This is a genomic window from Candidatus Omnitrophota bacterium (genome assembly GCA_013791745.1).
Lineage (GTDB): Bacteria > CG03 > CG03 > CG03 > CG03 > CG03.
Map to the genome: position 1 here is coordinate 1 of VMTH01000153.1, position 46468 is coordinate 46468.

Sequence of the window (46468 nt, forward strand, 5' to 3'; positions counted from 1 at the left end):
GAGTAAAGGAAAAAGGAATATTGATATTCTGGGCCAGATAAAAAATACAGGTTCCGAAACATGGCGATCGGTGAAAGTGGAAGCCGAATATTTTGATAAACAGAATACATTCGTAGATACAAAATCAGACTACATCAGCGGCGCGGTTCCGGCGGGTGAGGAAAGGAATTTTAAAATCAGTTTCTATGGCGCCAGTGAAGACCCGCGCTATGACCATTACACTGTAAAAATAGTCAGCGCCCGAGCCGACCGGTAAAAATAAGCCTCTACGGCAGAGGGAAGTAAGCGGTTTCTGTTCCCGGAACCGGCGTTACTCTGTTGTAAAAGAAGATCTATTTTTTCCTGAAGCTGAGCCCCGTCGCGCCGGATCCTTCAGCGGTTCCGCGCTCGCTCGCCCGCTTATTTTTGCAGCGCGTTTTTGTTCAGTCGGAATATGACCGGCACTTCGTCGCAGTCCGGGAACAGCGGGCAGTTTATGCAGTCCTTCCACACTTTCTGAGGCAGTTTGTTTTTCGCCACCCGTTTAAAGCCGAGGCGTTTAAAAAAGGCCGCCTCTCTGGTAAGAGCGAAAACATTGGGTATGTTGAGGTTGCCGGCATCTTCAAGGGTTTTCTGAACCAGTTTCCGGCCTATGCCTTTTTTTCTGTGGCGGGCGTCAACAACAAGGGAGCGGACCTCGGCCATATCCTCCCAGACGATGTGCAGCGCGACAATGCCGACTATTTTGCCCTTTACGCGGTAAACGAAAAATTCCCTGATGCGCTCATAGATGTCAACGAGCGACCTCGGCAGCACAACGCTTTTTGCTGCGTTTTTTCTGATTATCTCATAAACCTGCTTTGCATCCTGGACATTGGCCCTTGTTATCATCTTTTGCCTCCTGTTTTTGCTGTTTCGGGAAATATTATTCGGCACATGGCTGTTTTGCGGCTTATTTTTGTCAGCGGTAAAGCGGGTTTGATCAGACAGCCGTCGGCTATTTCCCACACATCTCCCTGTTTGTTCAGTATCTCCACGGTTATGGTATGGTTTTGTCCGATAATGATTCCTTTTCCATCGCCGCGAAAGGGCAAAAGGGGTGTTATGGCCGTTTTTTTTGATTCCAGGGCGAGCGCCTTTCCTCCGGCTGCCTTGTTGTAGGCAGTTGAACCTATTGGCGTGGCTACAATGACCCCGTCACCCTCGGAGCTTATGCTTTTTTTACCGGCAGTTACCCTATATTTCATGGTGCGGGCCACTTTGCCCGTTTTAATAACGATGTCGTTGAAAGCTATCATTGAGCTTTGAAGATAAGGAGGACGGTATTTTAGTGTTTTCAGCGTGTTTGTTATTATTCCGGGCGTGTCGCCGATCCTGAACCCGCCCGTGTGAGTGTTTTCTCCCATGGGGAAAAAATAGACAGACACTCTTTTTGAGCGGACTTCGCGAAGAGTTTTTAAAAGCCAGCCGTCGCCGCCGAGCACAAAAGCTGTGTCAAATTCCGAGCGTGATACGCTTATCCCCGACTTTTTCAGAATTTTCCTCAGATCGATGAGATTTTTTCTGACTTTTTCTCTGCCCGTGTTGGCAAAAATCGCTATTTTCATTTCACGCGTTCGTCAACAAGGGTATTTTTAACAGAAGACATGCTGTTGGACTGTAAAACCGCGCTGCTGCGGTTCATAAGTTTAATGGCGGTATCGCAAGCGCTGAAGCTGTTGGATGTTATGCGGCCGCGGGAAAGCTCTGAAAGGCGTATTCCCTCTTTACCGCTTATTGTGTTGTTGCTGATGGTGCCGGAGGCGCTGTCACGCAGGATGACCGCAGTATCGTTGCCTGTAAAGACATTATCGTGTATGACGCTCCGCGAGGAGCCGGCGGCCGAAACGGCGGCCCCGTTGGATCTCAGCGCGCTGTTTTTTATCGTGCCCGCACCCTCATCCTGAAAAAAAACGCCGCTGACATTTTTCATGATCCTGCTGCCGTCGATTACAATAGAGGCTTTTGACCAGGCGGATATTCCGGCGCCGTTGCCGAGAATGGAACATGACAGTATCTTCGCTCTGGAAATGCCGCCCGCGGCTATGCCGGCGTTGTTGCCCTCAATTCTGCAGCCCGTGATAACAGGCGCGGAATTCCCCTCGCAGAATATGCCCGCCATTTTGGAGAAAAGCACCGATGAGCTGGATATTTCAGGCGCGGCGAAATCCGCCACGCCTATGGCGTGCCGGCAGTTCTCAAAAACGCAGTCTGTTATTTTCCCGCCCGCGAGATCCCAGTATCCTATGGCGGCGAGTTCCGCGTCGCGGAAGGAGCTGCCGGTTATGGCGGGCTTGTTTTCTCCGTAAACCCGCACAGGCACATCTCCGCCTGTGAATTCCGCGTGAGAGATCTCCGAGGGGTTATTTCCGAGGAGCACGATGCCGCCGAAGGAGGGCGAGCCTATGAACCTCACCGGTTTTGCGGCCGTGCCGCGGATATTGAGTTTGCCCTCTACAAGTATCTCTATTTTGTCGTTCTGGAGAATGTTGAAGGGGCCCGCTGCCTCTTCGCGTATATAACGCACCTGCTTATCGGCTTTGCCGGCGTAATAAATAATGGTTCCCGCCTCCACTGTCAGCGCTGCTCTTCTCTCCACAACAACATCCCCGGTGAGTTTCACCCTGCCTTTCCAGACGGTGTCAGAGGCGATCGATCCCGACTGCCGGCGGCGGCATGATCCGAAGGCGGCGCTTACGGCGATTCCCGCGGCGGCAAGGATCAAAAACACGTAAATTGTTTTTTTCATAGCTTTGATTTTAATACTTTTTGAACCTATTGTAAACGATTAGGGGCTGGCAAAATCTGGCACGCGTTTATGTGTTCTGGCTGAAAATTCGCAGTTACTCTATAGGTTCATACGTAACTACAAATTTTTTTGCCGCCCCGTCTTTGCTATATTCGAGAGTTACCACGGTGCGCCTTTTTTTCTGTATATCAAAATACAGATAATCCGGCTGGCGCAGCGCTTCGTCCATACTCCATGTTTTCAAAGATTCATGATAAATATATCTTTCCACCCTTAACAAATGCCGGTCCTCTATCAGCTTGGCCTCAAATTTTTTTTTCTGAGAACGTAATGCCACATTAGTGGAGCCGCTGTATTTTTTATCTATAAATATTTTGTAATAATTCTGAGTATCGGTCTCCGCCGATACGATCTCGTTGTCATAACTTACAAACTTGAAATTACTGCTGTCTGTATTTTTTTTCTCCTCAAAATCCTTTTGCGGCGGCACGCTCGCGCAGGCGAACAAAAACACTGACATCGAAAGTAAAGTTAATTTTTTTAGCATAATAGCGCCTCCTATTTCAATTCTGTGAAACCGTTAATACATACTCATCTCTCACATTGCTCTCTCGTGAATCCGCTCCCCTGAGTTTTAGAATGCAGTCTTCCCCTGCAGGAAGTTTAAATACTCCCTCAAGCATCTTGCCCGGATTTTCCGAAGTCAAAATTTTGGATTGGCCATCGGGATAAAGCATTTCCATTACAATTCTGATTCCGGGAACGCCTGTTACCGAGCATTTAAGTGAAACCTCTGAATAAACATTCAGCTTGAAGCAGTCGACGTCCTCTCTTGGGGCAAGATAACCCGCGATTTTACTGCCCACCTCCAATAATTCGGCGTCTGCTTCCTTATTATTGGGTTCAAATTCCTTTCCCTTGTCATACGGATTGAACGTGATAGTGGTTTTATAGGGATCTCTTGCATTTGAATTCTTGCCGGAATCATCTGCGATCACCAGATAATAAGTTTTATCCGGGATAATACCCATATTGCTAATCGTTTCAGTTGCTTCCTTACCCATATTGTTTATGGTTTTCAGGACATCTCCCATCTCGTCACATATTTTCATTACAATATCTAAATTTTCCGCGCTTTCGGTTTTAACATGCATGATATGCTTACGACCCGTTAGCCGTATCTTATACCAATCCTGATCCCCCGCCGGATTTATATATCCCGAAATCAGATTGCCCGGATCGCCGATGACTTTTGTCGAGATTTCAGACGCTATACTTCTGTTGTCATTAGGCTCCCTTTCGCTATTACCGGCATAGGACCTGAAATTAGTCCGCAATGTATATGGCACGGTGAAACTGCCTGAATTATTTTTAGCTTTTATCAGCAGGGTATAGTAAGCGGGGCCTTTCACGCCGAGATAATGATAACTTTCGCCCTGCCCATCGCCGTAATTGTCTATTTCAACCAGCTTATAATCATTTTCGTCATATACGCTCATCGCACTGTCTACAAACGGTACGCCCGAAATATCAAAATCCAATATAGAATCGCCTTTCGCGACCTCAATGCGATACCAGTCTTCTTCATCACTGTAGTTGCCGCCAATATTCCATATTTTTTGAGGATTAAAAAATCCGGTTATTTCCATATTTAACTTCAGACTCGCGGCTTTTACCTTTTTATCGTTCGGTTCCCGTTCGATATTCGCTTTGTCTTGGATTTCCAATATCACCGTATAGCCACTCGTTGATTTGATGACGGCGCTGGCGCTGAAAAGACCCTGGAACCGCAAAAAATAAATATCGCCTTCTTTTACCCCCAGATTCATTAGATTTTCTTTTTCTCCCGCCGGCGAATCGTTAATCCCTTTTATAAAATCATATTTTGCGTTAAACACCATGAATCCCATATCTATGCCCGTAGCGGGAGCCAGAGTGATTGACAAATTCTTTTCAGTATTTTCTTCGTCCTTGGAAGTTTTGGGAATCGTGACTTTATAAATATCCACATCATTTTTGTCTTTCAGGAATCCGATGATTTCGGTTTTTTGCTTCGCTTTAATTTCGGTGGCATGGTTAAAATCGTCATTGGGTTCCGTTTCTGCTATTCTGGCCACTGAACATGAACACAATACCAGTAAACAGGCTAATAAAATTTTTTTCATCTCGGATCCTCCTAAATGTTATCTAAACTTCAGCGGATATTCACCAAATATTAAAGGATATTTATCATCAAACGGGCACTCTTTCGACGGTTTTACCAGTAAATAATCTTTAGCATAGGCCAGCCTGTTTTTGTTTTTCACAAAATAATCCCGCTCTCCCTGCAGATTAAAAACGCCTGTTCCATAAAGAACATACAAACTTTCCGCGCAAGCATCGGAAGCCGGAGCGATGAACACATTCTTCAGCTCATTTGCGCCGCCTAAAGCGTAAACATATTCCTCAAAACTATTGGGCTTTTGCCGGTTTAATTTCAAGATATACAGCGCTCCTCTTTTTACGCACCCTATGTTATCAATTTTTTCACCCGAAATAAATAGGGCTATCTCATCAATTCGATCGCCGTCTAAGTCCAGCGCCGTTATCCTTTCTATTTTGACCGCTCTGCGTATGCTGTCTGATTTAATTTTTTTGCCGTTTATATATAAAGCTTCGCCCGCCTTTACGCTCACATAATCGCTTTGCACGGTGCCATCCAAATCGGCCAAACAGCCCAGTTCGTCTTCTGTTTTAAATTTCAGGTTTACGGAAGACTGATTTAAAATATCACCGGCTGAAGGTATAGCGCCGCCGTAATAAACACACAGCCCTCCGCCAGTAACGGCAATATCATCTATCCCGTCGCCGTTAAAATCACCGCTCTGCAGTTTACTGCCCGACAAGCCTGTTTTCTCCGAGCTTGTGAGGTAGACATCGGGATAGGTGGCGTTGAAAGACCAGTCTCCCGTTATCCTGGTACCGCCGTATATGCCGCACAATTTGTCCGCCTGAGCTTTATCATCGTAAACAATTGTGAAAAATATATCTTCAATGCCGTCGCCGTTGAAATCTCCCGCGCACAAAGCGCCTATTTTCGCCGTATCATTTTGTTCGGGGACGATTTTTACGCTGTTGGCGTCATCAAAATGGAAGTCCCCGCGGTTGTGTAGGGTACGGCCGTATATGATTTTCAATCCGTCTTCGGCCGCATAAACGAGATCGTTTTTGTTATCGTTATCCGCGTCCACAAAAGCAAAACCCGCATCTGAGATATTTATCCCCTTTAATCTGTTGATATTATTGCCCTCTGATCGGTGCAGGGAATACATGGCTGTCGAAGAGTTCTCAGGTGTATATGTCACGCGGCTGCTCTTTCTATCCACAAAAAGATTTTTTGCGAGGGTAAGAATGAGTTTGGCGGCTAAATCGCTCCGGCTAACGGCCAAATCGTTCCCGCTCAAACTTTGAAACCAGTTACGCATTTCCTTCATATCGCCAGCCCGCATCGTTCCCGGGTGGGTCATGGCAGGCAATGCCTCTTCATAGGAACGCTCAAGCTCACCCATCTTAAAATAAAGGTATGCTCTATTCAGAGAGATGTGCACGGAAGTATAAGAGTCTTGTTGCAGTTCTTTTAAGTATTGTTCCGCGGTCGCGTATTTGCCGAGCTTGATATACGCCGCCGCTATATTATTTTTTATAATCGTTTTCTTGTTATCCGGTGCTTTATCGAGCATTTTTTTGAAACCCCGCAGAGCGCTTTTGTATTTACCTTTTTCGTATTTGCTAAGAGCTGTTATAAATTCGTTGCTAAGAGCGATCTCCTGATTTTGCTCTTTGCTTCTTGTGGTATCAGTCTTGTGTTTAACGGAAAGTTCCTGATGTGCCGCGGGCGTTCGCAGGTAGTATCGCTCCAATAAGCGTAAGCTGCGATTAAAATAACCATGATGGGGGAAATACAGTAATCCTATAATCGTAAAAATCGCTATTCCCGCGGCATTTTTCATCCAATAGCGTTTTGCCGCTTTTCTCGAGGTTCTTATCAGCCATAGGGCATTCAGTAATATCCCGCCTATGATAACGAAAGGCATTAGCAGCACTATACCTCTCGCAATAAAATAACTTATGCTGTTTGATAAACTTCCCTGTGAGGTGTGAATAACTATAATGTGCCGGAACAGCGGGAACAGCCTTAAAAGCGGGTTATGTGTTATCAATTCTATTATGGGAAACCGACCGCCATAAAAAATAAAGCGGAAGCTCGCCATTATCCATACAAATATCAGGCCTGCGCCGAACCAGCCCAACAGGGCGGAGCTAAGTTTTTTCTTGTCTGCCGGAACGGCACTTTTTTTGATTTTCATCCATTTGTATGCTGCAGACATCGCAAAAATCAATAAAGGCAAACTCACCCACAAAAAAGGAAGCCTTTTGCCGTCGGGGTTAGTTCTTTTGACCGTTTTGGTTGGGCGTTGTTTTACCGGAGCGGCAGGTTTTACTTCACTCTTGGTCATGGCGGAGTTTGCTGTGCTGGTGTAGAGCTGCCGTATTTCAGTGGCTGTTAATGCCCTATTGTAGATTACTGTTTCGTCGATGAGACCTTTCCAATTAGATACTGTTCCTGTGGTGGTTCCTGCAATACGTATCTTTGTACTCCCAATAATAGTGCCTGGCGCAGAAAGCCCACTGCCATACTCAATTCCATTAACGTACAACCTTATAGTTGAACCATCATAAGTAGCAACAAGATAAGTCCATTGTCCTACGTTTACAGGCGGTCCACCGTAAAGTTTTAAAACACCATTGATATTAGCATAGATTCTATATGTGTGAGTGTTCCAGATGGTGAACAAATTAAAACCACCATTATATTTTGTATCTGAAACAACAATTCCTCTATTAACATCCATTACCGCCGGATTAACCCACAAAGAATAGGTTACACTATTTGTCGGCAATAAATCCGGCTCACTTCCACAATCAACATAATCATTACTACCATCAAAATTCAGCGCTTGACCGTATTTGCCTTCATCCCAACTCGCTCCGTATATCGTTCCGTCATTTCCTTTCCCGCTTTTATCGTTCAATATATTCCCCGAACCCTCGTCGAAATTCCAGCGCGCGACAAGACCTTCCGGTTTGGCATCTTGCGGCTGGTTATATTTTGATTCACTTTTGGCTAATTTGTCTCCTCCACAAAAAGAAGTGTAATATACTGTGTCAAGATGACCGCCACCGCTATTTCCCCCTGTGATATAGAGATAACCATTATTAACCACACTGGAATGACCAAGCAAAGAAACGAGAATTTTGTTGGGTGAAGTTGTAAAATTTCCAATGCTTCCGTCTGAGTTTATTTTTGCGTAATATACTGTGTTCAAAGTACCGGTAGCTACGCTCCCTCCGGTGATATAAAGATAACCATTATAAACCACGCTGACATGACCATACAAAGAAGCGGGAATTTTGTTGGTTGAAGTGGTAAAACTTTCTATAGAGCCGTCAGAATTTATTTTCGCGTAATATAACGTGTTCTGATTACTGCTACCGGTATTTCCCCCTGTAATGTAGAGATAGCCATTATTAACCACACTGGAATGAAGAGTCAAATTAGTGGGAATATTATTGGTTGAAGTTGTAAAACTTCCGATGCTTCCGTCTGAATTTATTTTCGCATAATATACTGTGTTCTGCTGACCGCGGCGGCTGGATCCCCCTGTGATGTACAAATAACCATTATTAACCACACTGGAATGAGCATACAAAGAAGCGGGAATTTTGTTAGGAGAAGTTGTAAAACTTCCAATGCTTCCGTCTGAATTTATTTTCGCATAATATACTGTGTTCTGCTGAGCACTGCTGACATTCCATCCCCCCGTGATGTAGAGATAGCCATTACAAACTACGCTGGAATGAGCATACAAAGAAACAGGAATTTTGTTGGGAGAAGTTGCAAAACTCCCTAAGCTGCCGTCGGGGTTTATCTTTGCATAATACACGGTGTCACTGCTATTGCTTCCTCCAGTGATATAAAGATAGCCATTATTAACCACACTGGAATGACTACTCACAGGAGCGGGAATTTTGCTGGATGATTTGATAAATGAATTGATTTCTCCGTTCCCATTATTATCAGCAATTTTTACCTGCGCGGTATTACCTTTTGATTCTGCATCCGGCGCTTTTTTATTCTTTGATTTTTCTTTGAATAAATTATAACTTTCCCTAATTTCATTCGCCGTCAACGCGCGTTTGTGTATCGTGACCTCGTCAAGGAGGCCTTTCCAATAATAGGGATAATTTCTATACGCAGGTTCAATTCCTATTGTAAGAGGAGATGGGCTATTTACAGTACTTCCACCGCTCACATCAACAGAAATATCCAGGAGAGAGTTTATATAAATTCTGGAACTTGTCCCGTCATGCACCGCCACGATATGCTGCCATTTATCAGGCTCTAAAATCGCATTACTCTCTATAATATGCGGGTCAAAGCCCTCAACAATAAAACGCACTCGTCCATTATACAAGTCCAATCTATAATTGCGGAAAGCCTTATCTCCCTTTGAAACTATCATACGGCACTCCGATGCTGTATCATACGGAAAAACCCAGGCTTCTATACTAAGCGGCGGATGCATATTCACACTCGCACTGTTGCCGCAATTAACATAATCATTCACCCCGTCAAAACTCAGCGCTTGCCCGTATTTGCCTTCCGTCCAGCTTGCGCCGTATATCGTCCCGTCGTTGCCGTTGCCGCTGATGTCGTGTAATAAACTGCCTTGTCCCTCGTCGAAATTCCAGTGCGCAATAATATCTTTGTCAACAGCAGATAGAAGGTTAGCGGAAAATAAAATAGTAAAACAGCATAAATGGACAAATTTATTGTTTAATTGCATATGCATTGCAGATGATGTTAACATTTACCGGCTCAAATAACAATAATAATATAGCACCGCATACTGCATGAAACATTGATGCTCGATAACATGGTTGATCTGAAACGAGGGCCGGCCGTTTTCAGGAGTTGTTCTCTTGGACAGAATTCAAGTGTTTTGGGGCTTCCGCTCAAAAAAACGCTGAAGATAGGCCAGCGCCAGGCCCCGCCATTTTCCCCAGAGTTTTTTTGAGGCTTTATCAAGATCCGAGTTTATGCGGTAGTTTTCTCTCATTATTTTTTCGGTTAGGCAGTCTATGTAAAAAGCGCCGTAATTTCTTTTCTGGAATATTTCAAAAAGATTCAGGGAATACGGCCCTATCCCTTTTATTTTGCCGAGAGGAGTTTTCCCATACCCGGCAGCGAGGTTTTTAAGATACGCGCTTTTGTAGCCCAGCCGGAATCCGTCCAGGTTCCCGAGATAGCTCTCCTGTTTGAAATTCAGTTTTTCATAGAGCCTGAGCATTTGATCGCGGTAATGCGTATAGGAATTATTCTGCGAGACAACGGCCCCGACCAGGGCCTCGAAATCGGAATAAGCCGAAATTATCCTTGTGCCTTTTATGCGCGGCAGAAAATTTTTCAAAACCCTGTCGCGTGAGCAGAGAGTCTTGAATTCAGTCAAGTCCTCATCCGCGCCGAAGCAATAGCGCAGGCGCTTTTTTATTATTTTTTTCTCTTTGTCGCCCAAAGAACAGTCAGCGCTCACGGATAAGATGCTGTTTTTCTGCGCAAAGCCCAGGGTGAGGATTTTTCCCCCCGCGAGGATCCTGCGTTCCGGCTTGCGTCCGTAAAAGAAATAAAAAAGGCCAGATTTAAAAGTCTTATCAAAGTCGATATCTTTTAATTTTATTGAGAACATGAAACAATGATAACATAAAAATGAGCGAAAATTAACATCCCTTCCGGGCAGCGGTTTTGTATGGCGCCGCTGTCCCTCCCTGGAGCCGGCCCTTCTGCGGTTGACTAAAAATCTTATTTTGGTAAAATAGAAAAAGCTGGCGGCTGCTTTGTTTGCCGCAAAAGGCGGGTTAACCCATTAATGAATAAAAAAATACAGATATTGCAGAAGATCGAGGCGTTCAGGGGCATTGCGCCGTCAGATTTGGAAAGCATTCTTGACTTCGGAAAATTCGTACAATTCAAGAACAGGGCTGTCGTAATTAAGGAAGATGAGCCCGGCCATCATATCTATTTTGTGGTGAAAGGCCGCGCGATGGTGTACAAAACATCCGACGACGGGAAAATAAAATCGCTGTCTATCGTCAACGAAGGCGAGCTCTTCGGGGAAATGGCGATCATAACCAATTTGCCGCGATCCGCTTCCGTAAAAGCTATTGGACCGCTGACGCTTTTAAAACTTGACGCCGTTAATTTTAAGAAGCTGCTGAAAGATAATTCCTCCATTGCCATGTCGGTGCTGGCGAGTCTCTGCCAGCGGCTGCAGGACACCAACAAGCACATAGAGGTGCTCTTTTATCAGAGCGTTCCCGAGCGCACGGTCAAAGCTCTTGTGATGCTGGCCTCTTCCAAAGGCTCTGTGAAGACCCGCCGCCGGCGGCTTGTGCTGACCCAGCAGGAGCTCGCCGAGCTTGTGGGCTCCGCCAGAGAAGTGGTGAACCGGACGCTGCAGATCTTAAAGAGGGACGGTATGCTCGTGCTCAAAAAAGGGGCGATAGAGATTCCCGACCTGAACAAACTGAAAGAGTATAAAATAAACTGACCTATGACTAAAAAAAATTTCGCGGGACGGACGCTTGCGGCGATTTTATTTTTGGGCTCTTTCGCGGCGGCGGAGAAACTGCCCGATTTGTTCCCCTATAACGCTTATGACGGATACAATCCCGGTGTGAGGAGCGCCGCCATGGGCGGTGCCGGGCTTTGTTCGGTGCTCGACGCCTCGGCCGTGTATTTTAATCCGGCCGGACTTTACGGCGGGACCAACATGAGCCTTATTTCTTTCAATGTGCGGCAATCGCCAAAGGAATTGGCCGATCAATATGATATCCTCGGCGGCCGCGCGCTCACCTTCCTGGGCTTCAGGGGCGGCGGCATGGCTGTGGCGTGGCAGCCGCTTTCCAACATGATCTCAACCGGCACAGCGTCCTCAGCCCTCGAGGTCAAGGTCAACAAGTTCACCATGTCTTTTTCCAACAATGTCGGCGGCGGCATGAATTTCGGAATGAACATAAATTATTTTTCCGGATACATGGGCTTTACCTCTTCCTCGTCGGCAAAAATTTCAGACGCCAACGGTTACGGTATTGACTGGGGCATCACTTACAGGGCTCATCCGAACATCACTTTCGCGGCGTCGCTGTTCAATTCCCCCTCATCCATCTCCTGGAGCGGCTATGATGCCCACGACCTGCCCGTGATCAGGCGCACGGGGGCGATGGTTCAGTTGAGCCGCCTCCTGACAGTGTCATCCGAAATGGAGCTCCGCAAATACGGCAAAGCCCGCGGCGACGGCAAAAAAAATATAAAAATATACCACGCCGGCCTGGAACAGAGCATAGGGGATATTATTTTTCTCAGAGGCGGGATCTTCGGTGAGGATCTCAATGATAATAATAAGACAGGGTATTCTGCCGGCATAGGCTGGTATCAGGACAGAGTGAATGTGGATATATCCTGGCAGAAAGAGTACCCGCCGATGTCTTCCCATGACGAATATCTGGAAACATTTTCCTTTTCGGTCAATTCGCCGTTCTAAATTTACAAACCCGTTCCAGCGCATAAAATGCTGACAAAAAAAATAGAGCTTGAAAAACTGCTCGCCGCCGCGCAGGATAAAGATTTCGTTCATCTCGCTTTTGACTGGGCCGAAAAACATCACCTCCCACAGCAGAGGCTCGATGGGTCACCGTACATATTGCATCCCTACCGCGTGGCGCTGGAATTGGGAAAGTGGAGGATGGACGACACGGCACTGATAGCGGGGCTTCTGCACGATCTTGTGGAGGACACGGATGTCAGCGTGGAAGAGATCGAATCCGAGTTCGGCGCTGAGATATCTTCAATTGTGGCGGCCCTCACGAAAATTAAAGAGCTGCCCTCTTTTTCCAAGGACACGGAAAATCTCAGACAGCTCATACTCGCCATGGGTAAAGACGTGAGGGTCATAATCATAAGGCTTGCGGATAAACTTGACAATATGCGTACGGCGGAATTTCTTGAGGCCTCCCGCAGAGAGGGTTTCGCCAAAGGGGTTCTTGAGATATACGCGCCTCTGGCGCACCGCCTGGGAATGAATATCGTCAAGGCCGAGCTCGAGGACAGGGCTTTCGCCGTGCTGCATGAGGGCGAATACAAAAAAATACAGGAAAGGCTCCGCCTTCTTCATCCGCGGGCCAGCCAGACGATAAAAAAGGTGGAGCATGAGTTATCGCATAAATTTCACGCCAGCGGCCTCACGGATGTTATTATCCAGGCGAGAGTGAAAAGCCCTCTGAGCATTTACCGAAAAATGCGGAAACAGAGCAAGGGCATAGACGAACTCGAGGATATTGTCGCCGTGCGCGTTATCAACGAGAATAAAGCGGACTGCTACAAAACGCTCGCCCTGCTGCATGAAATATATGTTCCGGTGGAAGGATCTTTTACGGATTACATATCTTACCCCAAATTAAATATGTATCAGTCAATACACACGACCTGCGATGTCGGCGGGGAAATCATTGAGTTTCAGATCAGGACAGGCGATATGCACAGGACCAGCGAATACGGCATCGCTGCGCACTGGAGGTACAAAGACATGTCCGCTCTCGCCGCTAAGGGGCTGAAAAACTGGCTGGATTCATTCTACGAATGGCAGATGGACAAGCTTTCAAGGGATGAATTCATACACAACCTCAAAACAGAGCTGAGCTATGACGAGATCTTCGTTCTCACGCCCAAAGGCGATGTGAAAAGGCTCCTCAACGGTTCCTCGGCGATAGATTTCGCGTATGCCGTGCACAGCGACATAGGAGATCATTTCAGGGGCTGTCTGGTTAACGGTGTTATGCAGCCGATGGGTTATATTCTCAAAAGCGGCGACCGCGTTGAGATCCTGACAGCCAAACGCGCGCACCCGTCAAGCGACTGGCTGAAAATAGCGAGAAAGCCTTCGGCAAGATACAAGATCCGCCGGCGGTTAAGAAGCGGGGATTGAAGTATTAGACCTTGCGCACGTTTTTGAAACAGGAAACGCACACGTAGCCCGACTGTGTTTTGTTGTTATATTCAAAGCGGATTTTCTGGAGATTCACGCCCCATGTCCGCCTTGTCGCGCGATTGGACTTACTGCGGTTGTTGCCCGCCATGGCTTTTTTTCCGCACACGCTGCATATTTTTGACATAATTTTTATTCCTCCACTTTGGAGAATGCTATAAAATTTTCTAAAATTACGCAAGCATTCAACCGAAATTAAAAATAAGTTGGAGAAGGATTCTTTATGGACAAAACCGATGTGAGATATATAAAAGGCGTGGGCCCGGGAAACGCTTTGCTGCTGGAAAAAATAGGCATACGCTCGGTAGAAGATATGTTCGCTTATCTGCCTTTCAGGATGGAAGACAGAAGGAATTATATTTCTGCGCGCGAATTAACGGCTGTCCTGCCCTCGGATGAGAGTTTTTTTGTCGCCGGAACGGTCAAAAAAATAACCGGCGGAAAATCTCCGCGCCGGCGCGCGCGTATTGTTGAGATCACGCTGGAAGACAAAGCCGGCACCGGTAATATACGTCTTCTCGCTTTTCAGAACAGGGTCAAATATATACTGGCTGTTATTGAGATCGGCCAGGAGATAGCCGTTTACGGGAAAGTGGAGCTTCTCGCGGAAGGTTTGACGATGAGCAATTTTGATTTCGAGGTGCTCAAAGCCGGAGAGAAGAGCCTCTCGTTTTTCCGCAGGGTGCCGGTTTACCGGCTGACAAAGGGCATAAGCATCAAGCGCTTCAGGCGCTGGATGTGGAACGCTCTGGAAAAATATTCTCAATCCGTAGAGGAATTCATTCCAGCTGATACAAGAAAACGCCTCACTCTTCCGTCTCGCCCGTCCGCTTTCAGGAACTCGCATTTTCCGGACACGCCCCGGGCGCTCTCGGAGGCATACAGAAGGATCAAGTTTGAGGAATTTTTTATTTTTGAGTGCGCCGTGGCCTATAACCGCGCTCAAATAAAAAAAACCAGAAAAGATCTAACATACAAATTGAAAAAAAACTTATTGACGCCGTGGAAGGAATCCCTTCCTTTTGATTTCACGTCCGGCCAGAAGACAGCCATAAACGATATTTTCAGGGACATGCTCTCCCCTTTCCCGATGAACAGGCTGATCCAGGGCGATGTCGGCAGCGGCAAAACCGTGGTGGCCGCTGCCTCGGCTGTGCTCGCAAAGGAGAACGGGTATCAGACGGCTATACTCGCTCCCACGCTGCCTTTGGCCGAACAGCATTTCAAAACTCTTTCTTCCCTGTTTAGAGCCGGCGTGGTAAAAACGCTTCTTCTGACGGGCGGGATGAAAAAAGAAGACCGTCGCCTCGCTCTGGAGGAAATAAGCTCGGGAAAAGCTGATGTCGTTATCGGCACGCACGCGCTTTTCCAGGAGCATGTTAAATTCAAGAAACTGTCGCTGGTTATAATAGATGAGCAGCAGCGCTTCGGCGTGCATCAGAAAGCCGCGCTTTCCGCCAAGGGAAGCTCGCCGGATATTCTTGTTCTCACGGCGACCCCCATACCGAGGGCTTTGTCGCTGGCTTTGTTCGGAGATCTGGACAGGAGCGAGATACGCGTGTTACCGCCGGGAAGAAAAAAAGTGGAGACCATTCAGGGAAGTTCGCAGGAGGCCTACGGCCTGATAAGGAAACAGATAGATAAGGGTTTTCAGGCTTTTGTGGTTTATCCCTGTATAGAGGAAAATGAAACGCAGGAAGATTATTCCGCGAAAGCCGCGTATAAATATCTTTCGGATGAGGTTTTCCCGGATTACAGGGTGACACTCCTTCACGGCCGCATGATGCCCGCGGCCAAGAGCGCGGCAATGGAAAAGTTTGCCGCCGGGAAAGCGGACATTCTCGTCTCCACAACGGTCATTGAGGTGGGTGTGGATATCCCGCGCGCGACATTTATGCTCATTGAAAATGCCCAGATGTACGGCCTGAGCACCCTGCATCAGCTCCGCGGCAGAATAGGGCGCGGCGGAGAAAAATCCTGCTGCTTTGTGACGGTTGCGGGCGCGGACTCTCTGGCTCTTGAGCGTATATCCTGCTTCCTGAAAAGCTCCGACGGTTTTGAGCTGGCGGAAAAAGATCTTGAGCTGCGCGGGGCCGGACAGTACTTCGGCTCGGCGCAGCACGGGATGATGGATATCAGCTTTAATTACAATAAAGCGCTGGAAGAAAAATTTCCGGATTTGTCGGACATCGCTGTCCTGAACGCCGCGCGGGAGGAGGCTTTTCCACTTCTGGAAAAAGACCCTGCGCTGCGGAATAACCGGGCGCTGAAAACAAGGTTAATGGCGCGTTTTTCGGAGGGCTTTAATCTTGCAAAGGTCTCTTAAAAATAATATCATAAAGATTATGATGAAAATTGACAGAATTCTGATTTTATCTGCGGTATGTATTGCAGGAACATTGTACGCGTCTCTCGCGAATGATCTGCAAAAAGACATTGTTTCCGACACGCCCCTTGTCCGTCGCCGCGCGGTGTATTCCATTATTCACTCCACTCTTCCCCCCGTTACGGCCATGAATCTTCTGGGCGTGGCGGCCTCGGATGATGATCTGCTCGTGAGGAGGCTCGCCGTATCCGGGATCACCCAGTTCAGCCGCTTTTTCGCCGAGGCCCGTATTGATCCCGTTATGGAGGTGGATGTCTCTACCTCCGTGGTTACGGATGAGCTCACGGAAGATACCACCTCACAGCAGGAAATAACCTTGACGAGCATAGCGCTGGATATATTGAGAACCGCTTTGAGTGACAGCGCCGCGGTCATAAGGGCCGACGCCGTCCGCGTGCTGAGCGCCTTTCCCGCCTCTATCGCGGGAGGGGATGTTCTTTCTATGCTGGACGATTCCAGTTTTATAGTCGTAAAAGAGGCTCTCCGCGCGGCCGCGAATCTGCGAATGGCCGGGGCCGCCGAGAAAGTGGATGACTTGCTGAAACACAAGGGCGAGATCGTCAGAGTCGCCGCCGCGGAGTTTGCCGGAAATATGCGGCTGGAAGAATACTTTAAACAATTGCAGAAGATGGCCTCCAAAGATAAGTCGGCGGAAGCGCGGAAAACAGCGCTTCAGGCGATGATTAAAATACGCCCTGAGGAAAGCGGCGCGATCTTAAAAGATTATCTGGAAGAGAAAGATATGAACATAGCGCTCGAGGCTGCTCTTCTGCTGGCAAGAGATTCTGATTATTCCGGCAAAAAAACCGTATTTTCGGCGCTGGAAAGCAAGGATCCGGGAATTCGCCTGGCAGCGGCGAAAGTGCTGCTATATTATGATGACGAAGAGAGCCGCGGACTTTTCAGGAGTCTTCTGAATGACAGTGACTCCGAAGTGAGAAGTTTCGCCGAGAAGAATAACAGGAGGGAACAATGAGGATAATTATCGCGCTTGTTTTATGCACCGGACTGGCCCTTGCCCAGCAGGGAGGAGCTGAAAATCAGTTTAAGCTCATGAAAAGCACATCGCCCGCCGTGCGCCGTGAAGCCGTCAGGGACATAGGCAGAATGAGACAGCCTTCTTCCGTGAATATTCTCTGCGAAGCGCTTGAAAACGACGCTGATTTCGGCGTGCGCGCCATGGCGGCGGAAGCTCTCGGCAATATGCGCAGTAAGGAGGCCGTTCCATCTCTGGTGAAGGCACTCAATGACAAAAACAGAAATGTCCGGTCGTCGGCCATCGTGGCCTTTGGTTATATAAGGGATAAAAATTCCGTTCAGCCGCTCGTGGAATATTTAAAGAAGGAAACTGACCTCGGTTTGCGCCTGTCGGCTGTCAATGTCCTGGGGGTTATAGGCTCCGATGAAGCAGGCCCGGCCCTGATAGAGATGCTTGAAGGCCAAAATCCCCGCCTGAGTTCCGTTGCCGCGCAGTCTCTCGGCAGGATGCGCTATTCACAAGCGGCCAAGCCACTGATGAAAGTTGCCGCTAAAAGCAAGGAAGAGTCTTCGCGTATCGCGGCCATAAAAGCCCTGGGCGAGGTAAGGAACCCCGAAGCCGTTAAAACCCTTGAGGAGCTGCTGGAAAAGGAAAAATCTCAGGATGTTCAGTATGCCCTTGTGTATTCTCTCGCTCAGCTGGGCAGTGACAAAGGTTTCGCCTTAGCCCTTGACGCCGCCAAATCGGAAAACATAGAAACAAAAAGAAACGGCATCCGCGCGCTCGGACTGATGAAGCAGAAAACAAAAGAAATTGAAAATATAGTTATTGAGGCATCAAAAAGCGAGAATACCGGGCTGAAAAGAGACGCCGAGGCAACGGCTTCTTATCTGGATATAAAGCTGCCGCCGCCCGAAAAAACGCCGTCAAAAAAATAGTTTAAACCTTTGCCTTCTTTGTCTCGGCGAGGAGGTATGCTAATTTTATTTTTGGAATATTGTTCAGGAGGATAGTGATGAAACAGACAATGACTGAGATGCAGTTCAAAGCGGAATTGGCCAAATGCGAATATTGCGAGGAAAGGCCCTGCGAATCCGCTTGCCCGGCGAATTGTTCGCCTTTTGAATTTATAATGGCCTCGAAAGAGGGCGAAGCTCAGGATTATCTGCGAGCCGCATCCGCGATAATGAAGAGCAATCCGCTCGGCGGCGTCTGCGGCACGGTTTGTCCCGACAGGCACTGCATGGCGAAATGTTCGCACAAGGATTTTGACGGTTCCGTCAAAATACCCGAGGTGCAGGCCTACATAATACAGAAGGCCGGGGAGTTGGGCGGTATCCCGTGTTTTAATAAAGCGAAACCAAAAGGGGAAAAAATAGCTGTCATCGGCGCCGGGCCCGCCGGACTTGCCGCGGCGGCGGTGCTCTCGCAGAAGGGCTATCAGGTCGCTGTCTTTGAGAAAAACCGCCTTCCCGGCGGAGCCTGTAATCTCATACCCGCTTTCAGGCTGGACAGGAAGATCATCAAGACGGATATAGATTTCATAAAAGCGCTCGGAAGCATAGAGATACGCACAGGTCAGGCGGTGAAAGAAGCGACGGACCTGCTCAAAAAAGGTTATAAGGCCGTTATTTCGGCCACGGGTCTCTGGGCGCCGATTCTTCCCGGAATTGAAAATCAGGGCAAGGCTGTCAATGTCATAGACTATTTGATCAATCCGAAAAAATACAAATTCGCGGGCAAAGTCGCTGTCATAGGCGGTGGGGCATCCGCGGTTGACTGCGCGGTGACGGCGAAAAAAAACGGCGCCTCAAAGGTGGAGATGTTTATCCTTGAAACAGTTTCCGAGATGCCGCTGAGCGCCAAGGAAAGAGTAGAGCTCCTTGAAAACGGCATTGAACTGACCAACAGAACATCGGTGACGGCGATAAAGACAAAGAGCGGAAAAATTTCAGGGCTCACAACGGTAAAGGTCGATCTTGCCGCCGGCAAAAAATTCGCGCTCAAAGATCTGAAGACGATCCCCGGCACGGAGCAGTCAAGAAACGACATCAAAAATGTGATCATCGCCATAGGCACCCGCGCCGAAAAACGTTTTGCCACGGCGAAAGGAGTTTTCTCTGCGGGAGATTATGCCAACGGCCCCACGACGGTTGTCGAGGCTGTCGCTTCCGGAAAAAACGCCGCGGAAGATGCCGCGGCTTATCTTGCCGGCAAAAAAGCATCGAAGGTGAAAAAGGATGTTAAGAGCACCGTGGAGATCAGCGGCTATGAGCCGCTCCCCGTTTCTCTTGAGACGGATTTCTTCGGCAGAAAAATAAATTCACCGTTTCTGCTTTCTGCGGCCCCCCCGTCGGACGGTTATGACCAGATGAAGAAAGCTTATGAAGCCGGCTGGGCGGGCGGAATTATGAAGACCGCTTTTGACGGTGGCGGTATACACATCCCCGGCGAATATATGCATACTTTCAACGACACAACTTACGGCAATTGTGATAATGTGTCAGGGCACACCCTGACAAGAGTCTGTGGAGAGGTAAAAAAACTGGTAAAAGAATTTCCGGATAGGCTGACAATGGCTTCAACTGGAGGCCCTGTCACAGGAAACGATAAGGAAGACAAAAAAGGCTGGCAGGCCAACACGAAGAAACTTGAAAACGCCGGAGTTATGGGTATAGAGTATTCTCTTTCCTGTCCTCAGGGCGGCGACGGCACCGAGGGAGATATCGTTTCGCAGAACGCCGCGCTCACGGCCAGGATAATAGACTGGGTGATGGAAGTGTCAGACCCGAAAATACCGAAACTCTTCAAGCTCACCGGCGCGGTCACCTCTATTGTTCCGATAGCCAGGGCCATCAAGGAAGTGTTTGACAAATATCCCGGTAAGAAAGCCGGCATCACACTCGCCAACACTTTCCCCGTCGTGGATTTCAGGCCCGGCAAAAAAGGCAAATGGGATGAAGCCATTGTTTTCGGTATGAGCGGCGAGGCGGTGGCCCCGATAAGCTATAACAACCTGGTATGCGCGATGCCTGTGGGGCTTTCAATATCCGGCAACGGCGGGCCTATGAATTACAAACAGGCGTCTCATTTTCTCGCCATCGGCGTGAAGACCGTGCAGTTCTGCACGATGCCGACAAAATACGGCTACGGTATATACGATGAACTTTGCAGCGGCGTGAGTTATCTTATGAAGCAGAGAGGGATCAAATCCATGAAAGATCTCATAGGAATAGCCCAGCCCAATCCCATAACAGGTTTTATGGATATTTCACCGACGAAAAAAATATCGTCGCTTATAGATAAGGAAATTTGTCTCAGCTGCGGCAACTGCGCGCGCTGTCCCTACCAGGCGATCTCGCTCGACAAAGACGGCTTCCCGGAGATCGACCCCGCGAAATGCATCGGCTGTTCCATCTGTACGAAGAAATGCTTTACCGGCGCTCTTGAGATGAGAAAGAGAACTCCGAAAGAAATGAAACAGCTCAAAGAAGATTAAAATAACTGCAAATTTGGCGAATGGAGAAATTAGAACGCATGGCTATGTCGAATTTCTTGAAGCTGAAAAATGTTTAAAAAATGCAGATGTATTTAAGATTTCTGTTGATGAATTGAACGGAAGAAATAAGGAGATAAAATGAGCAGAAAAAATTCAAAAGCAGAATTTGTTAAATGGCTCGGGCCACTTTTAGATGCATTGCGAGATTTAGGGGATTCGGGTAAGCCAAGGGAGGTTTCAAATAAAATTGCTGAGAATTTAAGTTTACCGGATGATTTATTAGATGAGATTTTAAAATCAGGTATAAACAAATTTCATAATCAAGTGGCATGGGCAAGACGATACCTTGTTTGGGAAGGTTTGTTGGATTCTTCAAAATATGGAACTTGGAAACTTACGGAGGAAGGGAAGAAAACACATTTAAATGACGAAGAAGCAAGAAATATATTTTTAAAATGGGTTGAAATATATCAAAGGGCAAGAAAGGAAAAAGAAAGCTCTAAAATAATTGAAGATCAAGAAGAAAAAACTCCTGAAGAATATCAAAAAGAAACTCCTGCTGATTTACTTTACACATTACAGAATTTATCGCCGTCAGGATTTGAAAAAATATGCAAGGAATTATTGAGAGAACATGGTTTTGACAATGTTGTTGTTACCGGCGCATCTCACGACGGCGGAATTGATGGATACGGTACATTAGAACTAAATCCTTTTGTTAGTTTTAAAGTTATTTTTCAATGTAAAAAATATCAGGGTTCTGTATCTAGGGCGCAAGTAGGAGATTTTAGAAATGCTATGATCGGTCGGGCTGAAAAGGGGATAATTCTGACAACCGGATCTTTCACGAGTGAAGCGATAAAAGAAGCAAATAGGGAAGGTGCTCCGCCAATAGAATTAGTAGACGGGAATAAATTAATTGAAATGTTTGAAAAAGTAGAATTAGGGGTTAATGCTAAAGTCGTATATGAGGTTGATGTAGAATATTTTAAAAAATATATTGACGAATGATCTTTTTAGAGCAGTTCCCTTTGCAATTTCTAATCTTGTCAATAATAGTTTTCATTCCCTGTCTATTGTAAGCCTGCAACCAATCAGCATTATTTGCGCTGGTCGGGCTTGGCCGTTCTTGGCCCGGCCCACTTAGAATAAATTTTCTTAAAGTCGGCATAAAGTTTCCGCAACAGCTGAAGTTCTTTTTTCTTGACCAATCTCCCATGCATTATCTTATTTCTAATCGGAATAATTTCACTTATCCAAGACAGGAGTTTATCTTTGTTTCTGTTTCTCTCAGTAAGAAAATACTTTCCGAATATGCCCTGCCAATTTGCTTTTGTTTTTATTATTTTCTGCAAATCCTTTAAATACATATACGCAAAGGACTCATAAAGGCATGAATCATCCTCTCTTCTCGCCGCACAAGTTTTCTTAATTTCTCCATCCGCAACACCACTAACCCACCATTTTTTAGTACCATACAAACTCTTTAAGTTTTCCTTAACAAATTTGCGGAGCATTGTCTCCAACGATAATACAAGCTCATATCCCGGCGTATTATAATTACTTACCTTTTCCAGTAAATCTTCTGTCCGCGTGCCAGCTTTAATTTTCCTAATTTTCTTATGGGTCTTTACCCATTTAATAAATTTTCCGCACTTTTTAGTAAATGCTTTTTGTTGCTCATCTTCCCCCACTTCTTGTAGGTATTTCTGAGCATTATCATATTTCCCTAAAATCGTGCATTCAAAAAGCCTTGCTATTTTCTCATATGTTTTTCTTATGTTTTTTTTCTCTCTTTCTGTGCGCCGCAATACCATTATATCCATATAGGCATTTGAGATTATATTATCTATTTGCCCCTCAGATCTTTCAAGTAACGCATTGACACAAAGCTCTATTCTGTCGTCAATGGTTGTGATACTTTTTACAACACCGTCAAAATAATATAATTCCTCTTGCCATTTAATCTGCTGTTTGAATTCAGAATCATCTATTTTATTATGCAAATTAAATTCCTTCAATCTCATATAAAGCTCAAAGGCGTCTAACACCTTCCCTTTGCTGAAATAATTATCGGCCAGTATTAACGAACTTATATATCTATCCCCGTCATTAAGATCCTCATCCAACAAAAATTGTTTACCATAAATTTTTTCAATTAACAGAGAGATTGAAATATTTTGCATTCCCAAAAAACCGCAAAACATCCAACAGAAGGCAGCTTCTAAAGCTTTATCAAAAACTAAGTCGATTCGTTTCAATATAAATATCATTAATCTTTGAAGATTGCCTAAATATGCATCTCTATTTTCAAGATGGCTATTGTCATCTGCCAAATAATTATCATAACCCATAAGGTGACCTACTGCATTCATATACTCATTAAAATCGTTCCACCCCTTTTTTATACCCTCTTCAAAAATTGGCTCGAAATTCGTGTCGGCAAATATATTCGAAAACAAATATGCGAAATATAGATTCTTATCCTGTGGATTTTTATGGAATTTTCGTTCAATATTAGTTATTGTTTTTGTGTCTATTCTCAACTCAGATTTAGTGGTGCCAACAATATGGGGCAACCATCCCCTCTCCCATTCATAATGGTATTCGGCTTTATTAACTGGACAAGCTACTCTTGCGTTTGGAGCAATTTTAATCATATTTTTATCATGGCATTACCGTCTATTTTCCCCGTGCGTTCGGTAGATGGCGTTCGCCTGGAGCGGGGCGACAATTTTGTTGCGACCAAACATCATAAATTTTCTGAAATATAAACATTTTTTCATTCTGAAGCCATTTTAGTAATGATAGCCAATGAAAAAACCGAAATGTCCGCCCCCAGCGTTACCACTCCAGTCTCCTATAGTTATTTTTGCATACGACGATTTCATTTCTAATCCTATGTTAAAACTTTCATTTAGTGTCCAGTACACACCGCCCCCTATCCAATAACCCGTACCGCTATCAGAGATGGAACCCAAATCATATCCACCGGAAGAATATGTCACTTCGCCTCTGATAAAAGAAATTCCTCCGCCAATAAATGGTCGAACATTTAAATTTCGATCCCAAATTTTGCGAATTCCTATATTCAGCTCGGAGAGTTTAGCCTCACAATCTATCCAGCCATAGTAATAGAAAGTTCCTTCTCCAATGGAATTTGAATAGTCGACAACAAGACTCACCGGCCAATGCTGTTCTTTAAAGTCAAAAGCTATACCTGCTTCATCTTGTTCCTCTACAGGCGTCCAGTCTTCTTCCTTTAAGGCCTTCGCCCCGAAATAAATGTTAATATTCCCAGTCCAGTTTTCCTGTTGATATTGGCTGTTTCTTTTAGGTTGTCGAAGATTTTCTTTTTCTTCTGCCTCAATTGTTTTTTCCAATTTTCTGATTTCATCATCAAGGTCTTTAGCAGGTTTTTCTTCGCTTTGTTGAAGCAATCTTAAATTTTCCTCAACTGGAATAAGATACATGGAATCAATGCCTTTAGTTTCATATTTCTGAATTAGTCTATTTAAGAAATTTATCTGAGCGCTCTTTCCTGCCGGCTTTATAACTCGTTCATAATATTGCATATCACTCGCAAGAGATTCTTTTAAATCTTCTTGCGCGGCATGCGCTGAATTTGAGGAAAATATAAATACTCCGCACAAAACAGACAATAAAAAAAACTTGTTCATTTTTTCCTCCCTCTATCAAATTTAACTTTTTTGGAATATATTCGCAAGGTTCAAGCAAAACCTGATTTTATTTCTCTGCGGGCATCAGCTCGGGACGCAGTCGTTTATGATACTCAGCATATCCTGAAGTGTGTCATAACCTTCGGGAAGGGCCATCCACCATCGGAAGAACACAATATTTGAGCCGCTTTTAAATTTGAATTCTTCGATTGTGCCGTCGCATCCTATGGAGGCATTCGCGGATGAGTTTATCAAACCTTTTCTGCTATGGACCAGATCTTTTAGGAGATTGAGGACTTCCATCGCTTTTTCTTTGGAGATTTCAGCTTCGGTTTTGGGAATAGGTCCGCCCCTGCGACGTTCATCATAGGAGTAACCGTCTCTTTTAAATTCTTCGCATGCTGCAAAGTATTTGTCTTTGCGCCTGTAAATGCCCGTCTGCCATGGCCTGTGGAAAGACGGCAGTGTGATAAATTCAAGACGCTCAAAGTCTTCTATATTATCAGAAAATATGATCTTTTCCTCCAACATGGCTTCCGGCCGATAAGGTTTCCATTTTTTATGGATTGTTTTGCCTGTCTTAGCGCTCCATTCCGTGCATTCGCCACCGCCTAATTTTGTTTGCAGGCCGTATTTCGGCCTAATCCTTTTGAATCCCAGTTCTTCTTTCATAATTTTCTCCCTTCATTCAGTTCCGCAACGGGCCAAAAATATTATCAATAGCCCGCGCCGCCAAAGAAATAACTATTTTTGCACCCCCCCCTATATATGTATGGTGCATTGGAGGCCTAAACGTTACATCTTGTTGGCCAAATGTCCAAAATTTCAACATGGGAAGTGATATTAGTTACTGTGTGGAAATGGTTATTTTTTCTCATCTGATTCAAAAGCGTGAAGATTGCTTGTTTTTTAGCTAATGTTCACGGTTATGGTGACACAAGCGTGAAAAGATGTATCGCGCAATCGCGTACTGATTTAGAAGGACCAGTTAATAAAAGGCATAACAGGTAAGACGCCGCCTTTGTCTATTATGTTGATGAGACCGATTTGCAGGCCCTTTAAACTCCCGGCATAATTTACCACGCCAAGTTGCAGGCCTTTTGCATTTCCGGCATAATTCACAAATCCCATTTGCAGGCCGCTGAAATCCCCCTTACTGATATTTCCTAAAAAATTATACTGCCAGCCGGTGAACGATGAATCCGCCAAGCCAACCAGGCCCAGGTCCACCCCCTCCACGGATTCATTGCGGCCGTAAAGAAAGTTGAGGCGCAAACCCGATATAGATGTTTCAGCGCTTACAAGCTGTACCGGATCAACCAGCGCCAGCTGCAGGGGTTTTGTGCCTGCCTGTGCCGCTGCCGCAAAAGCGAGCGCAATAATGATCGTTTCAAGCAAAGTCTTAAAATTTCTTTTCATTTCACACCTCCCGATAGTTCAATTGTCGCAATAGTGCTCCCATAATACAAGGGTCGCTTTAATGGCCCGGAGACTAAAAAATAGTATCTGCGCCTCGGCGGCTTTTCCTTTTTGTGTTCAGTATCATTGTAGTCAAGCAAAGTGATAATTCGCCATTTTTTTTATTTTGTGTTAAAATGACAAGCATGGCCCTGAAGATTTTAGGCCGGAAAGGCACGGAGGAATAAATGGATTGTCCTAAATGTAAAAAACTTCTGAGCAGCGGGATTTTCGCTGATGTCGTTTATCACAAGTGCGAAAGCTGCGGCGGGTTCTGGTTTGATAAGGACGAGCTGAAAGAAATCAAAAAACAGAAAGACTGGTTCAAGCTGGATTCCGGAGTCAGCGGTGCGACATCAAAATCCTACAGGGGCGAATTGAAATGTCCGCGCTGCGATGAGAAACTGCACACCATAGAATACGCACAGGAAAGCGGTATCAAGGTCGATATCTGTTCCGGATGTGACGGGCTGTGGCTGGATTCGGGGGAACTCAAAGCCATACATGAGGCGTGTGCGACCTGGATAGAAAAGCTGAAAGAAAAAGCGGAAGAAGAATTAATAGCGATAGAACTTTTTTTAATAGAAGCGGGGAAGTTTTCGCCGCAGTAAATAAGGAGAATTTATGAGCAGGATTTTAATCAAGAACGGGACCGTGTTTGACGGAAAGAATGTGAGAAAAGCGGATATCTATATCAAAGACGGCAAGATTGACGCCGTCGCTTCCAAAATTAAAAGATCGGGCGTGCAGGTGATAGACGCTTCCGGCAAAGTTGTTCTGCCGGGTTTTATATGCGCGCATCATCATCTTTATTCCACGATGGCCCGCGGCATGGGAATTCCGGGAACGCCCGCGAAAAATTTTCAGGAAGTGTTAGACAGATTGTGGTGGCCGCTGGACAGGGCGCTGGATAAGGAAGACCTTTATCTTTCGGCCCTTTACGCTCTCGGCGAATGCATACGCTGGGGCACAACGACGATAATAGATCATCACGAGAGCCAGAATTTTCAGAAAGGTTCGCTTGATACTCTGATGAAAGCCTGCGAGAAAGCCGGCATCCGCGCCGCGCTTACGCTCGGCTCAAGCGACAGATACGGCAAGGGCATGGAAGGCGTCGAGGAGAATGAAAGGTTCCTGAAAAAACTTAAAAAAGAAAAACACCCGCTGATACAGTGCATGGTAGGACTTCACGCGGCTTTTACCGCAAATGATAAAACCTTAAAGGCCTCAGCCGATCTGGCGAAAAAATACAATTGCGGTTTGCATATCCATGTGGCGGAAGCCAAATCGGACGAAGACGCCTCGGTGAAAAAACACAGAATGAGAGTTGTTGAGAGACTGAATAAATTAGGCGCTCTCGGTAAAAAAACGATACTCGTGCACTGCGTTCACACAAACGACAAAGAGGCGGCGCTTATCAAAAAAACAGATTCCATTGTTGTGCACAACTCCGAATCCAATATGAACAACGCTGTGGGCTGGTCTGATGTGCTGACCTTTCTCAAAAAGGGCGTTCTCACCGGTCTCGGCAGCGATGGCATGAGTTCCAATATGCTCCAGCAGCTCCGCTGCGCTTATCTGATAGCGCGTCACGCCAAAGGCGATCCGAGGGTGGGGTTTATGGAAGCTCCGACGATGTTATTGCAGAACAACGCGCAAATCGCTTCCCGCATATTCGGCGGTTCCTTCGGCTCAATAGCGAAGGGAAAGGTCGCGGACATCGCCATTATGGATTATTTTCCGCCCACGCCTCTTAATTCCGGAAATTTCCTCGGCCATCTTATTTTCGGCCTTGTTAACTGCCAGGTGGACACGACAATCGCGAGCGGGAGGATTCTCATGAAGAACAAGAAGATCCTTGCTTTCGACGAGAAAAAACTTTCCGAAGCCATATCCAAAAGGGCTCCGGAGTTCTGGAAAAGATTCAACAAAGAGGCAACAACAAAAAAGAGCTGGAAAGTCTGAGTTCGGGAAATTGTAACAGATTATGAATGGGCTTGATCGCGGCAAAATAGCAAGGCGCAGGTTTATTCAGTGGTGCCTTTTGCCGATTGTACCGATTACTATTGCTTTGGGCTGGAAATACCCCTTGCTTGGTTTCAGCGTTTTGCTGGTCATGATAACAGCGATGGCGGGTGGTGTTTTAGGGGGGCGCTATGTTTGCGGAACTTTGTGTCCGCGCGGCAGTTTTTTTGACAGAATTGTCCAAAAAATCAGTTTTAACTCCCCAATCCCGACCGCCTTCAGAAATAAAAAATTCAGATGGCTCCTTTTTGCGGCTATGATGGGGTTCATGATTTTCCGCATTTCTCAAAATCCAACCAGTATGGTGCATTGGGGGCGGGTGTTTTGGCTCATGTGTGTTATCACCACAGTCATAGGATTGACTGTGGGCATACTTATTCATCCGCGGGCGTGGTGCGCTTTTTGTCCCATGGGGACGATGCAGAACGCTTTGGGCGGCAGGAAATATCAACTTAAGATTGACGCAGAAGCCTGTCTGGAATGCGGGCTGTGTGAAAAGGCCTGCCCTCTCTCTCTGCCCATTGTTAAATACAAAAATGACGGGTTTGTGCAGAATACGGATTGTCTGAATTGCCCGGAATGTGCCGCGGCCTGTCCCGTAAATGCTTTGACACGAACTGCAAGCAAATCAACTTTAGTATCATCGGAAGCTTCTCAATATGATAATGTCAACTAAGCCGGTTTATTCATAATGAGGAACGCCAAAGGAATTCAATAAGCGGGTATGTCATATAAAAATATATTTACTAAGTTGATTAAAGAAATCCGCTGTTTTATTGTACTTTTGATTTCGATATCCGGTTATGTGGTAAAACATAAGACTATCCCCAGAACAATCGCGATACTGTTCTCGCTTGCTTTTTCTATATATATCGTCAAATACCAGCCGCATAATTATAAATTAGCCATTTGCTATTTTATATTGATTGAAACCGTTTACATAAGTTTCATCACGCTCGTTCTTTCAGAAAACGGTTTTCGTCATTGGTTTATTAAAACGGCGGGTAATGAACATGAAGGATATTTGGTTTTCGAAGCGATACTTGGTTTGATATTTTTTCATAATGCGTCAAGTATAGGATATATTGCCTCATCAACCCCGGGAAATTTGCTGGGGTTTTTGCCTAAAAGTTTTTTATTTGTAATATCGGTGATATTGTTCATATTCGGCTTTTCCATGAAAATATGGGCGGCAAAGGCGGTATCAATAGATATTTATTATTGGAAAGACATGTTCCTCGGGAGAAAAATCACCGACTTTGTAGACGCCGGACCCTATAAATATTTCAACAATCCGATGTATGGTGTCGGGCAACTTACGGGATACGCGCTCGCCATTTGCTATGGTTCAAGATACGGTTTAACCGCGGTTATATTAAATCAGATATTATTGTTCTCATTTTTTTATGCGGTAGAGACAAAATTTATTAAAAGAGTTTGCCTAGGCGGCTTTAGTGCTTGAAAACCCGGTGGCCGGTGAAGAGCATTATCATGCCCAGTTTGTCGGCTGCTTTTGTCACTTCCGCGTCGCGGATTGAGCCGCCCGGCTGTATTATGGCTTTGATCCCTATTTTTTTGGCCAGTTTTATTGAATCGTCAAAAGGGAAAAAACCGTCGGTGGCAAGAACCATATTTTCTTGTTTCTTTAAATAGCTGCCGCAGATCTCAATAGCCCGCACCCTGGCCTGAGCGCCGCCGCAGACGGCGAGAGTTTGGCCCTGCGCGGCTATGACAACAGCGTTGGAGGTGGTATTTTTCACGATCTTCCACGCGAATTCAAGGTCTCTCATCAGGTTTTTGCCGGCTTTCTTTTTTGTCACTGTGACCGGGCGGAAGGAGGGATTCCCTTTATTTTCCGTCACGGTGCCGAACACGGAGCTTTTGACTGTCGCCACGGCACGCCTGTCCGGGGCTTTGAAAAGAACCGTGTTTTTCCGGCAAAAGGCCGCAAGCGCTTCGCGGGAAAAATCAGGCGCCACTATACATTCCACAAATTTCTTTGACAGAAACGCGGCACAGTCTTTATCCACACGGCGGTTAAAGGCGTAAACGCCGCCCCATGCGCTCAAGGGGTCAGCGCCGTAAGCTTTTTTTAAAGCCGGAAGTGATTTTTCCGCCATGGCCGCTCCCGAGGCGTTTCTGTGCTTGATCACGGCGCAGGCGGGTTTTTTGAATTCGTTCACTATATTATACGCCGCCTCCATATCAAAGATGTTGTTGGAGGACATCTGCTTCCCTGAAATCTGAGAACAACCTCTGGCAAAAATAACTTCCGCTTTATCCATGGGGTTTTCACCGTATCTGAGTTTTTGAGTTCCCGTCCTTTCCGGCGTTGCCGGAGCCGCTAGCCGCAATACCCTGCTGTCATAATCCGAGGTGAGTTTGAAAACTTTCATCGCGAGTTTTGCCGAAATATCGCAGGGGACAAAACCTTTGTCACGCAGCTGGGCAATGATAAGTTTGTAGTCGTCTGGATCGCAGACCGGAATTACGGAAGAGCAGTTTTTCGCCGCCGCCCGCAAGAGCGCTATGCCCCCGATGTCTATGCTTTCGGGAAGTTTATTCAGTTTATAAGGAGTGACGCAGACAAGCTCTATGGCTTTGATATTCAATAGCCGCAGCTGTCACCGGTGTGAGGCGTTGGAATTGTCGGCGAGGATTCCCGCGAAAATTTCACGGCTCAAAGTCTTCACACGGCCGTTAAGGATCTCGCCGAGCGGTTCCGAGGCGGCTTGTTTGACGGGGATTTTTCTTTCTTTGAGATATTTATAGGTGCCGCCGGTGGCGAGCAGCTCAGCTCCCTGTGACGCGAGAGCTTTAGCGAAAAGTCACAGGCCCTTTTTATCGCTGACACTTATGAGCGCTCTTTTTATCTGTATGCCGCCTTGCACCTTCGTTAATCGCTTAAACGGCATTCTCGCCGTATTCGCCCGTGCGTATCCTCACGGTTTCATGTATGTCGTAAATAAATATTTTTCCATCGCCCAAATGGCCGGTCTGCGTCGTCTCTATAATAAGATCCAGGGCTTTCTGCAGCTCGCTGTCTCTGACAACAAGTTCAAGTTTGATTTTAGGGAATTCAAAAAATCGTTTTTCTTTTTGCTTGAGGTCGCCCCTTTGCAGGCCTATTCCGCGCACATGCGAAACTATCATCCCCCCTATGTTAAGAGGATAAAGAATGTTTTTCACGCGTTCCAGCCGGTCCGCGGGAAAGATAGCGTCTATTTTTTTCATGAAAAGAGGGTCAGTATATGACCTTTTTCAGGCTCGCGGGGTCCAGTATCTCTATTATTCCCCGCCGGCATTTTACATATCGCAGGGCTTCCAGTTTTGACAGCACCCTGGATATGACCTCTCTTGAAGATCCGACATTGTTCGCTATTTCAGAATGCGTGAGCGGAAAATTAATGTAAGTTCTTCCTCCTTTTTTAATGCCGTACTCCGCGGCGAATTCAAGGAGAGTGAAGGCCGTTCTGGACAGGACCGTGTTGTATGCCAGGGATTTGATTTCATCGTCGGCTTTTTTGAGCCGGCTGATCAATGTGCTTATTATTTTGAGCAGAACGGATATGTTGCCTGAGGCAAACTCCTTGAAATCTTTTGCCCGTATGATGAGTATTTTGCAGTTGGCCATGGCTTGCGCCGACGCCGAACGCACCCCGCCGCCGAAAATAATCATTTCTCCGAAGATGTCGCCTTTATTAAGATAAGACAGCACCTTGATATGGCCGGTGCTGGAGCTTTTGTAAATTTTTATTCTGCCGGCGATAACGAAAAAAAGCATTTTTCCCTGCGATTTTTCCGAAACGATGATCGAGCCATTTTTAAAACTTTTCAGTTCGCTTATTTGTCCGAGAAGCGCGAGGTGATTCGCGGGAAGCGCGGAGAAGACCGGAATCTTTTTCAGTATATCTTTTTCAACCATGGCGCAGTTTAGCAAATTTTAAGGACTTCATAAACCTTTACCGCTTTTTGTTTGCCTTTTACGGACAGCGGTTCCAGCAATTTCACTTCCACAATGTCTTTTACTTCCTTATATGTTGCCTCGGATATAAGGATTTTTCCCGCGGGGGCATTCTCCTCCAGACGGGCGGCCAGATTGACATTGTCGCCGATGACCGTGTAATCGGAATAACTTGCCGAACCCATATTCCCCACAACGACAAAACCCGTGTTTATGCCCATGCCTATGCCTATCTGTTTCCGGCCCTCGGACTCCCATCGGCTGCAGAGCTCTTTAACTTTGGCCTGCATCTCGCAGGCGCATCGCACGGCCAGTTCCGCGTGATTGGGGAAATATTTGGGCGCTCCCCATATAGCCATTATCGCGTCGCCTATGAATTTGTCAAGAGTGCCCTGATGCTTAAAGATAATTTCCGTCATTTCCGTGAGATATTCGTTGAGAATCTTTACGACCTCTTCCGGCTCCATGTTTTCGCTCATGGATGTAAAACCGCGGATGTCGGAAAAAAAGACGCTCAGCCATTCTTTTTTTCCTTTCATGTTGAGCATCTCCGGATTTTTTATCAGCTCGTCCACAACCTGAGAGGAGACATAGCGCTGGAAGGTGCTCTTTATGAATTTTTTTTCTTTTTCCTCAGTCGCGAATCTGAAAATCGTGATTCCCAGATAAGAGAAGAGCCCCGCGCTCAGAGGGTAGAACAAGGGAACAATGACAAGGCGGACAAACAGGATGTATGAGATCAGCGCCCATGCCGCCATGACAACGGCCGAAAAAATCGCGCCCTGCGTCGGCGAAAATTTCGGAGAAAAAGCGGTGATCAGCATGCCTATAAAAAAGACTATGAGAAAATCCGCCCACGGCGCTGTCGCTCTCATGAAAGACCTGTCAACGATATTGGCAAAAGTCGCGGCCACAACACCGACCATGGGGAAAAGCGGGGAAAATGGAGTGGGCCGTAAATCCACGGTGCCGGTGGCGGTCAAACCCACAAAAAGAGCCTTGCCGGCCACATCTTTGAGTTTGGCCGCTTCCGGTTCCTCTCTGTAAGTGTCTATCACCTCAAGAAAACTCATGGGATTGTAGCGCTCGATGCCGCCGGGGTAATTCAGAAGCATCTGGTTTCTTTCATCAACCGGTATCCGGAACGCGCCGCCATCGCTTTTTTTGATACTTATAAATTTGCCCGGATGTATTTCTATGTCTGAATTATCTACGCCGAGATAATTCATGGCCATTATAAAAGCTATATGGGGATATATTTTCCCGTCATGGTTGATAACGAGCGCCACGCGCCGGGTCATGCCGTCCCTGTCCGGCACGGCGTTGGCGTAACCGCTTCCGGCTACAGCGCCCGAAAAACGCGTTATTGGCAGGACGAGCTCGACGGCGTTATAGAAACTCGCGAGCGGGTGACCGGGTATGGCGATCTTATCTAGCAGCATTTTCTGGAACGGGTCGGTTATTGCTTCAGGTTCCCCCTCATCTATGATGCAGAACATCGGAAAATATGTTTTCAGTTTTTTCAGCTGTCCCGCGAGTATCTGGTCATCCTCGGGATAATTGTCTTTTTCCGTGAACAGGACATCATACATCACCATAGCAGGATTGTATTTTGAGAGGATGTTCAGAAGGATCGCGTGGTAGCGCCTCCGCCACGGCCATCTTCCCATAGCCTTGTCGTTGACGCTCTCGTCGCCCATGCAGATGATCTTCACTTTTTCCGAGGCCTCTCTCTCCCCTCTCAGGAAGAAACGGAAGTCCTGTGTCTTGTATTCAAAGATTTTGAACACTCCGAAAAAAGAAAAGAGCGAAAATAAAAGAGTGACTGCTGCACCTATAAGAAACGCGCGCAGCGTGTTTTTTTCCAGTTTGATATTTTTAAAATTAATCATAAGGCTTACCGCATTATAAAATTATTCGCCGCCTACCACAACCTCAGGAAGCAGGGTGTCCGGCATCCCGTCGGAAACGGGGGCACCCTGGCCGTCTTTTCCGCAGGTGCCGTTATCCCAGCCCACAGCTCCCCCGACACACTGAATGTTTCTAAGTATTTCCGGGCCGTTTCCGGCAAGAGTGGCTCTCCTTATAAGCGGCCCGATGCTTCCGCCTTCGATCAGATAGCCCTCCGTGACCTCAAAAACGAAATCACCGTTGGCCGGGTTCACCTGGCCTCCGCCCATTTTTTTAACGAGAATACCTTTGCCGGCTTTTTTCAGCAGATCGTTGAAATCATAGTCGCCTCCCGCCAGATAAGTGATTCCCATGCGCGGGATGGGCTTATCCTTGAAAGACGCCCGCCGCCCGTGGCCGTTTGATTCCGTTTTCAGGAACCGCGCCTCTTTTCTGTCCATAAGATATGTTTTCAGGATGCCTTTTTCTATAAGAACGCTACGGGAGGCCTGGACCCCTTCATCATCAAACAGATAGGATCCGTTTTTCCCCGGGATGGTGGGGTCGTCTATAATGGTCACGGCGCCAGACGCTATTTTTTTCCCGACGGCGCCGGCGTAAACGGGAGAGATCCCCTGCCTGACGGCGTCGGCTTCAAGAGAATGGCCGATCGCCTCGTGAATAAGAGTGCCGCCGGCTTCGTTTTTTATCAAAACCGGCATCCGGCCCGTGGGTGCGCTTTCCGCCTCAAGAAGGGCAATAGCCGTCTCCAGCGCGACATTGCTCTTTTTGACGCAATCGTCAAGAAAATCGCTGGATTTCGGCTCGACAGCTATAACGCTGGAAGAAAAAGTTTCCTTTTTGTCTCCGCGGGCGGTGATCACGGAGATGAAGAATTTCATGCGGTACCTGTCGTTCAGCAGTGTTTTTCGGCCGTTGAAGATCCCGAAGGCCGAGTCGCTCACCCCGAAAGCGATGTCTATGTTTTTCACGCAGAGCTTTCCGCGCTCTCTGAGTGAGCCGTCCAGCTCCCGCAGGAAGAGCTTTATTTTTTCATTATCAAAATCAGCTTCGGGTTCCCGCAGGCCTATATCTATCCCGTGAGACACCAGCTCGTCTGTCAGCTCCGGCGTGATCTCGCAGTTCTGCAAATGCGAAAAATCCCCGGTGACTTTTCTGAAACCGGCTCCTTTAACGGCGCCGGTTTCGCTGTGCTTGACTTTTGAAAGAGTGAAAAATATTCCGGCAGTCTTTGACGCCTGGAAAAAAATATCACGGAAATCGCATCTGTCATTTAAAAAAGATTTTACCATTTTGGGCCCGCTTGTCATTTTTTCCTCTTTTTCTCGTATTTTTTCTTTCTGTGCTGCTCAAAATATTTCGAAAAATTATGTTTGCCGTCGGCGTCCAGCACAAAAAACAGCAACTCTGTATCATCCGGTTCCACGGCCGCCGCAAGGGACATTTTTCCCGGATTGCATATCGGCGCCGGCGGAAGGCCTCTGTGCCGGTAGGTGTTGAAGGGGGATTCAAACAAGGTGTCTTCTATACTGAGAGGTTTTTGCCATTTGTTTAAAGCGTAACGCACGGTGGAACATGACTCGAGCCTCATCCTTTTTTTCAGGCGGTTATGGAAAATACCGGATATTAAAAATTTTTCATCATCGCCCCCGGCTTCTTTTTCTATAATGCTGGCCAAAATCAGCGCCTGATGCGGTGTCAGGCCCGAGGCGGCGGCTTTATCGGATAAATTCAATTCTGAAACTATTTTATCAAACTGCGATTTGAAAATACCGCAGATGCGTTTGGGGCAATCCCCCGGAGGTAAATAATATGTTTCCGGGAAAAGATAGCCCTCTAGTTTGTTTTTTTTGGCGTATTCCGCGAATTCAAAGGCTTCGGCGATGCCTTCGGCTTCAAGGCGCTCGGCAATCTGCCCGGCGCGAAATCCCTCGGGGATCGTCACCTTAATGAGGATACCGATCCCTTTGTTCAACTCCGCTATCGCATTGAAGACAGGGGAGTTCCGGTAAAACATATAGGTGCCGTATCGCAGCTGCCTGTCCAGTTTTAAAATTTTAACAGCTCCCAGGAAAAGCCGTTTTCTGTAAAGCACGCCATCACCCGCCAGTTGTTCGGATAAAGCCGCCGCCGAAATGCCCTGGGGGATTCTTACAAAAACGCTCTGTTCCCATCCCGAGCTCAGCCAAAGCGCGGAAAGCAGGAGGAGTGTGGCCGCGCGCGGGATCATTCAAAACACTCCGCGCTTTTACGGCTCTGCAATTCGCTGATGGATAGAGCCGTGATACCGTTTCTGCTGAAGTAACTTAGTATACGCGGGAGCGCCGTGATGGTCTGGGCTGTACCGCTGTGCATAAGAATGATGTCCCCGTCTTCAGCGCCCACGGCTTCTTCATAGATTTTCTGGGCAGGCTTGTAGATATCGTCCGTGTTGATCGTCCAGAGAATGATCTCAAGGCCGTGCATGTTCTCAAGCGTGTCAAAATAATATCTGCCCCCGGGCGGCCGGAAATACTTGATCTTTTCTCCGGTTATATTCTCCAAAAGTCTCGTGGTTGATCCCACTTCTTTTCTTATGTCCTCCGCGGCCAGATAAATAAGGCGCGGGTGAGTGTAAGTGTGATTTCCTATCTCGCTTCCGGCATCCCGAATGGCCCGCACGAGGTGAGGGTATTTCTCCGCCTGTTTCCCGACGAGGAAAAATGTACCTTTCACGGAATAACTGTCGAGTATCTCAAGAATTTTTTTTGTGTAATACGGATGCGGGCCGTCGTCAAAGGTGAGCGCGATTTTCGCTCCGGCTGCGGCGTTTGCGGAAAGCAGCAGAAAAACAAACAACAATTTATTTTGTTGATGGCGAAATTTCAATTCACAGTTCCCTGATTTTGTTGATTAGAGCGGTCGTGGAGCGGTTTTTTCTGAGTTTTACTGTTTTGACTTTGCCGCCGTAAGATCTGACAAAGGGCGAGCCGATAATCTCCGGCGCTCTCCAGTCTCCGCCTTTTACAAGAACGTCAGGCTTTATTTTTTTTATGACCCGCAGCGGGGTTTTTTCTTTAAAACCGAAAACGGCGTCAACGGATTTCAGGGCGTTCAGCACCGCGGCCCGCTCGGTAAAGCTGTTCACAGGCCGGCCGGGTTTTATGGCCCGCACCGAAGAGGACTCGTTCAGGCCTACAATAAGAATGTCGCCGAAAGATTTTGCTTCATTCAGAAGTTTTATATGCCCTGAATGAATTATGTCAAAACAGCCGTTTGTGAACACGACTTTTTTACCGCCCGCTCGGCCGCGCCGGGCCAATTCCGCCGCCGCGGAAAGTTTACATATCATTTTCCAAAAGCCCGCAGATCGTGTGTAAAATCAGAGCGTGGGCTTCCTGTATTCTGGCCGTTTTCCGGGAGGGCACGGCTATGGTGACATCCGCGGGGCCCCCCGCGCGCAATCCGGTTTTGCCGGTTAACGCGATGATTTTGATTTTTTTCTTTCTCGCGCTCCGGCAGGCCTCGATGATGTTGTTGGATTTACCGCTCGTTGTAATTGCGATAACAGCATCCCGAACGGATCCGAGGGCCTGTATCTGCCGGGAAAAAATATTTTTGTATCCGAGGTCATTACCTACCGCTGTCAGGATAGAGGTGTCGGTGTTAAGGGATATCGCGGGAAGGGCCTTTCTGTCTTTTTCAAAACGGCCCACGAGTTCCGCGGCGAAATGATTCGCGTCCGCGGCTGATCCGCCGTTTCCGAATATCAGGATCCTACCCTTTTTTTTCAGGACGCTTTTGATTATTTTAACGGCTTTTGCTATATCCGGGGAACATTCGTTTAATCTGCCCAGGAGTTGCGTCAGTTCCGCTATGTTATCGGAAAGCATTATCATTTCATGTTCCCTATGAAATCCGTTGTGTAGCAGCCTTTTATAAAATTTTCGTCCTGGAGGATTTTCTGATGAAGCGCTATATTTGTCGTCACGCCTTCTATTTTGAGTTCCATCAGCGCGCGCTTCATTCTCTCTATGGCTTCTGCCCTGTCGCGGCCGTAAGTGATGATTTTGGCTATCATGGAATCATAGAACGGCGATATTTCCGAACCGTTGGTCATCGCCGTGTCCACGCGTACCCCCGGGCCGCCCGGCAGGATGAGCTTTTCTATTTTTCCCGCCGACGGCATATAATTTTCGTCTTCGGAGTTGATCCTGCACTCCACGGCATGGCATATCTCTTTTACGTCATCCTGGCCGAGGGGCAGGTCTTGGCCCGCGGCGAGAGCGATCTGCATTTTTACCAGATCAATGTCGGATACAAGTTCGGTCACGGGATGTTCGACCTGTATTCTGGCGTTCATCTCCATGAAATAAAAATCGTTTTTTGAAACAAGGAATTCGACAGTACCCACGGTGGTGTAATTGATCAGTTTTGCCACGCGGCAGGCTGTCTCACCGAGTTTTTTTCTCAGTTTCGCGTTTATCTGCGGCGAAGGGCCCTCTTCAAGGACTTTCTGGTGGTTTCTCTGTATTGAGCAGTCCCTCTCGGGGAAGTAGAGCACTCTGCCTTTTTTGTCGGCGGCGATCTGTATCTCTATATGGCGCGGTGACTCTATGTATTTCTCAACATAAAGCCCTGCGTTTGAGAAAGCGTTTTTCGCTTCGGCTCCGGCGAGTTCAAAGGCCTGCTCTATATCTTTCTCGCCGCGGACGATCCTCATGCCTTTTCCGCCGCCGCCGGCGGTGGCCTTTATTATAACCGGGTATTTGATGGCCGCGGCGATCTTTTTCGCTTCCGCGGCGTTGGCCACTATGCCTTTTGAGCCCGGCACAACGGGTATTTTTTTCCGTTTAACAAGGTCTATGATCTCTGCTTTCTGCCCGGCCAGCGCGATCGTTTCCGCCGAGGGGCCTATGAAGCTCAGGCCGTAAGAGGCGCAAATCTCGGCGAAATGAGGGTTTTCGGCGAGAAATCCGTATCCCGGATGGACGGCGTCGCATTTTTTGACAAGGGCCGCGCTTATTATCTGCGAAACATTCAGATAACTTGAAGCCGCCGCCGCGGGGCCTATACAGATGCAATCATCCGCCAGGCTGCAGTAAAAATTGTTCTTATCCGCTTCCGAGCACACGGCAACGGATTTAACAGACATTTCTCTCAGCGCCCTTATGATCCGCAGGGCGATCTCGCCCCTGTTGGCGACGAGTACTTTTTTAAACATTTTCTTCCTCTACTTCAAAGAGCTTCTGTCCCCACTCAACGACTTCCCTGTCTTTGCAGAAAACCGCGCCGATTTTCAGGTCTGCGTCGGCCATTATTTCCTGCATGATGCCCATGGAATTCACCCAGCCCAGCTTCCGGCCTTTTTTCACTTTCTTGCCGACAGAGGCAAGCAGCGTATCCCTCTCGCTTATGTGGAAAGTGCCCACAGCGGGCGATTTAAGGATTTTAGTGCGGAGCTGAGGAGGTAGAGTGTTTTCGGCGCCTGGCTGCGGGCCTGTTTCTCCTGCAGTTTCCGTATCCGATGTGTTTTCCGCTTCTCCCAGTATAACAGCCACAGGCTCTTTCTTGAGCACTATGTGCATATCGCCCTTGCTGTATTCAAATTCGCAGACATCGGTTTCGCCCAGGACTTCCATTATTTTTTTTAAATTTAATTCTTCCTCCGGGCCCGACTGTTCCGCTGCTGAGTTTTTTCTCATTGATGCCTGCTATGTCCTTTCCAGATATTTACCGGTGCGGGTGTCAATTTTTATCCTGTCGCCCTCGTTTATAAAAAGCGGCACCTTCACCTCAAGGCCGTTTTTAAGCCTGGCCGGTTTTTGCACGTTTGAAACGGTGTCGCCCCGGGCTCCGGGTTCTGTGTATACCACTTCCATTTCAACGGAAGGCGGGAGTTCAACGTCTATGATCTTTCCCTCTGTCATGACAATAACCACTTTCATGCCTTCCACGAGGAATTGCTCGCTCAGTCCGATGGTGCCTTTCCTTATTTCCTGCTGCTCGTAGTCGGCATCCATGAAAACGAGGCTGTCTCCCGATTCATATGAATAGTTGACGGAGGTGCGCGTCACTTCAGGGGATTCGAATTTTTCCCCGCCCCGGAAAGTTCTTTCAATGGTCGCGCCGCCGAAAACGTCTTTCATCTTCACTCTCATTATCGCGGGGCCTTTGCCCGGCTTGTGATGCTGAAACCATATTATGCGGTAGAGCTTGTCGCCCACCTTTATATAGACGCCGTTTGAAAAATCAGAAGTACTTATCATCCTAAAACCCTCGCTTTGTCCTCCAGGACATAAACATCTTCCACCCGCACCCCGCCGATGCCGCTGAAATAAAGGCCCGGCTCAAGAGTGAAAACCATCCCTTTCTCAAATTTTGCCCTTTCCCGGCAATTTATGGCTGGCCATTCATGGACATCAAGCCCTATGCCGTGGCCGGCGGAATGGAGTATGTTTTTTTCAAAACCCTGATCGGCGAGATATTTTTTTATCATCCTGCCTATCCCGCCTATCTCCGCGCCCGGCACAATATGCGGCAAGGCCGTCTCTCTTGCCTTTTTCACCGCCGCGTAAGCCCTGCCTAAAAGAGTTTTTATGTTAAATAATCCCTTCATTCTCGTCAAGTCAGCGCGATAATCCTTATATATGACACCCATGTCTATGAGCGCTGCGCCGCGCCGTGAGTATTTTTTTCCGGAAGGGATGTGGTGGGGATATGCGCTGTTCGCGCCGAAAGCGACAATAGGCTCAAACGCCGGCCCGCCGGATAGAGAGTGCGCGCGCGCGGATATATAAGAGGCGGCGTCTCTCTCGCTCATTCCCTCTGTCAAACGCACTCCGGAGCAGAGGCGCTTACTTATTTTTTGGGCCGTGGCTATCTTCTTTATTTCTCCGGGCTCTTTTAATGCGCGTATCTTCGCAAAAAGCGGCTCTTTTTTAATGACAGTACAGCCGGTCATTTTCTTTAAGGCCGAAAGAGACGATACGGATATTTTGGAAGGCTCAATGCCGGTTTTCCCCAGTTTTATATTTTTCAGTTCCGCCACAGGCACTGTCCATTTTTTTTTGCAGGGGGAAAGGCTGTTCAGAAAGAGCCTGGCCCCGCCTCTGTTAAAGAGGAGGTAGGCTCCATCTGTGCGCATCCCTGTAAAATAAAATATATCCGAAGGGTCGCAGGTGACGGCCGAGTCAAGGCCGTTTTGTTCCAGCAAGCGAGCGAGCCTCCCGCAGCGGAGGGTGTTCATTTTTTCTTTAACAGCGAAACAAGAGCCCTCAGCGCGAGCATATATGATTCAGAACCGAACCCGCTTATCTGACCGGCGCACACCGGCGCGGTCATGGATTTGGACCTGAAATCCTCTCTTGAATATATGTTGGACATGTGAGCTTCGGCAAAAGGGATCTTGGCGGCTTCTATGGCGTCTCTTATGGCCACGGATGTGTGGGTGTAGGCCGCGGGATTTATCACGGCTCCGTCATATTTTTCATCCGCGCTTCCTATCTCGGACACTATGTCGCCTTCAGACGCGCTCTGGTAGAAGCTCACCTCCACGCCGAGTTCCTGAGCGAGCGCGCTTATTTTTTTGTTTATTTCAGCAAGCGTTTCAGCGCCGTAAACCGAGGCGTCTCTTTTACCCAGCTTATCCATGTTGGGACCGTTGATCACAAGTATTTTCATATTTCCTCCCGCTTTCGCATCCTCACAATTTTCCATTATATAAAATTTTTTCGATTTCCGCCGCTGTTTCATCCGGGTTTTTGTTAAAAACGCTGATTCCGACGGCGCCTTTTTTTCTCCACCAGATCTCCTGTTTCCTTGAGAGCTGATGCGTTCTGAATTTTATTTTTTCCGCGGCTTCCGCCAGAGTGAGTTTTCCCCTGATGTGTTCAAGTATTTCCTTATATCCTATGGCCGAGAAAGGCGGCGCGCTTTCCGGCACTCCTCTTTTTAATATCCTCAGAACCTCCTTTACAAGTCCCTTCGCTATCATCCAGTCAACCCTTTCGTCTATCCTGCGGTAAAGTTCCTCTCTCGGCATTGAAAGAAAAAACACTTTCAGGGGAATGCCGGATATGAAATTTTTCGCCAGCGCCTCGCCGGGCGGCAGACCGGTGACGCGGCGGATCTCAAGAGCTCTTCCGACCCTGCGCGGATTTCGTTTGTCAATGGAGGAAAACATCGCGTAATCGGCTTGCTCCAATTCTTTCAGCTGCTCTTCCAGCGTCATGGCCGCGACCTCGGCGCGTATTTTCGCCGATGAAGGTATGGGAGAAATACCGTCTTTAAGAGAGCTGATGTAAAGGCCGGTTCCGCCGCATATGATAGGTAATTCGGCCCGCCGTTTGATTTTCGCCGCGATTCGCCGGGCGAGGATCACAAAATCTCCGGCAGAAAACTGTTTTTCGGGATCCCTGCATCCCACAAGATAATGCTTTATTCTTTTCCTCATCGAAGCAGGAGGTTTGGATGTGCCGATGTTGAAATATTTGTAAACGCTCTGCGAGTCGGCGTTTATTATCGCCCCGTTTGTCCTCAGCGCCAACGCGAAAGCCGTGTCGGTTTTTCCTGAAGCCGTGGAGCCGGTAATCACCGGAACCGCTGAAACAGCCGGCGGTATCTTCATTCTTCTATGAATTTTAAAAAAGCTTCTATGTCCAGGTCGGTGTCGGCGCAGCCGTCGCGGGAAAGGGGGAAGAACTGAACGGGTATCTTGAATTCCCCGCAGATCTTCTGGCCTAAAAACCCTTCCCATTGGCACGCGATACCTATGACACCGCCGGGCTTGTCTTTTTCAAAAAGAGAGGGTATTATTTTCCCGCCTTTGAGTATATAAACTTTTTTATATCCGAGTTCCGAGGCCTTCTTCCGGATAGTTTTGATCTTGCACGCTCCGCAGTCCGCGCAGATAAAAAACGGGCCCGATTCTTCGGCGGCGCATTTTTTGGAATTTCTCAGGCACTGCGGGATCAGGATCATCCTTCCGGAAAAAGGGATCTTGAGAAATTTTTTCCGGTTTTTTTTATTTGTTGCAGCAACCTGTTTTGTATATTTGTCTTTCATAATTTGCTTAACATGCCGGCAGGGAACCGCCGTTAATGGCGGTAAAATAATCTATCGCTCCCTGTTAACTTCTTCTTAAAATGTAACATGCCGGGGGACGGAATCGAACCGCCGACACGCTGATTTTCAGTCAACTGCTCTACCGACTGAGCTACCCCGGCATTGGCGGAGTGTATAAAATTTATGATTTCAAGTCAAAAATATACGCGGGTTATTGCCAAGGTTTTCTAATTTGGCTATAATAAGCGGTAAAGTTTTGATGGTATAGTTAAATGGAGATTTTATAATGGCAAAATTACCCGAACTCAATATAGGTGATTTAAACATACCCGTCCCCATAATACAGGGCGGAATGGGTGTGAGAATATCACTTGCGCGCCTGGCCGCCGCCGTCGCCAACGAAGGCGGTGTCGGCACGATTTCCGCCGCTCTCATCGGCGGCCTCAAAAGCAATCTGACGCTGGATGACAGCACGCTGGCGGACATTAAAGAACTTGTTGAGGAACTGAAGAAGGCCTCCGCTCTTACCACCGGTGTTATCGCCGTGAATGTGATGGTGGCCCTGACAAACTATTCCGCGCTCGTCCAGGCCGCGGCTCAGAATAACGCGCAAATAATAGTTGCCGGAGCCGGACTTCCGCTGACACTTCCAAAACTTGTGGAAGGCACACGGGCAAAAATCATCCCCATTGTGTCTTCCGGCCGCGCCGCCGATCTGATCTGCCGGACATGGTTAAAAAAATATGACCGTCTCCCGGACGCCATGGTCGTTGAAGGGCCGAAGGCCGGCGGCCATCTCGGTTTCCGCTTTGAAGATCTGGAGCCGGAAAGTGCCATGCCGGAGCTCGGAAACATCGTCTCCGATGTGGTGAAGGTAGCCGCGCAATACGGCAGGAACAGAAAAATACCTGTCATCGGCGGCGGGGGTGTGAGCACGGGTAAGGATATAGCCGATATGCTCAAGCGCGGCGCTTCGGGCGTTCAGATAGCCACAAGATTTGTGCCGACTTATGAATGCGACGCCTCGGAGGCTTTCAAAGAAGCCTATGTCAACGCCAAAAAAGAGGATATAACAATAATCAAAAGCCCGGTGGGCATGCCCGGCCGTGCGCTAAATAACGATTTTATAAAACGCGCCCGGCGCGGTGAAGTCAAATTCAAATGTTTCTATCAGTGCCTCAAAACCTGCAATCCCGCGAAATCGCCCTATTGCATAGCTCAGGCGCTCATAAACGCCGCGGACGGCAAGCTCGACGAAGCCGTTGTGTTCGTCGGCGCCAACGCCTGGCGGACAGAAAAAATCGTTTCGGTGAAAGACGTTGTGAAAGAGCTCGTAACGGAAGCCGAAGCAAATCTATAAAATTTCTATCCGGAAAGCAGGGAGTTTATTTTTTTCTGTATCCTTTTTCCGTATCCCGCAATTATCCGATGCAGGAGTTTTCTGTCTAATTTTTTGGCCCAAACCTGAATAATGCCTTTTATGTCCTCAATGTCCCGGTAACTTCCCGCGAGAGCTTTCATCACTATCAGATCTTCCGCCGCCGCGACATTAAGAGTGTTTTTCTGAAACTGGACTTTTTGGGCATTCTTGAAAACATTATGTTTTATGCTTCTGATGCCCGACAAAAGATCAACCCTGTTTCCATATTTATCTGTTACTGTTATGACCATACTTATAGGGTCGTCAAAACCGCCTTTTCTGACTTCGGTAATCAAACCTTTTTTTTTCAACGCGCCACAGAGTTTATTTTCATCTTCTTTCTCAATCTGAATCACGGCATCGGCGTCCAGACTCGCGCGCGGCAGGCCGTAAACGGAAACAGCGGCGGCGCCAATAAGCAGATAAGGTATTTTTAAATTATTTAATTCATCTGCGACATCAAGCATCAGCAAAAGCGATTCGCCGTAGTTTTTAGCGCGCAATTTTCAAACTCCTGTTATTTTTTCCGCTAAGTGAGAGCAAAGCTATATCACGGGACAAATTAAAATACGCGGCCAAACGCACCCCCGCCGTCTTTTTTTTAGCGGCTGATATCAACTCCTGTTTAAGACGGCTCCTTAGGAGAGCGCCGTTTTTTTCTCTTGTCCACCGTATTTTCGCGGCATGTTCGGCGCTCTCCGATTTTTTTTCCGGCGTCATGCGCTTCGCCCGGGCAAGTCCCCCTCTTCGTCCGAGAAGGCGTGCTATTCCGCTGAAATCAGTGGCCTGTTTTTCATTTGCTGTCATATTATCATTATATGCTTAGCGCTACGCATTGTCAAGCGAAGTGGGAGCTTGCAATTGTTAACTTACAATTGGCTGAAATATTTGATAATATTTCAACATGGCAATATTATATGCGCACGGCTATGGAAGCAAAACTGTTTCAACCACGGGCGTGGATACATTAAAACGAATTGCTAATGCGCTCAAAGTCAAAATTGACGATTTCACGGAGTGATGAACGCTAAATCTAAAATAATAAATGTTTCATATGTCCTTTCACTTTTGTTACTTATAGGCGTTGTTGCTCCGGCTGTAGCGGAAAATAACGAACACGTATCGCTTCGAAAGAATGCCGAGAAGCTGAAGCATGATGGAAATTACAAGGAAGCTTTGGAGATATACAATAAACTGGTTATTAATCCCCTTAACAATTCGCAAAAAGTGGGAGAGGATCTTCAAATGGCCGTCCAATGTATGAGCCAACTCAACCGTATTGACGAGGCCGATCAGCTGATCGAGGACGCCGTAAAGATCCATAAAAATAATTGGCGCTTGCTTATGTCCGCCGCGCGTAGTTATTTCGACGCCCAGCATTCCGGATATATCGTCGCCGGCGAGTTTTTCAGGGGGCATCACCGAGGCGGTGGGAAATACGTAAACTCAATTGAGCGCGACAGGACCCGAGCCCTTCAACTCATGGAACAAGCCGTCACAAAAGCTGAGAAAGAATATGCCGTTGATGAGCTTACTGATATTTATCTTGAATTTGCGCGTATGCTGGTAGGAGATCGTGGATACAACGGAGCATGGAGGCTCCAGTATTTGACAGACCTTTCCGTTTTGCCGGATTATGAAGATGGATACTGGCACTGGAGCAGCCGGTCTCAGGGAGCGCCGGTCGATGCTGACGGTAATCCTGTTTTTTACTATGTTCCTGAAAGCTATGCCAAAGCCCTGACAGATGGAGAGCGGTGGCGGTGCATGCTCAAACAGGCGATGGAGCGCAATCCCGAAAGAACAAACGAAATACAGTTGGGCTTTGCAAACTTTCTTCAACAGCAGTTTGGCGTTAATACGATGGCTTACTACGGCTGGTTCCGTGGATATAATGACGGGGACAAGAATACAAGCGGGACATACGATTTGCCCACACTGAAAGAAAAAGAAACTATAGCACGCCTAGCTACGGGGATTAGCCGCTTCACCCTGCCGGATGAGTTCAACTTTATCAAGATATACAAAGAAATAGCTAGGGGCAAAGATTCATTTAAGCGTTCTGCCAACTGGGCACTTGCGGACCTCTTTGAAAACAGACTACAGTTTACTAAAGCCGTCAGTTACTGGAAAAAGGTTAATGATACAGCCAGTACTGACAGAATCAATAATATTATTGGTAATTGGGGCCGA

General features: G+C 47.2%; 45 protein-coding genes and 1 tRNA gene. 14 read left to right on the plus strand and 32 right to left on the minus strand.

Going from position 1 to position 46468, the window contains the following annotated elements:
* Positions 1-399: 399 nt before the first annotated feature.
* The 7 genes from FP827_07280 to FP827_07310 form a co-directional block, all read right to left on the minus strand.
* Positions 400-870 carry an N-acetyltransferase gene (locus tag FP827_07280; protein ID MBA3052868.1) on the minus strand — a complete coding sequence of 157 codons (471 nt, stop codon included), beginning with the start codon at positions 868-870 and terminating at the stop codon, positions 400-402.
* A complete protein-coding gene (locus tag FP827_07285; protein ID MBA3052869.1) occupies positions 867-1586 on the minus strand; it encodes an NAD(+)/NADH kinase in 720 nt (239 codons plus the stop codon). The genes FP827_07280 and FP827_07285 overlap by 4 nt, the downstream gene beginning before the upstream one ends.
* Positions 1583-2767, minus strand: a complete 1185-nt coding sequence (locus FP827_07290; GenBank protein ID MBA3052870.1) for a hypothetical protein — start codon at positions 2765-2767, stop codon at positions 1583-1585. The genes FP827_07285 and FP827_07290 overlap by 4 nt, the downstream gene beginning before the upstream one ends.
* Positions 2768-2861: 94 nt before the next feature.
* Positions 2862-3314 (minus strand): hypothetical protein, encoded by a 453-nt coding sequence (locus FP827_07295; GenBank protein ID MBA3052871.1) that lies wholly within the window; start codon positions 3312-3314, stop codon positions 2862-2864.
* A 16-nt stretch (positions 3315-3330) separates the two neighbouring features.
* On the minus strand, positions 3331-4932 hold the full coding sequence (locus tag FP827_07300; protein ID MBA3052872.1) for a hypothetical protein: 1602 nt from the start codon (positions 4930-4932) through the stop codon (positions 3331-3333).
* An 18-nt stretch (positions 4933-4950) separates the two neighbouring features.
* Positions 4951-9678: a hypothetical protein gene (locus tag FP827_07305; GenBank protein MBA3052873.1), complete on the minus strand. Its 4728-nt coding sequence runs from the start codon at positions 9676-9678 to the stop codon at positions 4951-4953.
* Between the two features lie 123 nt (positions 9679-9801).
* Positions 9802-10554: a hypothetical protein gene (locus FP827_07310; GenBank protein ID MBA3052874.1), complete on the minus strand. Its 753-nt coding sequence runs from the start codon at positions 10552-10554 to the stop codon at positions 9802-9804.
* Between the two features lie 180 nt (positions 10555-10734).
* On the opposite strand from FP827_07310, the gene FP827_07315 reads away from it, so the two are divergent.
* From FP827_07315 to FP827_07325, 3 genes are read left to right on the plus strand one after another with little or no spacing between them, the layout of a single operon-like run.
* Entirely contained in the window at positions 10735-11415 is a 681-nt protein-coding gene (locus tag FP827_07315; protein ID MBA3052875.1) for a Crp/Fnr family transcriptional regulator, read from the plus strand.
* 3 nt (positions 11416-11418) lie between these two features.
* Positions 11419-12408: a hypothetical protein gene (locus tag FP827_07320; GenBank protein MBA3052876.1), complete on the plus strand. Its 990-nt coding sequence runs from the start codon at positions 11419-11421 to the stop codon at positions 12406-12408.
* Positions 12409-12435: 27 nt separating this feature from the next.
* Entirely contained in the window at positions 12436-13848 is a 1413-nt protein-coding gene (locus FP827_07325) for a bifunctional (p)ppGpp synthetase/guanosine-3',5'-bis(diphosphate) 3'-pyrophosphohydrolase (protein ID MBA3052877.1), read from the plus strand.
* Positions 13849-13852: 4 nt separating this feature from the next.
* On the opposite strand, the gene rpmB is transcribed toward FP827_07325, so the two are convergent.
* Complete coding sequence (gene rpmB / locus FP827_07330) at positions 13853-14035, minus strand: 50S ribosomal protein L28 (GenBank protein ID MBA3052878.1); 183 nt, start codon at positions 14033-14035, stop codon at positions 13853-13855.
* 96 nt (positions 14036-14131) lie between these two features.
* On the opposite strand from rpmB, the gene recG reads away from it, so the two are divergent.
* From recG to FP827_07355, 5 genes are all read left to right on the plus strand, one after another.
* Positions 14132-16234, plus strand: a complete 2103-nt coding sequence (recG, locus tag FP827_07335) for an ATP-dependent DNA helicase RecG (protein ID MBA3052879.1) — start codon at positions 14132-14134, stop codon at positions 16232-16234.
* A gap of 19 nt (positions 16235-16253) precedes the next feature.
* Positions 16254-17270, plus strand: a complete 1017-nt coding sequence (locus tag FP827_07340) for a hypothetical protein (protein ID MBA3052880.1) — start codon at positions 16254-16256, stop codon at positions 17268-17270.
* Positions 17267-18211, plus strand: coding sequence for a HEAT repeat domain-containing protein (locus FP827_07345; protein ID MBA3052881.1), 945 nt, complete (start codon positions 17267-17269; stop codon positions 18209-18211). The genes FP827_07340 and FP827_07345 overlap by 4 nt, the downstream gene beginning before the upstream one ends.
* Before the next feature lie 89 nt (positions 18212-18300).
* Positions 18301-20772: an FAD-binding protein gene (locus FP827_07350; protein MBA3052882.1), complete on the plus strand. Its 2472-nt coding sequence runs from the start codon at positions 18301-18303 to the stop codon at positions 20770-20772.
* A 138-nt stretch (positions 20773-20910) separates the two neighbouring features.
* On the plus strand, positions 20911-21783 hold the full coding sequence (locus tag FP827_07355; GenBank protein ID MBA3052883.1) for a restriction endonuclease: 873 nt from the start codon (positions 20911-20913) through the stop codon (positions 21781-21783).
* A gap of 89 nt (positions 21784-21872) precedes the next feature.
* Here the strand turns inward: FP827_07355 and FP827_07360 are convergent, their stop codons facing one another.
* The 4 genes from FP827_07360 to FP827_07375 all read right to left on the minus strand — a co-directional run bounded on the left by FP827_07360 (position 21873) and on the right by FP827_07375 (position 25871).
* Entirely contained in the window at positions 21873-23432 is a 1560-nt protein-coding gene (locus FP827_07360; protein ID MBA3052884.1) for a hypothetical protein, read from the minus strand.
* A 138-nt stretch (positions 23433-23570) separates the two neighbouring features.
* Positions 23571-24452, minus strand: coding sequence for a porin family protein (locus tag FP827_07365; protein MBA3052885.1), 882 nt, complete (start codon positions 24450-24452; stop codon positions 23571-23573).
* Positions 24453-24536: 84 nt separating this feature from the next.
* Complete coding sequence (locus FP827_07370) at positions 24537-25124, minus strand: hypothetical protein (protein ID MBA3052886.1); 588 nt, start codon at positions 25122-25124, stop codon at positions 24537-24539.
* Between the two features lie 303 nt (positions 25125-25427).
* Positions 25428-25871, minus strand: coding sequence for a hypothetical protein (locus FP827_07375; protein ID MBA3052887.1), 444 nt, complete (start codon positions 25869-25871; stop codon positions 25428-25430).
* 227 nt (positions 25872-26098) lie between these two features.
* Between FP827_07375 and FP827_07380 the strand changes: the two genes are divergently transcribed.
* Genes FP827_07380 through FP827_07395 form a run of 4 tightly spaced genes read left to right on the plus strand, consistent with a single transcriptional unit; the run spans position 26099 to position 29397 of the window.
* Positions 26099-26521 carry a hypothetical protein gene (locus FP827_07380; GenBank protein ID MBA3052888.1) on the plus strand — a complete coding sequence of 141 codons (423 nt, stop codon included), beginning with the start codon at positions 26099-26101 and terminating at the stop codon, positions 26519-26521.
* Positions 26522-26534: 13 nt separating this feature from the next.
* Complete coding sequence (ssnA, locus tag FP827_07385) at positions 26535-27875, plus strand: putative aminohydrolase SsnA (GenBank protein MBA3052889.1); 1341 nt, start codon at positions 26535-26537, stop codon at positions 27873-27875.
* A gap of 22 nt (positions 27876-27897) precedes the next feature.
* A complete protein-coding gene (locus FP827_07390) occupies positions 27898-28611 on the plus strand; it encodes a 4Fe-4S binding protein (protein ID MBA3052890.1) in 714 nt (237 codons plus the stop codon).
* A gap of 48 nt (positions 28612-28659) precedes the next feature.
* Positions 28660-29397: a hypothetical protein gene (locus tag FP827_07395; GenBank protein MBA3052891.1), complete on the plus strand. Its 738-nt coding sequence runs from the start codon at positions 28660-28662 to the stop codon at positions 29395-29397.
* On the opposite strand, the gene FP827_07400 is transcribed toward FP827_07395, so the two are convergent.
* From FP827_07400 to FP827_07485, 18 genes are all read right to left on the minus strand, one after another.
* The gene (locus FP827_07400; GenBank protein MBA3052892.1) at positions 29387-30556 is read right to left on the minus strand and encodes a cofactor assembly of complex C subunit B; all 1170 of its coding nucleotides are present in this window, start codon (positions 30554-30556) and stop codon (positions 29387-29389) included. The two genes, FP827_07395 and FP827_07400, sit on opposite strands and share 11 nt — an antisense overlap.
* Positions 30557-30559: 3 nt before the next feature.
* Positions 30560-30727 carry a hypothetical protein gene (locus FP827_07405; protein ID MBA3052893.1) on the minus strand — a complete coding sequence of 56 codons (168 nt, stop codon included), beginning with the start codon at positions 30725-30727 and terminating at the stop codon, positions 30560-30562.
* Positions 30728-30839: 112 nt separating this feature from the next.
* The gene (locus tag FP827_07410) at positions 30840-31169 is read right to left on the minus strand and encodes a P-II family nitrogen regulator (GenBank protein MBA3052894.1); all 330 of its coding nucleotides are present in this window, start codon (positions 31167-31169) and stop codon (positions 30840-30842) included.
* Positions 31170-31179: 10 nt separating this feature from the next.
* A complete protein-coding gene (locus tag FP827_07415) occupies positions 31180-31860 on the minus strand; it encodes a Crp/Fnr family transcriptional regulator (GenBank protein MBA3052895.1) in 681 nt (226 codons plus the stop codon).
* 8 nt (positions 31861-31868) lie between these two features.
* Positions 31869-33791 carry an adenylate/guanylate cyclase domain-containing protein gene (locus tag FP827_07420; GenBank protein MBA3052896.1) on the minus strand — a complete coding sequence of 641 codons (1923 nt, stop codon included), beginning with the start codon at positions 33789-33791 and terminating at the stop codon, positions 31869-31871.
* Positions 33792-33812: 21 nt separating this feature from the next.
* A complete protein-coding gene (locus FP827_07425; protein ID MBA3052897.1) occupies positions 33813-35120 on the minus strand; it encodes a TldD/PmbA family protein in 1308 nt (435 codons plus the stop codon).
* On the minus strand, positions 35117-36040 hold the full coding sequence (gene mltG, locus FP827_07430) for an endolytic transglycosylase MltG (protein MBA3052898.1): 924 nt from the start codon (positions 36038-36040) through the stop codon (positions 35117-35119). Before mltG ends, FP827_07425 begins: the two co-directional genes overlap by 4 nt.
* The gene (locus FP827_07435; GenBank protein MBA3052899.1) at positions 36037-36678 is read right to left on the minus strand and encodes a polysaccharide deacetylase family protein; all 642 of its coding nucleotides are present in this window, start codon (positions 36676-36678) and stop codon (positions 36037-36039) included. The genes mltG and FP827_07435 overlap by 4 nt, the downstream gene beginning before the upstream one ends.
* Before the next feature lies 1 nt (position 36679).
* A complete protein-coding gene (gene rfaE2, locus FP827_07440) occupies positions 36680-37141 on the minus strand; it encodes a D-glycero-beta-D-manno-heptose 1-phosphate adenylyltransferase (GenBank protein ID MBA3052900.1) in 462 nt (153 codons plus the stop codon).
* A complete protein-coding gene (locus tag FP827_07445; GenBank protein ID MBA3052901.1) occupies positions 37131-37688 on the minus strand; it encodes an SIS domain-containing protein in 558 nt (185 codons plus the stop codon). The genes rfaE2 and FP827_07445 overlap by 11 nt, the downstream gene beginning before the upstream one ends.
* Positions 37685-39013, minus strand: a complete 1329-nt coding sequence (accC, locus tag FP827_07450) for an acetyl-CoA carboxylase biotin carboxylase subunit (protein MBA3052902.1) — start codon at positions 39011-39013, stop codon at positions 37685-37687. The genes FP827_07445 and accC overlap by 4 nt, the downstream gene beginning before the upstream one ends.
* A complete protein-coding gene (locus FP827_07455; protein ID MBA3052903.1) occupies positions 39006-39494 on the minus strand; it encodes a hypothetical protein in 489 nt (162 codons plus the stop codon). Before FP827_07455 ends, accC begins: the two co-directional genes overlap by 8 nt.
* 9 nt (positions 39495-39503) lie before the next feature.
* Complete coding sequence (gene efp, locus FP827_07460; GenBank protein ID MBA3052904.1) at positions 39504-40058, minus strand: elongation factor P; 555 nt, start codon at positions 40056-40058, stop codon at positions 39504-39506.
* A complete protein-coding gene (locus FP827_07465; protein MBA3052905.1) occupies positions 40055-41038 on the minus strand; it encodes an aminopeptidase P family protein in 984 nt (327 codons plus the stop codon). The genes efp and FP827_07465 overlap by 4 nt, the downstream gene beginning before the upstream one ends.
* Complete coding sequence (gene aroQ, locus FP827_07470; protein ID MBA3052906.1) at positions 41035-41472, minus strand: type II 3-dehydroquinate dehydratase; 438 nt, start codon at positions 41470-41472, stop codon at positions 41035-41037. Before aroQ ends, FP827_07465 begins: the two co-directional genes overlap by 4 nt.
* A gap of 22 nt (positions 41473-41494) precedes the next feature.
* Positions 41495-42547: a tRNA (adenosine(37)-N6)-dimethylallyltransferase MiaA gene (gene miaA, locus FP827_07475; GenBank protein ID MBA3052907.1), complete on the minus strand. Its 1053-nt coding sequence runs from the start codon at positions 42545-42547 to the stop codon at positions 41495-41497.
* A complete protein-coding gene (locus FP827_07480; GenBank protein MBA3052908.1) occupies positions 42415-42855 on the minus strand; it encodes a DUF116 domain-containing protein in 441 nt (146 codons plus the stop codon). Before FP827_07480 ends, miaA begins: the two co-directional genes overlap by 133 nt.
* Positions 42856-42943: 88 nt before the next feature.
* Positions 42944-43016: transfer RNA gene (locus FP827_07485), tRNA-Phe, on the minus strand.
* A 125-nt stretch (positions 43017-43141) separates the two neighbouring features.
* Here FP827_07485 and FP827_07490 point away from each other — a divergent pair.
* Complete coding sequence (locus FP827_07490; GenBank protein MBA3052909.1) at positions 43142-44215, plus strand: nitronate monooxygenase; 1074 nt, start codon at positions 43142-43144, stop codon at positions 44213-44215.
* A 5-nt stretch (positions 44216-44220) separates the two neighbouring features.
* Here FP827_07490 and FP827_07495 read toward each other — a convergent pair whose 3' ends face one another.
* Positions 44221-44778 (minus strand): hypothetical protein, encoded by a 558-nt coding sequence (locus FP827_07495; protein ID MBA3052910.1) that lies wholly within the window; start codon positions 44776-44778, stop codon positions 44221-44223.
* On the minus strand, positions 44768-45082 hold the full coding sequence (locus FP827_07500) for a hypothetical protein (protein MBA3052911.1): 315 nt from the start codon (positions 45080-45082) through the stop codon (positions 44768-44770). The genes FP827_07495 and FP827_07500 overlap by 11 nt, the downstream gene beginning before the upstream one ends.
* Positions 45083-45295: 213 nt before the next feature.
* On the opposite strand from FP827_07500, the gene FP827_07505 reads away from it, so the two are divergent.
* Positions 45296-46468, plus strand: a 1173-nt coding sequence (locus tag FP827_07505; GenBank protein MBA3052912.1) for a tetratricopeptide repeat protein, incomplete at its 3' end; no start/stop codon positions are given.

Coding starts and splice junctions, on each gene's coding strand:
- FP827_07410 (MBA3052894.1), bottom strand. CDS start 31,169: ATGAAAAAAATAGACGCTATCTTTCCCGCGGACCGGCTGGAACGCGTG.
- rfaE2 (MBA3052900.1), bottom strand. CDS start 37,141: ATGATATGTAAACTTTCCGCGGCGGCGGAATTGGCCCGGCGCGGCCGA.
- FP827_07280 (MBA3052868.1), bottom strand. CDS start 870: ATGATAACAAGGGCCAATGTCCAGGATGCAAAGCAGGTTTATGAGATA.
- FP827_07325 (MBA3052877.1), top strand. CDS start 12,436: ATGCTGACAAAAAAAATAGAGCTTGAAAAACTGCTCGCCGCCGCGCAG.
- FP827_07455 (MBA3052903.1), bottom strand. CDS start 39,494: ATGAGAAAAAACTCAGCAGCGGAACAGTCGGGCCCGGAGGAAGAATTA.
- FP827_07285 (MBA3052869.1), bottom strand. CDS start 1,586: ATGAAAATAGCGATTTTTGCCAACACGGGCAGAGAAAAAGTCAGAAAA.
- FP827_07380 (MBA3052888.1), top strand. CDS start 26,099: ATGGATTGTCCTAAATGTAAAAAACTTCTGAGCAGCGGGATTTTCGCT.
- FP827_07345 (MBA3052881.1), top strand. CDS start 17,267: ATGAGGATAATTATCGCGCTTGTTTTATGCACCGGACTGGCCCTTGCC.
- FP827_07500 (MBA3052911.1), bottom strand. CDS start 45,082: ATGACAGCAAATGAAAAACAGGCCACTGATTTCAGCGGAATAGCACGC.
- FP827_07350 (MBA3052882.1), top strand. CDS start 18,301: ATGACTGAGATGCAGTTCAAAGCGGAATTGGCCAAATGCGAATATTGC.
- FP827_07425 (MBA3052897.1), bottom strand. CDS start 35,120: ATGACAAGCGGGCCCAAAATGGTAAAATCTTTTTTAAATGACAGATGC.
- FP827_07315 (MBA3052875.1), top strand. CDS start 10,735: ATGAATAAAAAAATACAGATATTGCAGAAGATCGAGGCGTTCAGGGGC.
- miaA (MBA3052907.1), bottom strand. CDS start 42,547: ATGGGAAGGGTTTTTAGGCCAGAAGATCTGCGGGGAATTCAAGATACC.
- FP827_07320 (MBA3052876.1), top strand. CDS start 11,419: ATGACTAAAAAAAATTTCGCGGGACGGACGCTTGCGGCGATTTTATTT.
- FP827_07365 (MBA3052885.1), bottom strand. CDS start 24,452: ATGAACAAGTTTTTTTTATTGTCTGTTTTGTGCGGAGTATTTATATTT.
- FP827_07395 (MBA3052891.1), top strand. CDS start 28,660: ATGTCATATAAAAATATATTTACTAAGTTGATTAAAGAAATCCGCTGT.
- FP827_07300 (MBA3052872.1), bottom strand. CDS start 4,932: ATGAAAAAAATTTTATTAGCCTGTTTACTGGTATTGTGTTCATGTTCA.
- FP827_07290 (MBA3052870.1), bottom strand. CDS start 2,767: ATGAAAAAAACAATTTACGTGTTTTTGATCCTTGCCGCCGCGGGAATC.
- FP827_07480 (MBA3052908.1), bottom strand. CDS start 42,855: ATGAAAGACAAATATACAAAACAGGTTGCTGCAACAAATAAAAAAAAC.
- recG (MBA3052879.1), top strand. CDS start 14,132: ATGGACAAAACCGATGTGAGATATATAAAAGGCGTGGGCCCGGGAAAC.
- FP827_07360 (MBA3052884.1), bottom strand. CDS start 23,432: ATGATTAAAATTGCTCCAAACGCAAGAGTAGCTTGTCCAGTTAATAAA.
- rpmB (MBA3052878.1), bottom strand. CDS start 14,035: ATGTCAAAAATATGCAGCGTGTGCGGAAAAAAAGCCATGGCGGGCAAC.
- efp (MBA3052904.1), bottom strand. CDS start 40,058: ATGATAAGTACTTCTGATTTTTCAAACGGCGTCTATATAAAGGTGGGC.
- mltG (MBA3052898.1), bottom strand. CDS start 36,040: ATGATCCCGCGCGCGGCCACACTCCTCCTGCTTTCCGCGCTTTGGCTG.
- ssnA (MBA3052889.1), top strand. CDS start 26,535: ATGAGCAGGATTTTAATCAAGAACGGGACCGTGTTTGACGGAAAGAAT.
- accC (MBA3052902.1), bottom strand. CDS start 39,013: ATGTTTAAAAAAGTACTCGTCGCCAACAGGGGCGAGATCGCCCTGCGG.
- FP827_07310 (MBA3052874.1), bottom strand. CDS start 10,554: ATGTTCTCAATAAAATTAAAAGATATCGACTTTGATAAGACTTTTAAA.
- FP827_07415 (MBA3052895.1), bottom strand. CDS start 31,860: ATGGTTGAAAAAGATATACTGAAAAAGATTCCGGTCTTCTCCGCGCTT.
- FP827_07445 (MBA3052901.1), bottom strand. CDS start 37,688: ATGATAATGCTTTCCGATAACATAGCGGAACTGACGCAACTCCTGGGC.
- FP827_07490 (MBA3052909.1), top strand. CDS start 43,142: ATGGCAAAATTACCCGAACTCAATATAGGTGATTTAAACATACCCGTC.
- FP827_07390 (MBA3052890.1), top strand. CDS start 27,898: ATGAATGGGCTTGATCGCGGCAAAATAGCAAGGCGCAGGTTTATTCAG.
- FP827_07305 (MBA3052873.1), bottom strand. CDS start 9,678: ATGTTAACATCATCTGCAATGCATATGCAATTAAACAATAAATTTGTC.
- FP827_07295 (MBA3052871.1), bottom strand. CDS start 3,314: ATGCTAAAAAAATTAACTTTACTTTCGATGTCAGTGTTTTTGTTCGCC.
- FP827_07340 (MBA3052880.1), top strand. CDS start 16,254: ATGATGAAAATTGACAGAATTCTGATTTTATCTGCGGTATGTATTGCA.
- FP827_07465 (MBA3052905.1), bottom strand. CDS start 41,038: ATGAACACCCTCCGCTGCGGGAGGCTCGCTCGCTTGCTGGAACAAAAC.
- FP827_07370 (MBA3052886.1), bottom strand. CDS start 25,124: ATGAAAGAAGAACTGGGATTCAAAAGGATTAGGCCGAAATACGGCCTG.
- aroQ (MBA3052906.1), bottom strand. CDS start 41,472: ATGAAAATACTTGTGATCAACGGTCCCAACATGGATAAGCTGGGTAAA.
- FP827_07420 (MBA3052896.1), bottom strand. CDS start 33,791: ATGATTAATTTTAAAAATATCAAACTGGAAAAAAACACGCTGCGCGCG.
- FP827_07355 (MBA3052883.1), top strand. CDS start 20,911: ATGAGCAGAAAAAATTCAAAAGCAGAATTTGTTAAATGGCTCGGGCCA.
- FP827_07375 (MBA3052887.1), bottom strand. CDS start 25,871: ATGAAAAGAAATTTTAAGACTTTGCTTGAAACGATCATTATTGCGCTC.